General features: G+C 37.3%; 54 protein-coding genes, 1 pseudogene and 1 riboswitch (1 of these 56 running past the window's edge). Of the genes and pseudogenes, 27 read left to right on the top strand and 28 right to left on the bottom strand.

The window, feature by feature from the left end; genetic code table 11:
- Positions 1-166: 166 nt before the first annotated feature.
- The 13 genes from glnB to murJ all read right to left on the bottom strand — a co-directional run bounded on the left by glnB (position 167) and on the right by murJ (position 15,778).
- The gene (glnB, locus tag V5290_RS13055; protein WP_025564863.1) at positions 167-505 is read right to left on the bottom strand and encodes a nitrogen regulatory protein P-II; all 339 of its coding nucleotides are present in this window, start codon (positions 503-505) and stop codon (positions 167-169) included.
- A gap of 340 nt (positions 506-845) precedes the next feature.
- Positions 846-5,327: a pilus assembly protein gene (locus V5290_RS13060; RefSeq protein WP_333386517.1), complete on the bottom strand. Its 4,482-nt coding sequence runs from the start codon at positions 5,325-5,327 to the stop codon at positions 846-848.
- Between the two features lie 17 nt (positions 5,328-5,344).
- Complete coding sequence (locus V5290_RS13065; RefSeq protein WP_333386521.1) at positions 5,345-5,758, bottom strand: type IV pilin protein; 414 nt, start codon at positions 5,756-5,758, stop codon at positions 5,345-5,347.
- 7 nt (positions 5,759-5,765) lie between these two features.
- Positions 5,766-6,248: a hypothetical protein gene (locus V5290_RS13070; RefSeq protein ID WP_333386524.1), complete on the bottom strand. Its 483-nt coding sequence runs from the start codon at positions 6,246-6,248 to the stop codon at positions 5,766-5,768.
- A gap of 2 nt (positions 6,249-6,250) precedes the next feature.
- Positions 6,251-7,012 carry a PilW family protein gene (locus V5290_RS13075; protein WP_333386527.1) on the bottom strand — a complete coding sequence of 254 codons (762 nt, stop codon included), beginning with the start codon at positions 7,010-7,012 and terminating at the stop codon, positions 6,251-6,253.
- Positions 7,000-7,491 (bottom strand): type IV pilus modification protein PilV, encoded by a 492-nt coding sequence (pilV, locus tag V5290_RS13080; RefSeq protein WP_333386529.1) that lies wholly within the window; start codon positions 7,489-7,491, stop codon positions 7,000-7,002. Before pilV ends, V5290_RS13075 begins: the two co-directional genes overlap by 13 nt.
- A 2-nt stretch (positions 7,492-7,493) precedes the next feature.
- Entirely contained in the window at positions 7,494-8,012 is a 519-nt protein-coding gene (locus tag V5290_RS13085) for a GspH/FimT family pseudopilin (protein ID WP_333386532.1), read from the bottom strand.
- 237 nt (positions 8,013-8,249) lie between these two features.
- A complete protein-coding gene (gene ispH / locus V5290_RS13090; protein WP_333386535.1) occupies positions 8,250-9,194 on the bottom strand; it encodes a 4-hydroxy-3-methylbut-2-enyl diphosphate reductase in 945 nt (314 codons plus the stop codon).
- Positions 9,195-9,263: 69 nt separating this feature from the next.
- Positions 9,264-9,707 carry an FKBP-type peptidyl-prolyl cis-trans isomerase gene (gene fkpB / locus V5290_RS13095; protein WP_333386538.1) on the bottom strand — a complete coding sequence of 148 codons (444 nt, stop codon included), beginning with the start codon at positions 9,705-9,707 and terminating at the stop codon, positions 9,264-9,266.
- Positions 9,697-10,236 (bottom strand): signal peptidase II, encoded by a 540-nt coding sequence (lspA, locus tag V5290_RS13100; protein ID WP_333386540.1) that lies wholly within the window; start codon positions 10,234-10,236, stop codon positions 9,697-9,699. The genes fkpB and lspA overlap by 11 nt, the downstream gene beginning before the upstream one ends.
- Positions 10,237-10,317: 81 nt before the next feature.
- A complete protein-coding gene (gene ileS / locus V5290_RS13105) occupies positions 10,318-13,152 on the bottom strand; it encodes an isoleucine--tRNA ligase (RefSeq protein WP_333386543.1) in 2,835 nt (944 codons plus the stop codon).
- A 26-nt stretch (positions 13,153-13,178) separates the two neighbouring features.
- A complete protein-coding gene (ribF, locus tag V5290_RS13110) occupies positions 13,179-14,108 on the bottom strand; it encodes a bifunctional riboflavin kinase/FAD synthetase (RefSeq protein ID WP_333386546.1) in 930 nt (309 codons plus the stop codon).
- Positions 14,109-14,221: 113 nt separating this feature from the next.
- Positions 14,222-15,778 (bottom strand): murein biosynthesis integral membrane protein MurJ, encoded by a 1,557-nt coding sequence (gene murJ / locus V5290_RS13115; protein WP_333386549.1) that lies wholly within the window; start codon positions 15,776-15,778, stop codon positions 14,222-14,224.
- Positions 15,779-16,084: 306 nt separating this feature from the next.
- On the opposite strand from murJ, the gene rpsT reads away from it, so the two are divergent.
- Positions 16,085-16,345 carry a 30S ribosomal protein S20 gene (rpsT, locus tag V5290_RS13120; RefSeq protein ID WP_333386551.1) on the top strand — a complete coding sequence of 87 codons (261 nt, stop codon included), beginning with the start codon at positions 16,085-16,087 and terminating at the stop codon, positions 16,343-16,345.
- Positions 16,346-16,446: 101 nt separating this feature from the next.
- Here rpsT and V5290_RS13125 read toward each other — a convergent pair whose 3' ends face one another.
- From V5290_RS13125 to efp, 4 genes are all read right to left on the bottom strand, one after another.
- Positions 16,447-16,707: a DUF4404 family protein gene (locus V5290_RS13125; protein WP_333386554.1), complete on the bottom strand. Its 261-nt coding sequence runs from the start codon at positions 16,705-16,707 to the stop codon at positions 16,447-16,449.
- 153 nt (positions 16,708-16,860) lie between these two features.
- Positions 16,861-17,088 carry a hypothetical protein gene (locus V5290_RS13130; protein WP_333386557.1) on the bottom strand — a complete coding sequence of 76 codons (228 nt, stop codon included), beginning with the start codon at positions 17,086-17,088 and terminating at the stop codon, positions 16,861-16,863.
- Positions 17,089-17,135: 47 nt separating this feature from the next.
- Positions 17,136-18,116 (bottom strand): elongation factor P--(R)-beta-lysine ligase, encoded by a 981-nt coding sequence (gene epmA, locus V5290_RS13135; RefSeq protein ID WP_333386560.1) that lies wholly within the window; start codon positions 18,114-18,116, stop codon positions 17,136-17,138.
- A gap of 330 nt (positions 18,117-18,446) precedes the next feature.
- On the bottom strand, positions 18,447-19,016 hold the full coding sequence (gene efp / locus V5290_RS13140) for an elongation factor P (RefSeq protein WP_113818581.1): 570 nt from the start codon (positions 19,014-19,016) through the stop codon (positions 18,447-18,449).
- 29 nt (positions 19,017-19,045) lie between these two features.
- On the opposite strand from efp, the gene epmB reads away from it, so the two are divergent.
- A complete protein-coding gene (gene epmB / locus V5290_RS13145) occupies positions 19,046-20,062 on the top strand; it encodes an EF-P beta-lysylation protein EpmB (RefSeq protein WP_333386565.1) in 1,017 nt (338 codons plus the stop codon).
- 39 nt (positions 20,063-20,101) lie between these two features.
- The gene (locus V5290_RS13150; RefSeq protein WP_333386568.1) at positions 20,102-20,422 is read left to right on the top strand and encodes a hypothetical protein; all 321 of its coding nucleotides are present in this window, start codon (positions 20,102-20,104) and stop codon (positions 20,420-20,422) included.
- 55 nt (positions 20,423-20,477) lie between these two features.
- On the opposite strand, the gene V5290_RS13155 is transcribed toward V5290_RS13150, so the two are convergent.
- The gene (locus V5290_RS13155; RefSeq protein WP_333386571.1) at positions 20,478-22,073 is read right to left on the bottom strand and encodes a GGDEF domain-containing protein; all 1,596 of its coding nucleotides are present in this window, start codon (positions 22,071-22,073) and stop codon (positions 20,478-20,480) included.
- A 381-nt stretch (positions 22,074-22,454) separates the two neighbouring features.
- Between V5290_RS13155 and V5290_RS13160 the strand changes: the two genes are divergently transcribed.
- From V5290_RS13160 to V5290_RS13170, 3 genes are all read left to right on the top strand, one after another.
- On the top strand, positions 22,455-23,867 hold the full coding sequence (locus tag V5290_RS13160) for an alanine/glycine:cation symporter family protein (RefSeq protein WP_333386574.1): 1,413 nt from the start codon (positions 22,455-22,457) through the stop codon (positions 23,865-23,867).
- Between the two features lie 204 nt (positions 23,868-24,071).
- Entirely contained in the window at positions 24,072-24,461 is a 390-nt protein-coding gene (locus V5290_RS13165; RefSeq protein WP_333386577.1) for a DUF3461 family protein, read from the top strand.
- A gap of 425 nt (positions 24,462-24,886) precedes the next feature.
- Positions 24,887-26,965: a DUF4962 domain-containing protein gene (locus V5290_RS13170; protein WP_333386579.1), complete on the top strand. Its 2,079-nt coding sequence runs from the start codon at positions 24,887-24,889 to the stop codon at positions 26,963-26,965.
- An 84-nt stretch (positions 26,966-27,049) separates the two neighbouring features.
- Here V5290_RS13170 and V5290_RS13175 read toward each other — a convergent pair whose 3' ends face one another.
- Complete coding sequence (locus tag V5290_RS13175) at positions 27,050-28,567, bottom strand: aldehyde dehydrogenase family protein (protein ID WP_333386582.1); 1,518 nt, start codon at positions 28,565-28,567, stop codon at positions 27,050-27,052.
- 125 nt (positions 28,568-28,692) lie between these two features.
- On the opposite strand from V5290_RS13175, the gene V5290_RS13180 reads away from it, so the two are divergent.
- The 7 genes from V5290_RS13180 (at position 28,693) to V5290_RS13210 (ending at position 36,349) form a co-directional block, all read left to right on the top strand.
- Entirely contained in the window at positions 28,693-29,622 is a 930-nt protein-coding gene (locus V5290_RS13180; protein ID WP_333386585.1) for a helix-turn-helix transcriptional regulator, read from the top strand.
- Positions 29,623-29,797: 175 nt separating this feature from the next.
- Positions 29,798-30,454 carry a DUF2959 domain-containing protein gene (locus V5290_RS13185; protein WP_333386588.1) on the top strand — a complete coding sequence of 219 codons (657 nt, stop codon included), beginning with the start codon at positions 29,798-29,800 and terminating at the stop codon, positions 30,452-30,454.
- A 242-nt stretch (positions 30,455-30,696) separates the two neighbouring features.
- Positions 30,697-30,861: riboswitch (FMN riboswitch) on the top strand.
- Positions 30,862-30,955: 94 nt separating this feature from the next.
- Positions 30,956-31,603, top strand: a complete 648-nt coding sequence (gene ribB / locus V5290_RS13190) for a 3,4-dihydroxy-2-butanone-4-phosphate synthase (RefSeq protein WP_333386591.1) — start codon at positions 30,956-30,958, stop codon at positions 31,601-31,603.
- Positions 31,604-32,522: 919 nt separating this feature from the next.
- Positions 32,523-34,211, top strand: coding sequence for a DUF262 domain-containing HNH endonuclease family protein (locus V5290_RS13195; protein WP_333386594.1), 1,689 nt, complete (start codon positions 32,523-32,525; stop codon positions 34,209-34,211).
- A gap of 721 nt (positions 34,212-34,932) precedes the next feature.
- Positions 34,933-35,247, top strand: coding sequence for a hypothetical protein (locus V5290_RS13200; protein ID WP_333386598.1), 315 nt, complete (start codon positions 34,933-34,935; stop codon positions 35,245-35,247).
- Positions 35,244-35,732: a hypothetical protein gene (locus tag V5290_RS13205; RefSeq protein ID WP_333386600.1), complete on the top strand. Its 489-nt coding sequence runs from the start codon at positions 35,244-35,246 to the stop codon at positions 35,730-35,732. Before V5290_RS13200 ends, V5290_RS13205 begins: the two co-directional genes overlap by 4 nt.
- A 485-nt stretch (positions 35,733-36,217) precedes the next feature.
- Positions 36,218-36,349, top strand: a complete 132-nt coding sequence (locus tag V5290_RS13210; protein WP_333386603.1) for a hypothetical protein — start codon at positions 36,218-36,220, stop codon at positions 36,347-36,349.
- Between the two features lie 210 nt (positions 36,350-36,559).
- Here the strand turns inward: V5290_RS13210 and V5290_RS13215 are convergent, their stop codons facing one another.
- The gene (locus V5290_RS13215; protein ID WP_333386605.1) at positions 36,560-36,739 is read right to left on the bottom strand and encodes a hypothetical protein; all 180 of its coding nucleotides are present in this window, start codon (positions 36,737-36,739) and stop codon (positions 36,560-36,562) included.
- Positions 36,740-37,207: 468 nt separating this feature from the next.
- On the opposite strand from V5290_RS13215, the gene V5290_RS13220 reads away from it, so the two are divergent.
- The 7 genes from V5290_RS13220 (at position 37,208) to V5290_RS13250 (ending at position 41,883) form a co-directional block, all read left to right on the top strand.
- A complete protein-coding gene (locus V5290_RS13220) occupies positions 37,208-37,609 on the top strand; it encodes an ACT domain-containing protein (protein WP_333386607.1) in 402 nt (133 codons plus the stop codon).
- 205 nt (positions 37,610-37,814) lie between these two features.
- On the top strand, positions 37,815-38,495 hold the full coding sequence (locus V5290_RS13225) for a DUF5677 domain-containing protein (protein WP_333386610.1): 681 nt from the start codon (positions 37,815-37,817) through the stop codon (positions 38,493-38,495).
- A gap of 111 nt (positions 38,496-38,606) precedes the next feature.
- On the top strand, positions 38,607-38,870 hold the full coding sequence (locus tag V5290_RS13230) for a hypothetical protein (protein ID WP_333386612.1): 264 nt from the start codon (positions 38,607-38,609) through the stop codon (positions 38,868-38,870).
- 135 nt (positions 38,871-39,005) lie between these two features.
- Positions 39,006-39,659: a cold shock and DUF1294 domain-containing protein gene (locus V5290_RS13235; RefSeq protein ID WP_333386615.1), complete on the top strand. Its 654-nt coding sequence runs from the start codon at positions 39,006-39,008 to the stop codon at positions 39,657-39,659.
- 398 nt (positions 39,660-40,057) lie between these two features.
- Positions 40,058-40,546 carry a hypothetical protein gene (locus V5290_RS13240; protein WP_333386618.1) on the top strand — a complete coding sequence of 163 codons (489 nt, stop codon included), beginning with the start codon at positions 40,058-40,060 and terminating at the stop codon, positions 40,544-40,546.
- Positions 40,547-40,769: 223 nt separating this feature from the next.
- Positions 40,770-41,099 (top strand): hypothetical protein, encoded by a 330-nt coding sequence (locus V5290_RS13245; protein WP_333386621.1) that lies wholly within the window; start codon positions 40,770-40,772, stop codon positions 41,097-41,099.
- Positions 41,100-41,352: 253 nt separating this feature from the next.
- Positions 41,353-41,883, top strand: coding sequence for a GNAT family protein (locus V5290_RS13250; RefSeq protein WP_333386625.1), 531 nt, complete (start codon positions 41,353-41,355; stop codon positions 41,881-41,883).
- Positions 41,884-42,099: 216 nt separating this feature from the next.
- On the opposite strand, the gene V5290_RS13255 is transcribed toward V5290_RS13250, so the two are convergent.
- Complete coding sequence (locus tag V5290_RS13255) at positions 42,100-42,927, bottom strand: CmcJ/NvfI family oxidoreductase (RefSeq protein WP_333386627.1); 828 nt, start codon at positions 42,925-42,927, stop codon at positions 42,100-42,102.
- A gap of 439 nt (positions 42,928-43,366) precedes the next feature.
- Entirely contained in the window at positions 43,367-43,885 is a 519-nt protein-coding gene (locus V5290_RS13260; protein WP_333386630.1) for a TetR/AcrR family transcriptional regulator, read from the bottom strand.
- Between the two features lie 178 nt (positions 43,886-44,063).
- Between V5290_RS13260 and V5290_RS13265 the strand changes: the two genes are divergently transcribed.
- Entirely contained in the window at positions 44,064-44,756 is a 693-nt protein-coding gene (locus V5290_RS13265; protein WP_333386632.1) for a cupin domain-containing protein, read from the top strand.
- 315 nt (positions 44,757-45,071) lie between these two features.
- On the opposite strand, the gene V5290_RS13270 is transcribed toward V5290_RS13265, so the two are convergent.
- Both V5290_RS13270 and V5290_RS13275 read right to left on the bottom strand, forming a co-directional pair.
- Positions 45,072-45,440: a VOC family protein gene (locus V5290_RS13270; protein ID WP_333386635.1), complete on the bottom strand. Its 369-nt coding sequence runs from the start codon at positions 45,438-45,440 to the stop codon at positions 45,072-45,074.
- 371 nt (positions 45,441-45,811) lie between these two features.
- Positions 45,812-46,153, bottom strand: coding sequence for a hypothetical protein (locus V5290_RS13275; protein WP_333386638.1), 342 nt, complete (start codon positions 46,151-46,153; stop codon positions 45,812-45,814).
- A gap of 349 nt (positions 46,154-46,502) precedes the next feature.
- Here V5290_RS13275 and V5290_RS13280 point away from each other — a divergent pair, with 349 nt between their 5' ends.
- Positions 46,503-47,432 (top strand): patatin family protein, encoded by a 930-nt coding sequence (locus tag V5290_RS13280; RefSeq protein ID WP_333386641.1) that lies wholly within the window; start codon positions 46,503-46,505, stop codon positions 47,430-47,432.
- Positions 47,433-47,463: 31 nt separating this feature from the next.
- On the opposite strand, the gene V5290_RS13285 is transcribed toward V5290_RS13280, so the two are convergent.
- Positions 47,464-47,715: a TIGR03643 family protein gene (locus V5290_RS13285; protein WP_333386644.1), complete on the bottom strand. Its 252-nt coding sequence runs from the start codon at positions 47,713-47,715 to the stop codon at positions 47,464-47,466.
- A gap of 178 nt (positions 47,716-47,893) precedes the next feature.
- Here V5290_RS13285 and V5290_RS13290 point away from each other — a divergent pair, with 178 nt between their 5' ends.
- Entirely contained in the window at positions 47,894-49,756 is a 1,863-nt protein-coding gene (locus V5290_RS13290) for a PhoX family phosphatase (RefSeq protein ID WP_333386647.1), read from the top strand.
- Positions 49,757-49,864: 108 nt separating this feature from the next.
- On the opposite strand, the gene V5290_RS13295 is transcribed toward V5290_RS13290, so the two are convergent.
- The 3 genes from V5290_RS13295 to V5290_RS13305 all read right to left on the bottom strand — a co-directional run bounded on the left by V5290_RS13295 (position 49,865) and on the right by V5290_RS13305 (position 53,597).
- Entirely contained in the window at positions 49,865-50,299 is a 435-nt protein-coding gene (locus tag V5290_RS13295; RefSeq protein ID WP_333386650.1) for a universal stress protein, read from the bottom strand.
- A gap of 284 nt (positions 50,300-50,583) precedes the next feature.
- Positions 50,584-51,480 carry a Fe(3+) dicitrate ABC transporter substrate-binding protein gene (locus V5290_RS13300; protein ID WP_333386654.1) on the bottom strand — a complete coding sequence of 299 codons (897 nt, stop codon included), beginning with the start codon at positions 51,478-51,480 and terminating at the stop codon, positions 50,584-50,586.
- A 2-nt stretch (positions 51,481-51,482) separates the two neighbouring features.
- The gene (locus V5290_RS13305; RefSeq protein ID WP_333386657.1) at positions 51,483-53,597 is read right to left on the bottom strand and encodes a TonB-dependent receptor; all 2,115 of its coding nucleotides are present in this window, start codon (positions 53,595-53,597) and stop codon (positions 51,483-51,485) included.
- A 305-nt stretch (positions 53,598-53,902) separates the two neighbouring features.
- On the opposite strand from V5290_RS13305, the gene V5290_RS13310 reads away from it, so the two are divergent.
- The 4 genes and pseudogenes from V5290_RS13310 to V5290_RS13325 all read left to right on the top strand — a co-directional run.
- Entirely contained in the window at positions 53,903-54,904 is a 1,002-nt protein-coding gene (locus V5290_RS13310) for a FecCD family ABC transporter permease (protein WP_333386660.1), read from the top strand.
- Positions 54,901-55,869: a FecCD family ABC transporter permease gene (locus V5290_RS13315; RefSeq protein ID WP_333386663.1), complete on the top strand. Its 969-nt coding sequence runs from the start codon at positions 54,901-54,903 to the stop codon at positions 55,867-55,869. Before V5290_RS13310 ends, V5290_RS13315 begins: the two co-directional genes overlap by 4 nt.
- Positions 55,869-56,633 (top strand): annotated as a pseudogene (fecE, locus tag V5290_RS13320) (Fe(3+) dicitrate ABC transporter ATP-binding protein FecE). Before V5290_RS13315 ends, fecE begins: the two are co-directional and overlap by 1 nt.
- Before the next feature lie 142 nt (positions 56,634-56,775).
- Positions 56,776-57,671: the 5' end (the start) of a bifunctional 2',3'-cyclic-nucleotide 2'-phosphodiesterase/3'-nucleotidase gene (locus tag V5290_RS13325; RefSeq protein WP_333386813.1), read on the top strand. Its footprint extends 1,120 nt past the window's final position; the window shows 896 of its 2,016 coding nt (coding positions 1-896); its start codon is at positions 56,776-56,778; the stop codon falls past the right edge of the window.

A 57,671-nucleotide genomic window follows, 5' to 3' on the forward strand; every position in this document is an offset into this window, starting at 1 on the left:
AGTACGTCTAGTTGTTGATTTCATAACACTCTCCGATTAATTGGTAGAAAAGTGTCAACCTTATTTAGGACGGGTCATAATCCATAAACAAAAAAGGAGAACATTGTTCTCCTTTTTTGATCTACTCAACAACGACTTAAAACAATCGTACTCTTAACGATTAGAATTAAACAGCTTCGCCATCTTCTTCACCTGTACGAATACGAATAACGCGTTCAACAGAGGTAACAAAGATTTTACCATCACCAATCTTACCTGTTTGTGCCGTTTTCATGATTGCTTCAATACAACGATCAACATACTCTTTTTTTACTACTAATTCGATTTTTACTTTCGGTAGAAAATCGACCATATACTCAGCACCACGATAAAGCTCAGTATGACCTTTTTGACGGCCAAAACCTTTTACTTCTGATACTGTCATACCTGTAATATCGATATCTGCTAATGCTTCACGTACATCATCCATTTTAAATGGCTTAATAATCGCTTCAATTTTTTTCATAATAGACTCTTAATGTTAATGGCAGAGCTACCTTCATAGATAACCTGCTATTTTAAATACAAGATGTAAGTTAATTAGCATGCATATTACACTATTCAGAATTCAATAAAAAACAAACTTTCTAATACTAAAGCTGAAATATACGCAAAATGTGATCTCTTATGAAGAGAGTAAAATGAGCTGTTTTTATGAAGTGTTTCCAATAAGTTAAGGGTTATATAGCACCTATTAGCTAAAAATTACTAATATTTAATAGCTGTAATATCTGCGCTAAGAATAAAAAGGGTCACAAGATTTTACTTTGTGACCCTTTTCAAGACTTCATCAAGTTAAGTAATGATTAATAAAGCTGACGCCAGCTTATTGGGCCAGTAATATTTAAATCATCATCAAAACAAGTCTGTTCGTTAGTAGTTAGGGTAATACAAGTCAACCCTTCCGCACTTTCGAATACAGTAATTTCTTCAGTACTTCCATCTTCATTGGTAATAGTTTCAGTTGATGTCGTTACAGAAGCGACTGATGTTAAACCTGTCGCAACACCATCAATATAAGTGTTCGAGCTATCTTCAGGTATCTCTTCAGATTCATCTACTGATGTCGTTGGATCATCTTCTACTTCAGTACCTGTGTCCCATGTTTGACCGGTATAAAGATTTAATTCCATATACCAACCACTACCACCTGCAACACAAGGGTCAGTCCCAGGTATTAGCGTTACAAAACTGACTTTGCTCCCTAAAATAGTACTAGCAACCACTTGGCGCTCTCCATAGTTGTTGGTATTACCATCTTCGGTGTTTACCAAATCAATATAGAAACCATTGATATTATCCCAATCTAACTCATTACTAGATAAAAGGCGGTTAGTACTACTTTCTTTAGTGATAGATTGTTTTTGTAGATTACTAAATCCGAAAGTAGAGCGTGAAGCAGTTACGACAGTACTACCTAATTTGTCCTCAATGACATAAAAGCTTTGTGTTGCCTGATCGTCGCTCGAGGTATCATCCGATTCAACATACTTACCTGTACCAAAAGCAATTAATACACCTTCGCCATCAGGATGGCGAACAACAGATGGGCGACTAGTAATAGGTTGAGACATATATTCAATGCCATCTAATGTTGGGCTGACAGCAGTAAACAGCGGAGCTCCATCAGTTTTGTTGATTCCCCAGTCATCAGGATCTTCACTAGAAATATCAAAGACCCACATATTGCCGAATAGGTCACCTGAATAAATATAATCGGCAATACCGTCACTATCGTTATCAACCAATAAAGGTTGAGCTAATGCATTAGGTCTATCTTCGCCAGTTGGATCGGTTTGCTCTCCCACGGTTAATCTTTTGATTAAGCTACCATCAGACAAATCAGCAATATAAATAGCACCCTCATCGTCTGTAGAGTTATATCCATTAGCAAAAACAACACTTGATATACCATTTGCAAGTTCAACAATTGTTGGCTCTGAAATACTTAACCCTAATCCCTCAAAACCATCGCTGTCAGTAGTAATTTCCCACTTCATCATATCTGTTGAAGGAGTACCGATGTCAGAAACATCGATAGCGTAAAGGCCTTTATAACCTAACCCTAAACGACCTACCAAAGTAGTTCTTGCAACAGACGTTGATACTCCGTCGATATCAATATCAACCATATCATTATCGTCAGAGTAAGCATTAATGCCACCATCTACTGAATATTCATGAATGTAAGCAGAATCAACAATATTACCGAGAGCGTCGTACACTCCACTTGGAATATAAGCAACTAACTCTTCTCCATCATCAGCATCAACAATATGCACCATGCCGTCATTAGCAGCAAAGGCAACAACTTCAGTTCCAACAGTATGGCCTTTCGAAGTTGAAACATAATAAGGACTAGAATTAATAACATCCCCCATAATGCTACTACGCTCTCTAAAACCACCGATCGTTGTTGTCACTTCGTTATCTCGATCACCACGGATATAATCGACTACGTTGGTCAGGTAAGAAAGTTTTTCTGTACTAGTACCTGTTGTATCTCCTAATAAACTCAATAGCTGATTATCAGTGAAAACACTAGTTAATGAACTTGCATCGGCAGAAGTCACACTGGTCAGTAAGCTATTTAAGATTGTTGAGCTAATTGCATCAGTATTAAACTCAAATACACTACCTTGCCCACTTAGATACAAAGCTTCATTACTACGAGTATAAATTAGACGGTCATCAGGAGACATCGCATCTAATTGCGTTGCGGCACTCCACGTTGCGCTACTTGTGTAGTCTCCAACAGAATTTACTTTATAAGCATTAACATCACCGTTCCATGTTTCTTCTTCAAAAGACGATTGGTAAGCCAACGAGCCACTAGTTAATAAATTAGAAGAGAAAGTAACAGATGAACCAGTCAACACACCGTCATAAGCTAAATCAAATGCAGCAGCTAATTGATCTTTTAATTCACCGGCATTGGTTACAGGGAAATAGTTGTCAGGATCTCCATCAGATCCACCATCATCTGCGCCACTTGTATCCCATTCACTGTCAAGATTTGGAGTACCATCGCCATCTGCATCATTAAAGCCACCCCATTTAGCTGCGTACCAAAGTGGTGAAGGTAAAAATTCTGCGGCATTGTCGTCACTAGGAAAGAAATTACGAGTTGCCTGCAAACCTAACTCAGTCCCGCTACCACTCTCTTTACGACTCTCAAATACTGTACTATCAGGCGTATCTAGATAATATTCAATATCTGCACCACTTACATCTTTAACTTCTAAGTACATACCATCATTAGTGGTACCAGAAATAATATAACCAGCATGTTGATCGATACCACCAGCGGCATAAGTTGAGTCTAAAGATATTTGTACGCCTTTACCTGTTTCTACACATTGATCGCCACTGTACTCTTTACAAAGTCCATCTAACACTTCATATGAATATTTTACAATCATATCCATATCATGATCGGCGCCTTGTTCCACATCTTCATAGTTGATACGGAAAACACCTGTTGTATCTGTAATCGATTCAATATACCAATCGACGATAGCATTTGTAGGTTGAAAATCGCCTTCATCAGCAGATATATTATTCCCCCAACCAACTGATTTTGCGAAAGGTACTATTTTAATAATCTCGCCATCAACATCCACTTCAATCTCAGGTAGAGTAGAGGCTAATGCAACAACCATAGTGGTTACTTTTTGGTCTTCGTCTTTGGTTAAATGTATATCGTTATTGAGCCCATAGTAAGCAACAGCAGCAGAACTATAACTACCTTTTTTAGTGGGCTCAGCAGGTGCGAGACCACGAACAGAGCCTAAACCAGAGATTTCCTTTGCGGTAGGTGCACCATCATTGTCTGAACCCGACTGCCCAATAAAGAATTGCCCGGACGTTTTTCCTTCTGAATTTGAAATTATAGATAATAATGAAGTAACACTGAAACCTGGTAGTGTAGTGCCATCGTATGTTTCATCATTATTACTTGAACTCGTAAATTGACTATATGCACCAGGAAGCTGATCAGAATCATAAGATGGGCTAATATCACTAATTAATAACACATTTGGGTTTGCGCACGTGCCTCGACCGTCGTAAGGGTCATCCCAATCAGGACTGGTTAAACCAACCTCTTCATCATAACCACCTGATGTTGAGTAGCTTGGGCTTGCCGATTCTGCCCCCGAGAAATAACGCATTGCTTCATAGAGCATCTCACCAGCAGGGTTTCCCCACGAAGCACATTGGCCATCCGAAATAGCCCCATTTACTACCCATCCACAATTTGTGTCATAAGTTTTATTACTATATTTAAAGCCATGCACTCTTAGTTTATCAATGGTTGCTACAATACCATCTTCAGTAGAAGTAAACTGACCAGTTTGCTCATCAACTTCTTCAGAAAACTCACTAATAGCTTGACGTAATACACCACCAGAAAGGTTCTTATTATAACTACCAGTTAACAGACCAAATAGCATTTGGTCACTTTCTCCATAATCGTGTAATAAACCAGTTGGTTTATAGTTTCCACTCGGATATAAATCACAATTAGTACCTTCGGTAAATCCATCAATACAGGCTTCTACTCTAACAACATAGTCATCACCGCTTGCATCAAGTACTGGGCGCTCAGTAGATGCCCAGCTCCAAACTCCCCAATCATCAGTAGAATAACTAACATTTTCACGCACACGTAAAATAGGATCTTCGCCTAATCCAGTATAAGTAACTGTACCGAAGAAATGCTGCTTACCTGAATCAGGAATAGAATAAGGTGTATAATCTGAAATATCATACCCATCCACTGCAACTGAGGTATAAGACTTTGCCCAACTATGCGCATCTTGAGGAATAAATACACGTTCTAGTACCGTTGTACCTTCGTCATCCGTACTACGCGTTCCGCCGTAAAGTACTTTACGTAACACATCCATACGCGTCATAGTTAAATAATTAAGAAAGTTACCACTCCAATGATTATTATTTGAGCAAACTGTTTCAATTGCTTTAGGTTTAAATCTGGATTTTCCGCTTCTATATTTATAACAAGCCGTAGAATCAAAATAACCTTCATAGGTATAATCTGGCTTAAAGGTAGTATCAAGCTCTCCATCACCATCAAGGTCAGAAGCGTCATTATAAGCTTCGTAAAATAACGTATGATCACGCCCCATAGTAAGCATCATCATAGGAGCTTCTGAAGTCCCCGTATAAAGCGGCTTAGTCGCAAGATCAAGATCTGCAGCATTAACTGATATTGACAGTAAATAACCTGTCGTTAACAATATCGTCCTTAATAATATTTTTTCCACAATAATATCCCTATTCCTTACCAACAATCTGATGCATCAGCTCCTGTGCTACCAGTATGTGTTATTGTTAATGTTCCACATTCATCTTCACTTTGAGCACCTGTTGATAAAGGTGCTGCCGATAAAGTAAATGTTGCTGCTGTTGCAGCACCGGTTAATCCATAATATTCACTAAACTCATCACTGACAGTAAAGTTAGTAACCTTAGCAGAAGAAATTGCGCCACTATAATCTAGATTCATGGAGTAATAACTTTCCATTAATTGTGATGCTTCTAACAATGTACGTATTGCTTCTTGTCTTCGAGTCTTCTCTAACACCCCTTTATAACTAGGGTAGGCAATTGAAGCTAAAATACCGATAATAGCAACAGCAATAAGTAATTCAATTAGCGTAAAACCTTTTGTTTTATTTTTATTCAATTTTAGCATATTTTTTCTACTCTAAAGTGATGTAGTAGCTTTGTAAATAAGCAACTGAATTCCCCTTGCCCTGTGCTTTAACGGTCACTCGATAAAAGCGTTTAGTCAAATCACCAGTGCCGACAGCAAGACCGCCGGTACCATCATCTTCAATTAAATAAGAAGGCGTTTCTGATCCAGCAGAGATTAAACCGCTTATGGCAGTTGCATCGCTCCAGTTATTAGAGTTTTTCCACCAATTAGCGCCGGTGTTAATATCAACCGCCAATGCTTGCAATGTAGGGGGATCAAGAAAATTCTCTGACATAACACTATACGCTGCAGATAAAGTTGACTCTGCAGAATTTAAACTTAAATTCTGGTCATAATTAGCTGTAGTTGTTTTGCGTAAAGAGATAACCTGCTGGCTTACTGCAACACCCAAAATAGCAATCACCACGACCATCAATAGTGAGGTAATTAGTGCTGTGCCACGCTGTTTATTATATATTTTTTGCACCTCTACCCTCCTTGATTTCCAATAATTACAGTTTCCATTACAACACTTCTATAATTGGTATCATTAGCAGCACTAATCGTTTGATTGAAAATAGTATAAGAATTACTATTCGTTAACCCGTGTGCAGATACGTCTTCTGATATCAATAAGCCCACTTTAACTCTGTTAATATCAGTCCAATCCGACACATCTGAAGCCGTAAAATAACGATAATCGTCTTCTGTACCATACAACAACTCCATGAACTCCACATTTTCATCTAATAAAACGGGGTCATCGTTGTTATCTTGGCACATTAACTGATTGCTTGTATTCACATATAAAAGTACTTCATTGCTAGTTGTATCATCTAAATCATCACCGACACAGGAAACAATTCCAGCTTCAGCTGCCCCTAAAAAGCGTACTACTAAAATATCAGAATCTACTTTTTCATCATCTATTTCACTTGAACTAGTCATCCCCTGGATAACCTGCCCATATGACCAAGCTTCCCCAGCATTAGATGTGCCAGCGCTAAACGTCGTCTCATTCTTTAAAGCAGCAGAATCTCTAAAGCCAGCTTGTTGTATGTACAATCTGATTGTCTGTATAGCCATACGGCTTTTTGTTACTAAACCCTGGGTGCTTCTGGCTGATTCATACGATCGCATATCACCCATCACTGAATAAAATAGTCCAGCTAAAATAAAAAGTGACACTAATAAAGCGATCATCAACTCAATTAAACTAAAGCCAGTATTGAATTTTCTCATTGAACCCATACTGACATGCTCCCGCATTGGTATGAATTTATTGTTGTTGTATCACAAACACCACTGCCTACACCGGTTTTAGCCGCGTCCCAAATTAATATCAAGTTATAGAGATTTGCATCAGAAGAATCTACTGCGACAGAAAAGCGTGGAGATGGTAAATTATTTTGTAAATGATCAAACCACTCAGCGAGTTCTTCCGTAGCAAATTCATCTTCATCACAGGTATTTGCAGAGCAATCTTTGGCCGCAACGATATCAGAACCATCACTCAAGTTACTAAAAACAAAACTACCAGCAAGATCCGAATTAGCACGCATTCTTTGAGCTAAATCTAATAGAGCAGTATTCGCAGTTTGAGCAAAAAAACCTTGTTGAGCAATATTCATTGACTTAGCTTGCATTTTTGCATGCCCTAACACGCCAATTGCCACAATAATTAAGGCGATTAAGACCTCAATTAATGTAAATCCTTTTTGAGCTTCCATCCTTAGCAGTCTCCTGATGCTTCTTCATATGTAATGCGTCCCATCCTACTTAATACCATCTGATACACCACTTTATTATCAGTGTTGCTGCAGATTTTAAATGTATTTGCTAATGAATGCCCTGTAGGAGTGAATTTAACTTCTTCAATCGAGCTAGTTATTAAATTGGTTTTGGAGCTAATGTTAGCAACAATTGTATCGCCACTATCTAAATCACCACTGCTATTATCGTCCTGATAAATTAACCATTCTCCACTCCAATCAGTGGTATCTTCACAACTAACTCCATCTGTTGTCGTACATAAGTAAACATTCAATCGTTCGCTTTGAGCTTGTTGTTTAGCTGTATAAATTGCACTAGCTAACGAGTCTCGAGTCGTACGTTCTTTACTAGATTCAATAATACTGTTGAAAGAGGGGACCACAATACTAAGGAGGATCGCCGCAACAGCAATGGTGATAAGCATCTCGATCAACGTGAAGCCTTGTTGATGCTTTTTGGAATTAATAAACTGATTCATAACATCCTTTGTTATAATAATATATTTTTGAAGATGCTTTATTAGATTACTCTTTATACAATGAATTTTATATAAAAAGAATATGGTTTTTGCTCTAAAAGAGCAGTAACAATGATAATGAGAGCAGATTCAAATTTAGAGTATGATAAATAGATCATTTTCATCATAAAAAAGGCAAGTATAAAGGTGTATTTACAAATTCAATACACCTCTTAAGAGATATTCAGAAAGGAGTGACTAATCTACCTGCTTAATTCGCAGTTCCGCTGGGACTTCAAACACGATGTTCTCTTCAACACCTGGGTTTTCAATGGCAATATCTCCCCCCAATTTTTGTAGTCTTTTAATTACTGCTTGAACCAACACATCAGGCGCAGAAGCACCGGCAGTCACACCAACAGAGTTAACTCCTTCGAACCACTCTTCTTGAATGTCTGATTCGTTATCGATCAAATAAGCATTTGCACCTACGCTGCATGCTTTTTCACGTAAACGGTTTGAGTTTGACGAGTTAGGCGAACCAACCACTAACACTAATTCCGCTTTATCCGCTAAATCTTTCACCGCATCTTGACGATTTTGTGTTGCATAACAAATGTCATTTTTACGCGGTCCTTCAATCTGAGGGTACTTTAGTCTTAACGCATCAATAACATGTGCAGTATCATCAACAGATAACGTTGTTTGCGAGCTATAGCATAAGCTCTCAGGATTTTTTACAGTTAATTTCTCTACATCCTCGGTAGACTCAACTAAGTAAATACCACCCTCTTCGCTATTGTATTGGCCCATTGTGCCGATCACCTCAGGGTGTCCTTGATGCCCGATCAAAATACACTCTTGATTACGACGGCTAGCACGTGTGACTTCCATATGTACTTTAGTTACCAAAGGACAAGTCGCATCAAACACCTTTAATTCACGGCGTTTTGCTTCCTCACGTACACTTTGCGCGACACCATGCGCACTAAAAATAACGATATTATCGTCAGGCACTTCGTCAAGCTCTTCAACAAAGACTGCACCACGAGATTTTAAATCATCCACTACATATTGATTGTGTACCACTTCATGACGAACATAAACCGGTGCAGGGAAAATCTCTAGGGCACGATCAACGATATTGATAGCGCGGTGCACACCGGCACAAAAACCACGAGGATTAGCTAAAATAATTTTCATAACAATCTCAATATAAAATAATGGGCAAATGGGTTAATAATAAATAATCAACCTAGACTTATATTTGCTTTATAAAACTTCTAATACATCTACGTCAAAGGTAACTGTTTGACCTGCTAACGGATGGTTAAAATCAACAGTAACACTATCAGCTACGATTTCACGGATGATACCTGGTAGCTCCGTTCCATCGGGTTGAGTGAAGCTAATAATAGTGCCAATTTCAGCAGGAACATCCGCTGAGAATTTGCTTAACTCAATATAATGGAAATTATCTGGATTTGGTAAACCAAATGCAGACTCTGGCTCCAAAGTAAAACTCTCCGAGCTACCTTCAGTTAAACCTAGTAAGCAAGCTTCAAACCCTTCTGTCAGGCTACCATCACCCATAACAAACTTAGCAGGCTTATTATCCACTTTAGTGCTGTCCACTGCTGAACCATCACTTAATTTAATAGAGAAATGCATCAATACTTCGCTATCTGCGGCAATTACTTTCTTTTCATTTGTCATTCTTTGCTTCTTCCTTTGCTTTTTCACGTTTCTCAGCCCAAAACAGAGAATCGATAATAATCATTGCAGCACCGATAAAAATAGCAATATCAGCAACATTAAATACAGGCCAACGATAAAAGCCTAAATCAAAATCTAAGAAATCAACTACATAACCAAAGATTAAACGATCAATAACATTACCAATAGCACCAGATAACACTAATGCATATGCGCTATTCATCCAACGATGGCTTGCTTTAGTGGTTTTCAATAAATAGATTAAATACCCAGAAACTGCAAAAGCAATTCCGCTAAATAAATATTTCTGCCAACCGCCAGCATCACCTAAAAAGCTAAAGGCTGCGCCATAGTTGCGGGCATAAGTAAAATTGAAAAAAGGCAGCACTTCGAAAGACTCATAAAGATCAAGCATTTCAATGGTTAGATATTTAGTAAATTGATCAACAATTAATACAATCAAAGATAACCATAAAAAGGTTAAACCTGTTGAAGAGTTAACGGGTGAATCAGAAACATTGTTTGTCATAAGATTTCCTAAAAAAAACGCCTTAAATCATTTTCATAACTAAGGCGCTTACTATCAGATTAATTTACAGCTTAATTAAGCTTAAGCGAATTGACGAGACTCGCCTTCACCGTCAACATTTGTAATACAACGACCACATAGTTCAGGGTGCTCTTCACTTTGGCCAACATCTTCACGATGATGCCAACAACGATCACACTTCGCAGCTGCACTTTTTTGTACTGCAACTGATAAACCAGATAATTCTGTAGCAACGGCATCTGCAGGAGCATCAGCGAATGGTTTAACAACAGCTTGTGAAGTAATTAATACAAAGCGCAATTCATCATCTAGTGTAGATAATAAAGCATTAACCTCTTCAGAAGCATACAAAGTTACTTCAGCTTCTAATCCACCACCAATAACTGCTTCTTTACGCGCTAATTCTAATACTTTATTTACTTCTGCACGTACCGAGATAACTTGAGACCACTTATCGTTATCTAATACTTCATTCTCAGATAAACCAAATAAGCCTTCGTACCATGTTTCAGTGAACACAAATTGATTACGCTCACCCGGTAAACGTCCCCAAATCTCATCAGCTGTGAAGCTTAGGATTGGCGCCATTAAACGTACTAAAGACTCAACAATATGGTACAACGCGGTTTGACAACTTAAGTGAGCATTGCTCCCTGTTTTTGCTGTGTATTGACGATCTTTAATAATGTCTAAGTAAAAACTACCTAAATCAATTGAACAGAAGTGCATTAACTTTTGATAAACAACATGCATATTGTAGTTTTCGTAAGCTTCAATCACTTCGTTTTGCATCGTCAATGTTTTAGCAACGATCCAACGGTCTAATGCCACCATTTCTGCTGCTGGCACTAAATCAGTTTTAGGGTCAAAACCATTTAAGTTAGCAAGCAAGAAACGAGAAGTATTACGGATACGACGGTAACTATCAGCACTACGGTTTAAGATTTCATCAGAAACAGTAATTTCACCTGTATAATCCGTTGAAGCAACCCATAAACGTAAGATATCAGCACCTAGGTCATTCATTACTGTTTGAGGTGACATTACGTTACCTAATGACTTAGACATTTTCTTGCCGTCGCCATCAACTACAAAACCATGGGTTAACACTTCTTTATAAGGCGCAACACCATTGATTGCAGTACTAGTTAATAATGAAGATTGGAACCAGCCACGGTGTTGGTCAGAACCTTCCAAGTACATATCTGCTTGCGCTTGTGTACCATCTTCTAGCGTAAACTCGTCACGAACACCCACTACTGAGGCATGCGTTGTGCCAGAGTCAAACCAAACGTCTAGCGTATCAGTTACTTTACGGAATTTTTCAGCTTCAAAACCTAATAAATACTCAGGCTCTAAATCGAACCAAGCTTGAATACCTTCTTTCTCGATTTTTTGTGCAATCAATTCCATCATTTCAACAGAATTCTCATGCAGCTCATCAGTCTCTTTATTTACAAATAAAGTGATTGGCACACCCCAAGTACGTTGGCGTGAAACACACCAATCAGGACGACCTTCAATCATTTTCTCGATGCGGCTTTGGCCCCAGCTTGGGATCCATTTAACATCTTTAATCTCTTTTAACGCACTATCACGTAAACCTTCTTGATTCATTGAAATGAACCATTGTGGTGTTGCACGGAAAATAATAGGCGTTTTATGTCTCCAACAATGTGGGTAGCTGTGTTTAATATTTACATGATGGATTAACGCATCACGCTCAGTTAACACCTCTAAAACTGCATCATTTGCTTTAAACACATGTAAACCAGCAAAGAACTCAGTGTCTTCACGGAATACACCGTTATCATTTACAGGGTTAGCAACTTCTAGGTCATATTTTAAACCAGCAGAGTAATCGTCTTGACCGTGCCCTGGTGCAGTATGTACACAACCAGTACCCGCATCGATAGTGACATGGTCAGCAACAATCGCTGGCACTTGTAGATCTAAGAACGGGTGTTGGAATAATTGCTTTTCAAGCGCAGCACCTGTTGTAATGGCTAAGACAGTAAACTCTTCGATACCGTAACGGGCCATACAATCAGCCACTAAGTCTGTAGCAAGGATTAAACGACGTTGACCAGCTTGAACTAATGAATACTCTACTTTTGCAGCTAATGCGATAGCGCGGTTTGCAGGTAATGTCCAAGGCGTTGTTGTCCAGATAACTGGTGAGATAGTACCGTGACCAAAGTCATCACCTTGTTTATCAAAACAAGCTAATACCGCATCAATATCAATCGCATTAAATGCAACATCGATAGCTGCTGATACTTTATCTTCATACTCAACTTCCGCTTCTGCTAACGCAGAACCACAGTCTGTACACCAATGCACAGGTTTTGATCCCTTGTGTAGGTGTTTGTTTTTAATGATGCTTGCTAGAGCACGTACGATATTTGCTTCCGTTTCGAAGTTCATCGTTAAGTAAGGCTTATCCCACTCACCTAAAACACCTAAACGTTTAAAGTCTTTACGTTGGCCATCAACTTGACGAGCAGCATATTCACGACATTTAACGCGGAATTCAGCAGGTGTTAATTTTTTACCTGGCTTACCGTGTTTTTGCTCAACTTTTAGCTCAATTGGTAGACCGTGACAATCCCAACCTGGTACGTAAGGCGCATCAAAATCAGATAATGTTTTAGACTTAATAATAATATCTTTTAAGATTTTATTAACCGAGTGACCAATATGAATATCACCGTTCGCATAAGGAGGGCCATCATGCAGAATGAATGTTTTCTTACCTTTTTTAGCCGTACGAATCTTGCCGTAAAGGTCTTCTTTATACCAATTTTTAAGCATATTTGGCTCGCGATTAGCTAAATTAGCACGCATCGGGAAGCCTGTTTTTGGTAAATTTAATGTACTTTTATAATCACTCATCGGTTTTTATTCCATCTAACGATCTATTAATTAAGCAGGTGCCATTCTCTAGCTTGCTGAATGTCTTTATCAATTTGTACTTTTAACTCTGCGAATGACTCAAAACGAGTTTCATCACGCAACTTACTCTCAAGTAACACTTCTAGTTGGCGACCATATAAGTCACCTTCAAAATCAAAAATATGTACTTCTAACTGTTGTCTTTCACCGTTAACGGTTGGACGACAGCCAATGTTTGCTACGCCAGTGTAGGTTTTATTGTCGATGCCTAAAATAGACACAACAAACACCCCAGAAACAGGTGATACTCGACGTTTTAAAAACAAATTAGCGGTCGGCACACCAATCGTTCGCCCTAGTTTTTTACCATGGCCAACACGCCCTGCTATACTGTATTTTCTGCCCAGCATTTGCTCAGCTTGTTGCAATTCGCCTTTGGCTAATGCACTACGAATGCGCGTACTACTTACACGGCAAGTATCTTGCGATAGACTTTTAGTATCCACCACTTCAAAACCGTATTTTTTGCCTGCTTCTTTAAGCAACGCAAAATCCCCTAAACGTTGATAACCAAAATGGAAATCATCGCCTATCACCAAAAATTTTACATTCAGCTTTTTAATCAATAGTTCTTCAATAAATTGATCGGCGCTTAGATTAGCAAATTGATGAGTAAAGGACACGCACAGTAGACGATCTAAATTTAATTTTTCAAGTTGAACAAACTTATCGCGTAAACGACTCAAACGACCTGGCGCATTTTTCCCTGCAAATAACTCAGCAGGTTGAGGCTCAAAGGTCATCACCGTAGACGGGACTTGCAAACGCTCAGCTTCTTTTAGCAAACGCGATAAAACAGCACGGTGACCAAGATGGATACCATCAAAGTTACCAATACTTAGCACACAACCTTGAGGTTGATGCTGTAAATTATGAATACCGCGTATTAATTCCATAAATAATGTCTTAATTGATTGTAAAACTAAGCGTTGAAAATATAAAAGAGCCGATTATATATTAAGGCAACAAAGTATTCAGCTTTCATTTTAACGATTTACCATTAAATCAGTTAACTGGCTTTAAAATGATGTAAACGTAAACCTAAAATGACATTGCTGACTAAATAGACCAAAGCACCACCAATAATTAATGCTACCAACTGTAGTATTGCATCAAATAAACTTAACTCGACCCACATGCTCAACGCAGGTGTCACGTATAATAAAGCAGCTACCATCACCGCACCTGAACAAATAATACGAATTAACACACTAATACTTTGCGGTTGACCTTGATATACGCCACTTTTATATAAACCAAACCATAACAAGCCAGCATTCAATGTCGCAGATAACGAAGTCGCAATGGCCAAACCAACATAACCAAATGGAATAGCAAAAATAATATTCAACAACATATTACTAACCATAGCAATAACACCAAACTTAACCGGTGTCTTAGTATCTTGACGAGAGTAATAACCCGGGGCTAATACTTTCACCAACATAAAGCTCAGCAAACCAGTGGCATAAGCGAACAAACTCATTGCAGACATGTTTACATCTTGGATATCAAACTCACCACGCATAAACAACACGCGTAACATTGGTTCAGCCAGTATCATCAAACCCAACATAGCAGGAACCCCTAAAAAGCAAACACTACGTATTCCCCAATCAAGCGTTTTAGCAAACGCTTCTGGAGATTTACTAACGTGGGATGAAGATAGACTAGGTAAAATGACAGTCGCAATGGCAATACCAAATAGCCCTAATGGAAACTCTAATAAACGATCTGAATAATATAACCAGCTGATTGAGCCGGTTTGTAGGAAGCTGGCAATAAACGTATCCAGTAACAAATTAATTTGGCTTACTGACACCCCAAATAAAGCAGGAATCATTAAAGTACGAATTTTTACGACACCTGGGTGATGCCATTGCCAACTAGGTTTAACTAATAACCCCTCTTTTTTAAGAAAAGGAATTTGGAATAGAAACTGTACTAAGCCACCAATAAAAACGCCGATTGCTAAACCAATTTCTGGTTGTGCTAATTGCGGAGAAATATACACAGCAGATCCGATGATCGCGATATTTAAAAAAACCGGTGTAAATGCTGCAACAGCAAATTTGCCTAAGGTATTTAAAATAGCACCCGATAACGCCGTGAAAGTAATAAACCATAAATAAGGAAAAGTGATTTTCAACATATCTGAAGCTAATTCAAACTTATACGCTTCGGTTCCGTCATGCCACCACTCTAAAAACCAACCGAAACCAAATAATGCAGTGATCACCGAGGAACCAACAACCCCTAAAATAGTGATAATAGTAATGATCGTCCCTAACGTACCGGATACTGCTGAAATCAGCTCTTTTACTTTGTCGCGAGACTGAGTTTTCTCATATTCGGTTAATACTGGAACAAAAGCTTGGGCAAAAGCACCTTCTGCAAATAAACGACGTAAAAAGTTAGGAATTTTATTAGCAAAGAAAAATAAATCTGCAGCTGCTCCAGCCCCCATTAAATTAGCAATAACAATGTCACGTACTAATCCTAAAACACGTGACACTAAGGTCATAGAACTTACGATCATGCCTGATTTTATTAACTTTTTACTCACACTGAATGTCCTAAAAACTAAGTCTTAATGAGACTTAGGAAACTGAAAGATAATATTCGCAACCACAAAATACACGTTTTCATTAAATTTAATAGCCATAACAATGGATATATCGACGAAACAATCGACACTGGATTTGCATCTGTAATGGGTTGAGTATAAAATGCGCGCAGTTTAACCATCCACCTGGTTTCTTACCAGTTATTTTATTGGTTAATAAAAAACCATTTGACAATATACGTGTTACAAGGCATATTCCACGACCTTTGATTATCCCTTGTTATACAGAATTTAGGAGTTAAGGTCTTGGCTAATATCAAGTCTGCTAAAAAACGTGCTTTATTATCTGAAAAAAGCCGTAAACATAATGCAAGCCGTCGTACAATGATGCGTACTTTCATCAAGAAAGTTGTTGTTGCAATCGAAGCTGCAAACAAAGAACTAGCTACGGCTGAGTTCATTAAATTACAATCAGTTTTAGATGCTTACGCAACTAAAGGTCTGATCAGCAAAAACATGGCAGCTCGTAAGAAAAGCCGTCTTTCTGCTAAAATTAAAGCACTTTAATTCTTACTTAAGAATAAGTCTTTTATTTAGAATATTAAAAAACCGACCTAGTGTCGGTTTTTTTATATCCAAAATTTATCAAAGTTCGATATGAATTAGTTTTAAATACCCATACCTGATAATGCATTAATTAAATCTTTTACAAATTTTCCTGCTACTGGATTGGTTTCTTCAAATTCAACTAACTGCTCTGTTATTTTTTTATCTTGGATTAATTTTGCAGGGTCACGAGAAAGAATAGCTTGTTGTAATTGGTCATGGACTGTTTTTAATTCGCCTGCTGTGCACTCATCTGCAATCACACCGTTAGCTAAAATATCGGTTAATTTTTCAAATTCACTCTGCACTTTTTTAATTGGCATATACACCTCACTTTTCATCGAAAATCAGATAATACCAATTACATTAAATACGTGATCTAAATTTTGCGTAAGAAAAATAACTGAGCTCAAGGCATTATTTAACAAGTAAAAAAAGATCCGTTAATTAGCGTAATTGATATAACTACTTTAACATCAGTCTATTGCTCGCTTTGTGATAAAGCGGTCAATAAAACGCGTAAACAATAAGTAACCTATCACAAACACAATACTCAGTCCGATTAATCCAATCTTAAACCAGCTATATGATTGATAAGCTTCTAAGAATTGACTGGAAATATAGATAGCAAATAGCCAATAAACAATGCGTAATAAGTAACCCCAAATAGGGTAACCCTTATCTGTTAACCATAACTTTGCCATCTACCTTCCTTGTGAAATAAAACTAACTATATGATTGGAATAAAATATTACGAATTATCAATATTAAAGCTTAAGACATCATTAATATGATCTTGTTCAGTTGCTAACATTAATAGTCTATCTAAACCTAAAGCAACGCCAGCACAATCGGGCAAATGATCTAAGCAATCCACAAATTTCTTATCGATAGGCATTTCAGCCAATCCCATATTGGCTCTTAATCGATTATCGGCTTCAAATCGTTTTAATTGCTCAGCACTACTATTTAACTCATAAAACCCATTCGCTAGCTCAATACTTTTATAATAAACCTCAAAACGATCTGCAACGCGAGTATCTTGAGTGTTAATACGCGCTAAAGCTGCTTGAGAGGCAGGAAAATCATAAACAAAGCAAGGTGATGTTTGACCAATCTTCGGCTCAATAGCAACACAAAAGAGTAACTGCAAAATAGTATCTTTATCGTCTTCATTATCTAATACATCGCCTAATTCGAGATGCGCACCAGCCAACTTAAGTTCCTCGTTAGAAGCACTCAAAGGATCGACCTGTAAATGTGTAAAAAAAGCATCTTGATATGTGCATCGAGTAGGCTCAAGGCAATTTAAAATCGCCATCAATAATTGCGTCATTTCATCCATCAACTGATGATGATTAAACCCAACTCGGTACCACTCTAATAAAGAGAATTCAGGGTTATGGTAACGTCCAGACTCTTCGTTACGATACACTTTAGAGACTTGATAAATAGATCCACTACCTGCGGCTAAAAGCCTTTTCATATGGAATTCAGGAGAAGTCTGTAAATATAAAGGAACAGCGCCATCAACTAGTGGTTTATCACTAATATTACGCCCTACAAATTGCGTTTTGAAACAGTGCAAATGCACATCAGTAACAGCAGCTTGGCTAAGTGAAGGTGTTTCTACTTCTAACACTTGTAAGCGACTAAAAAAACCTCTAATAGTGTTTAGCATGGCAGCTCGAGCCTTTAGCTGAGCCAGTGAAGCGTTAGGTAACCAGTTCATTATATCTCCTTTAATAAAGGACATTTTATACCAATTATATTAAATAAGTGATCTAAATTTTACGCAGGAAAAATAACTAATTTCAAGGCGTAATTTAAGTTAAGCAGTTGTTCTACTTACGAAAATCACAACGGAGAAATAAGTTGTTTTAACAAGTAAAATCAACCTCAATACTGGATAAGAAAACAAGCCAACACCGCTATTTACCCCAAATTTAGAGTACGTATTACCGATAAAGGCGACAAAGTATCCAGCAAGATTAAAGGCAGAAAACAGATACAAAAAAAACCAGCACTAGGCTGGTTTTATAGCAATTACATTAAGTAAATGTTATTTTTTAACGCGACCAACATATTCACCAGTGCGCGTATCAACTTTAATGATTTCGCCGATTTGGATGAATAATGGAACACGTACAACAGCGCCTGTCGATAACGTAGCTGGTTTACCACCAGTACCTGCAGTATCGCCTTTTAGACCAGGGTCTGTTTCAGTCACTTCTAACTCAACAAAGTTAGGTGGCATAACCGCGATAGGTGCATCATTCCAAGTCGTGATAGTACAAATGTTTTGCTCTACTAACCACTTGTCCATATCACCGACTGCGTTTGCATCAGCAGCGATTTGCTCGAAAGTATTGTTATCCATAAAGTGGAAAAATTCACCATCGTTGTACAAGTAAGCTAAATCAAAATCCATTACATCAGCAGATTCTACTGTTTCATTTGATTTAAATGTTTTATCAACCACTTTACCTGAGATAAGCTTACGGTATTTAACACGACTAAATGCCTGACCTTTACCCGGTTTAACATATTCATTTTCCATGATCACACATGGTTCATTATCGAGCATGAATTTTAGCCCGCCTTTAAAATCACTGGTACTATATGTCGCCATTACAACCTCTATAACTGAACTGATAAAAAATGCTTAAAATAATTGACGTGAATAATACCGCTGACTTGCCAACATGGCAAAAGGAACTCGCTAATGCGGTCAAAAATCCACAACAACTGTTACAAATATTAGAAATTGAGCAAGAAACGACACAAATAAGTGAGCTTGCTAAGAAACAATTCCCTATGTTGGTGCCTATGCCTTTTGTAAAAAAAATGCAAAAAGGCAATATTAATGACCCTTTATTAAAGCAAGTATTGCCTATTCACGATGAAGATTTGCAATTACCGGGTTACAGCACAGATCCATTAGTTGAACAAAATAATCAGCACAAAGGATTACTGCATAAATACAAAAGTCGAGTTTTAATCATTTTAAAAAGTGGTTGTGCTGTCAATTGTCGCTATTGCTTTAGACGTCACTTCCCTTATGCAGATAACAGCGTGAATAAATCACAACTAAACAACATTGTTAGTTATATCCAAGAGCACCCTGACGTAAATGAAGTCATTTTAAGCGGTGGTGACCCATTAATGACCAAAGACAAGCAACTTGCAGAGTTACTTGACCAATTAGAGGCGCTGCCACAATTAACACGCTTACGTATTCATACACGTTTACCCGTTGTTATTCCTTCGCGTATTACTGAATCACTGGCCCAGCGATTAAAACAAAGCCGCCTGAAGATAGTAATGGTATTACATATCAACCATGCTCAAGAGATTGATAAACCTTTTGCAGAAGCCATGCAACGCTGCCATGACGCAGGTATTCAATTGCTCAATCAAAGTGTACTACTGAAAGACGTTAATGCTGGTGTGGATGCACTAGTCGCACTGAGTGAAGCGTTATTTTCAGTCAACATATTACCTTATTACTTATTTCTTTTAGACAAAGTAGAAGGCGCTGCTCATTTCGACTTAGAGCAGAAAGAAGCACAACAATTGCACAAACAGATGCAAGCAGAACTGCCAGGCTATCTAGTGCCTAGATTAAGTAGAGAAATAGCAGGTGAACAAAGTAAAACGTTAATACATTCGTTATAATACAATGACATCAATAATTTAATTGCACAGGAGAAAGCAATGAGCAAAGAAAGCGTGCAAGCACAGCTGCAAGAAAACATAAAAATCATTTACCACAGAGCTGTGGATGCAGACCAAGCGTTAACTGAATTACGTAAACAGAAGAATGCAACTTTCGCACATATTTTTACAGAAGATACACCGTTTAGTCAGCATGCGAATACTTTCCTTCCTTACGTAGAAGAGTTAGCAGCGGACTTACAAGCGATGGAAGTAGAAGATGATGAGCAATATAAAGTGCAACTACCTGCACTAGTGGTAAAAATTGAATTATTGTTTAAAACTTTAAACGCTTTCAAAGAAAAACTGAAATCTAAATAATTCAGATTTCAACAGATTGATGACTACAGCAAATCATTACTGTAGTCATCAGTGGTTAAGATAAGGTTTCGTTACGGTAACAACATACTTTATTCCGGCCAGTATTCTTAGCTTCTTCTAGCGCTTGTTGTACAAAAGTCATTTGCTTACAAGCATCTTCAAGCTCTTCAATTTCCTGAACTTGCATCAACCCGATACTCACAGTGAATCCAATTTTTCTATCATTCACAACTGTTGGCATAGCGTTAATCTCACTTCTGATGCGCTCCATCAAAATAAGTGCATTACTTTGATCGGTTCTTGGCATTAACAAAATAAAATTTTCACCGCTTAAACGTGCAAACACATCAGTTTGGCGCATCTGATTATCGACTCGAAGCGTGAAATCAAGTATCACTTTATCGCCAAGATTATGACCAAATCTCTCGTTAATAAGCTTGAATGAATCGATGTTTAACATAGCAAGACAATAAGGCTCTTTGTAACGTAGATAACGAATATGCTCCTGAGCCATATTAATTTCAAAGTAACGACGATTATAAATATTAGTCAAATCATCATGAGTAACTAAATGCTGAAGCTCTTTATTATTGTCTGATATAGCTTTATTCTTCTCTTGGATAGTTTGTATATAGCCTTTTACTTGTTTAGCCATCTCACTCATGTCATCTGAGCCTTTAACCGCAATACGATATTGTTCTTGGCTGTCACCAGCATCAATGACTTGTCGAATTAAGCCAATTTTACGTAATAGGTTGGTCTGTAGAGTAATTAAAATAATCGCAACCACTAAGCTAGTTAATAAGAGAAGATAAAGAAACGACTCTCTTATTGATATTTTCTCTTCTACTTTAGTTAAATTGGTCAGGAATACTTTTTGTGCCGATAATGCACTGTCTCCCATAACAGTAATAATCGACTGAGTTAACTCTTTATGCTCAGCTTTCAACGCATCAACAACCGCTAATTGTGCTGAATACGCTTGGTAATCCTCTGCAATCGATGAAGGCCCAATTAACAAAGTAGATAACTCTTCAAACGCTTGTGTCGATATAGTTAATTTTAGTGGTGATATTATCGCTTCAATAGCCGATGAGTCGGTCTCTAAAGAAGAAGTATCAAGCAACGGATTGAATAATAAAAGAACATTATCAAGCGCAAGTGTAGTCTGGATTTTGCCTTGTTCTAGCGTCTCTTTTCGATATTGCTCAATGCTTTTATAATCAGATAAAACTTGCTCAAATAACGTTATTTTTTTCATCATCGCAGCAGAAATGACATCACTTTGAGAAGATAAAGTCATCGTTAAAGACAATAACTCTTGGTAAGAATACAAATTATTAGGGTATTTCTCTGATGTTTCCGCGACCACATTAGCTTTATCAGTAATGTAAACATTCTCCCACTCAAGATCTTCATCATTAGTAGCAAGGAACATATTATTAGTCGCAGCAAGTATCTTATTAGTTTGCACTTTAAGTTGAGTTATCTCTAATAAACTATCAAAGTGATCATCTTTAACACGTTGATAGTCTTCTTTAAGTTCGTTTAAAGAAGCAATCGCAGACATTCCCACAACACCCGTCATGATGGTGAGAGTAATCGTCATGATAACAACTCGTAAATTCAATTTATGTTTTAAGCGAGGCATATTGTCCTTGAGAAATGCATGTATAAAATAGCTCCTTAAGAGCAAAACTAATCCTTAAGGGTAATATTATATAGTAAAATTAAATAAATTGATTAAATCTTAATTCACAATTTAAAGAATAAAATTTTAATAAAGAGAAGCAATCTTATCAATTCTTAAATATAGGTAGCATGATAGTCCTCTTAAAGTAGAAGTACATTTCTGAGCATAAAATAATCACTTGAAGAACAAACAATAGCCTTTGTGTGTATGAATTTAAAGCAGTTTTATAAACCTAAGCAATCACTACCAAGATTTGCTAGTATCGCGGCCTTGTTCATAATCAAATTGCGTTTTAAATGATTTTAAAGGGACTCGCGCAATCCACTAAAAGGTATCTTTATGTTAACAGTACTTAATGCTTTGAATGGCTTACTGTGGGGTCAAATCCTCGTTTATTTACTCATTGGTACAGGCGTTTACTTCACAATACGTTTAGGCTTCATTCAATTCCGTCATTTCTTCCATACTTTTTCTGTCATGAAAGGCAGTCGCCAATCAGATAAAGAAGGCATCTCTTCTTTCCAAGCTCTTTCCACCAGCTTAGCGGCACGCGTAGGAACAGGAAATTTAGCAGGTGTTGCTATTGCAATCACAGTCGGTGGACCTGGCGCTATCTTCTGGATGTGGCTAATTGCAATACTAGGAATGGCAACCAGCTTTGCAGAAAGTACACTTGCGCAAGCTTATAAAGTACATGATGAAGAAGGTAACTTCCGTGGTGGCCCAGCTTATTACATGGAGCGAGGCTTAAATGCACGCTGGATGGGTAGCCTGTTTGCAATCTTCCTGATCATCGCTTTTGGTTTAGTATTTAATGCTGTTCAAGCAAACTCAATTACAGCAGCGCTCAATGAATCATTTAATCTAGATAAAATGACGGTAGGTATTGTACTAGCGTTAATATCAGGTGCAGTTATCTTCACTGGTATTCGTGGGATTGCAAAAGTAGCAGAGAGAATAGTACCAGCTATGGCACTTATTTACTTATTGATTGCCGCTTTTGTTGTGGTTATTAATATTGCTGAATTACCAGCTGTTATCGGTATGATCTTTGACTCTGCATTTGGTTGGCAGGAAGCAACCGGTGGTGCATTTGGTGCAATGGTTATGACAGGGGTACAACGTGGTCTATTCTCTAACGAAGCAGGTATGGGTAGTGCAGCAAATGCAGCAGCAACAGCCTCACCTTATCCTCCACACCCAGCATCACAAGGTTATGTACAAATGTTAGGTGTATTCATTGATACCATCATTATCTGTACTGCAACTGCATCAATTATCCTGTTATCAGGTGGTATTGAGTCATTCTCAGAGATGGGCGGTGTAGAAATTACGCAACGTGCTTTAGATTTCCAAGTGGGTAACTGGGGTGGCTCTTTTGTTGCAATTGCATTGTTGTTCTTTGCATTTACTTCAATTATTGCCAACTATTCTTACGCAGAAACTAACCTAGTATTTTTACAGCATAAAAATACACGCGGTTTAATCGTTTTACGTATTGCAGTGTTAGCGATGATTCTTTTCGGAGCAACGCAAAGTAATAACGTAATCTGGTCTTTAGCTGATGTTTCTATGGGACTGATGGCTATTGTTAATCTTGTAGCGATACTATTACTTTCAAATGAAGTTATTAAATTAGCAAAAGATTACAATCAGCAACGCAGTGCCGGCAAAGTCCCTACTTTTGATCGCACTAAACTACCTGAGTTAGACCGAAAAATAGAACCAGGTATTTGGGAAGCTAAAAAGTAAAATAAATAACACCGCAGACCTGACAGCATCAAAATGGATGAATGTTGTTAAGGTCTGCTACTCTTCTCTTCTATAAACTTTCCAAAACCTTCTTTTTATTGAAAATTCAGCTTAAAAAAACACCAAATTAACCATAAAATGAATTGATCTTTTTTTGTGATAGTTCAAACTATAGACAATCAACAATATACTTAAGGAGAAGTAATGTATCCAAACCTTAGAGACATCGGGATCCGTAACCCAGAAAATATCAAACGCTATTCACTGCGCAAGGAAGGCGATAAGGATATTTTAAAAGTATATTTCCGAAAAACAGGCGGAATGTTGATTGGACGTAGCAGTAAATATAAATTCCAACGTCAAATCAAAACGGTGAGTGGCGGTCAGCACGTACACCATATTCAAGGCACGACCGAGTTATCTGAAATTAATCCAACGCTACATAAAATAATTAAAGAGTTGGATAGTTTAAGCTTACACGTTAGTACTGAAAAAGAACTAAAACAACAAGTACTCTCAGACTTAAAACACTTACAGTCAGTAGTTGATAACAAAATTCAAGAAATTGAAAGCAAACTAGACAAGCTGCAATAAGTAGCTTAAAGCTAAAAATAACTCACTTAGCTTAATACTGAAAGTTTCAATAAAGGGCTTTCACTCCCCCCAAAAACGAACAGATTGTTCGTTTTTTTGTATCAATATATACCAATACCAACAACCTACTTTTATAGCAAAATCAAATTTTATAAATAACCCACTTTGATCCTGTGACCTAGTACTCGAATTAACATAGTGCCCTTCTCACTTTATTGTAATTAAGTAATACAAATGATATAAATTGATCATTATTAAAGGTGAATTAATAGCATTAGATCCACTAAATCTACGCTGTTATAAAATATAAGGTGCTTAGCTGAAGGCGCTTTATAGCCTGATATTCCATTAACATTCCTTGCAATTGAATAACTTATTATTGCTGGGCTGGTATAAATTTATTAATTTCATAAGTAGAGGTTTAAATGTCTAACAAATCTTTTGATGCCATCAAAGCAATCAAATTAGAAAACGACAAATCTGCTGGTAATCTTCTTGACGTGATGCCAGTTCAAGTACAAAAGGCAGAGATTGATCTATCTTTCCTGGATAATTTAAGCGTTGAACATCCTCGCTTATTAGTACAAAGCAAAGACTTACCAGCTTTTAAAGCCAATCTAAAAAATGATGCAGGCTACTGTAAGTTTGATGCATTCATGAACAACTCAACGAATAAGTTTTTAGATGTAGCGCCTTACGCAGAGCCAAAAGCTTACCCAGAAGAAACCGTAGGCAAAGCCTCATTATGGCGTCCATACTGGCGTCAAATGTACGTCAGTTGTCAAGAAGCCTTCAATGCAACACGTAACCTATCGATTGCCGGTATAGTATTAGAAGATGAAGCGATCATCGCCAAAGCAAAAGCATGGACACTACAACTAGCTTCTTACGATCCAGAAGGCGTAACATCTCGTGGCTACAACGATGAAGCTGCTTTCCGTGTTATTGCAGCCATGGCTTGGGGTTATGATTGGCTACACAGCTACTTTTCTGATGCAGAACGTGAAACAGTAAAACAAGCGCTTATCGTTCGTTTAGAAGAGATCATGCATCATCTACAAGTAACGGTAGATCTACTGGCTAATCCACTAAACAGCCATGGGGTACGTTCAATCTCTTCAGCTGTTATTCCAACTTGTATCGCGCTTTACAATGAATACCCGAAAGCACGTGAATACATCGAATACGGTATTGAATACTATGCAGTACATTACCCACCATGGGGCGGTAAAGATGGTGCTTGGGCAGAAGGTCCAGACTACTGGAATACACAAATGGCATTCCTAGGTGAATCATTTGATTTACTAAAAAGTTACACATCTATCAACATGTTTAATAAAGAGTTCTACAAAAATACAGGTGATTTCATCATGTACTGTATGCCTGTTCACTCTAAGCGTGCTAGCTTCTGTGACCAATCAAGTATTGGTGACTTCCCAGGCCTTAAATTAGCTTACAACATCAAGCATTTTGCTGGTGTTAACAACAAACCAGAATACATTTGGTACTACAACCAACTGAAAGCACGTGACACAGAGGCTCATACAAAATTCTATAACTTCGGTTGGTGGGACTTTGGTTACGATGACTTACGTTTTGATTACCTATGGAACGATATGCCTGAAGTTAAACCTTCAGACGAACCACAACTGAAAGTATTCCCAATTACAGGTTGGGCTGGTTTCCATAGCAACATGACAAACCGTGATGAACATATTCACATGGTTTACAAATGCAGCCCATTTGGTTCTATTAGCCATTCACACGGTGACCAAAACGCCTACACTCTTCATGCGTTTGGCGATACTTTAGCAGCTATCACAGGTTACTACGGTGGTTTCGGCGTAGACATGCACATCAAATGGCGTCGTCGTACCTTCTCTAAAAACTTACCGTTATTTGGCGGTAAAGGTCAGTACGCTGAAAATACAACGACTAATTTTGAAGGCGAACATCAAGATCGCTACTGTGTGGAAGCAGGCGGTAAAATTACCGACTTTGATACAGAATCAGATCTACTATTTGTTGAAGGTGATGCATCAACATCTTACCAATTCCACAATCCAGATCTTGAATCTTACAAGCGTAAAATCTGGTTTGCTAAAGGTAAAGTCTTTGTAATGCGCGACTTAGCGACACTTAAGTCAGAGCAAGATCTAACATGGTTACTGCATACAACATTTAGTACTGAAACAGCGGCAGACTCTTTCAAAATTATTGGTGAAAATGCACAGCTAGACGTGTCATTTATCAATGACAGCAAAGATGATCTACTTTCAATTGAAAATGTAGAAGGCTTTGGTGAAGTTGACCCAAGTGAATACAAAGACCTTGAGATTCACCGTCACGTTGAAGCGAAGTTTAAAGCGAAGAAAGAACACAACATTCTAACGCTATTAGTACCAAGCAAATTGAACGGTCCTAAAACAGAGGTTTCGTACAACCTAACTGATACAACATTAACACTAAATATTGACGGTGAAGATGTAGTGATTGAGCTTTAGCTCAGGCCTTAGAAGGTTTACTTGTAAAATAAAGCCGCTTAAATAAGCGGCTTTATTGTTTTACTGATTAACGTTGAAAATCAATTAAAAGAATCCCATCGGATTAATATCATAACTCACCAACATATTTTTAGTTTGTTGATAGTGATCTAACATCATCTTATGATTCTCGCGCCCAATACCAGACTGTTTATAACCACCAAAGGCAGCATGAGCAGGGTAAAGGTGATAACAATTTGTCCAGACACGTCCAGCTTGAATACCACGCCCCATACGGTAAGCGACATTACTATCTCTTGTCCATAACCCAGCACCTAAACCAAATTCACTATCATTAGCAATTTTTAAAGCATCTTCTTCATCTTTAAAAGTGGTAATACTAATCACAGGGCCAAAAATCTCTTCTTGGAAAACACGCATATGATTACTGCCTTTTAACAAAGTAGGTTGAATGTAATATCCATTATGTGCCCCATCCACCTTCTCAATGGCCCCACCCGTTAACACTTCTGCACCTTCACCTTTACCGATTTCAATATAGGATAAAATCTTGTCATATTGCGCTTTAGAAACTTGTGCACCAATTTGACTGTCAGTATCAAATGGATTGCCTTGTATAATCTTTTGAGTACGCGCAATCAAACGCTCGATAAACTCATCGGCAATCGACTCTTGAACTAATAAACGTGACGGACAAGTACATACTTCACCTTGATTAAAGAATGCCAACGCAGCGCCTTCCAAACATTTATCGATGAAAGTATCTTCATGGTTCATCACATCAGCAAAGAAAATATTAGGCGATTTACCACCCAGCTCAACAGTAGAAGGGATTAAGTTATCTGCCGCACACTGCAAAATATGTTTACCGATAGGGCTAGAGCCAGTAAAAGCAATCTTAGCAATACGCTTAGAAGTCGCTAAAGCTTGTCCAGCCTCTTCCCCAAAGCCATTCACAATATTCAACACACCAGGTGGTAGTAAATCACCAATAATCTCCATTAAGAACAAAATAGATAATGGCGTTTGTTCAGCAGGTTTAAGCACAATACAATTACCTGTTGCCAATGCAGGTGGTATTTTCCAAGCAGCCATTAATAGTGGAAAGTTCCACGGAATAATTTGTCCAACCACACCTAACGGCTCATGGAAATGATAAGCAACAGTATGTTGGTCAATCTCACCTAACGAGCCTTCTTGCGCTCTAATACAACCAGCAAAATATCTAAAATGATCGACAGCTAAGGGAACATCAGCTCCCATTGTCTCTCGAATACATTTACCGTTATCCCATGTTTCAACCAACGCCAGCATTTCAGCATTAGCTTCAATTCTGTCAGCTATTTTAAGCAAAATATTAGAACGCTCAGTAACAGAAGTGTTACCCCACGCTTGTTTAGCCTTGTGTGCCGCATCTAATGCAAGGTCAATATCTTGCTGATCTGAGCGTGCAACTTCACATACATCATCGCCTGTTACTGGCGTTTTATTGGTGAAATATTGTCCATTAACTGGTGCAACCCATTGCCCATCAATGTAATTATCATAATGAGATTTAAACGTAATTTGTGACTCTGCAGAACCTGGATTTGGATAAATCATAAACACCTCTCAGTTATTTGTATGCCTCTGTGTGATATTCATCCTATCCGTAGATTTTTTATATGCATGACTGTTAATTCAAAAGTATTGACTGTCAGTTTTAAATGGTAGGGAGTGTGACAAAAATGATAACTCAACATGTTCAAGATCAAAGAAACAAGCCTCAAGTTTTGGTAGAGAACAAAACATCTTTTGCCGGAGAAGATGCAGAATTGAGCATATACGACACATTCGAATCTGCTACTAACGTAAAACTCGCCTCTGACCAATTGATGTTTTGCGGCATGCTTTCAGGCAAAAAAATCATGCACAGTTTGCATAGACGCTTTGAAACTGAATTCTTCCCACATGAATCATTTATTATGGCACCCAACCGCCCTATTCAAATTGACTTCCCAAATGCTAACCTCACTGCACCGACTACCTGTATCGCCATTGAAATTAGCCAAAACAGAGTAAAAAAAGTTTGCGATAAATTAAATGCAAACGTCCCGCTATCAGGCTATCAACAAGAATGGCAATACGACAATAAGTTAATGCACACTCACCACAACACAGAAACCCAAACCCTATTAAGTCGCATGATCAACATATTTTCAGAGAACCATCCAGATAGAAATTTTATGGTTGATCTCGCAGTCAGCGAACTAATTACGCGGTTATTAAGAGAACAAACGCGTGACTTTATTATTTGTCACAGCCTCAACGATCCTGAACACAATGGAATCAACTCAGTGGTTGCCTACTTATATAAGCACTTAGGGGAAGCCATCAATATAGAAGCCTTAATCAAACTATCATGCATGAGCCGTACTAAATTTTTCTCCGAATTTAAACGCACAATCGGATGCACGCCTCAGGACTTCTTATTTCAATTACGCCTAAAAAAGGCAGCAGATCTATTGAAGAAAAACCACTCAGTAACTCAAGTCTGCTTTGCAACCGGTTACTTAAGCACCAGTCATTTCAGTCGTAGTTTTAAGAAATTTTTTGGCATTAATCCAACCCAATACAAACTCAGACACAACCCAATTTCAGCAATAACCCCAAATTAAACATAATCGAGCAAACAGCCAACCTCCAACACAAAATACGTAACGCTCGATAGCATCGTAAACAGCTTAACTTGCTGTTTATAATCTGAGAGCTTATCATTCATACTATAAAATTGTGTTTATCGAAGTGCCTACTAACGACTGACACCACCTACGCTTACATATAGGAAGTAACATGAAAAAGCAGACACGTTTATACACATCATTACTCGCACTAACAGTTCTATTATCAGGCTGTGAATCAGTTTATTACTCAACAATGGAAAAAGTAGGCATTCACAAACGTGACATTCTTATTGACCGAGTAGAAGAAACAAAAGACTCGCAGGAAGAATCACAAGAAGAGTTCCAATCAGCACTAGATCGTGTAACTGCATTAATAGACTTCCAAGGTGGTGACTTACAAAACACCTATAACGCATTAAACGACGACTACCAATCTAGTTTAGATGCCGCCAATGAAGTCTCAGAAAACATAGATAAAGTAGAAGATGTCGCCAACGCCCTGTTTACAGAATGGAGTGAAGAGTTAGAACAATATAAAAGTGCCTCTTTAAAACGCCAAAGTAGCCAAAAACTAGCGAGCACCAAACAGCAATTTAATACCATGCTGCGCTCAATGCGTAATTCAGAAAGCAAAATGCAACCAGTGCTATCCTCTTTAAACGATAATGTTCTGTATTTAAAACATAATTTAAATGCACAAGCGATGTCTGAGATAAAAGGCGAATTCACCAACCTTAAGCGAGACATTCAACAACTCGTTAATGATATGAACCAATCTATCGCTGATTCAAACAAATTCATTGAACAAATGAACAGTGCCAGCTAACAGCGACAACTGATTAATAAGCCTGATGATAAAGGCTTATTAATCATGCTTTAGTTATGCCCCTCTTTCTCAGCATCACTAACCGCCAGCAATGTAATACTTTATCCACCTTACAAATCATTATTTAAGCCCCGATTAAACAGCAAGTACCCAAAAGCCCAAACAAATTTAACCTAATCCAAGCAATTTCAACTATCTTCCTAAATACCTAAAGGTTAGAATCCGTGCGCTAATTTTAATTTAGCAATTCTCAGGGCGGGGCGAAATTCCCCACCGGCGGTAAACCTGTTAGGTGAGCCCGCGAGCGCTTTATTGATTATTTAACCTAGTAATACTAACAATAAAGGTCAGCAGATCTGGTTTAATTCCAGAGCCGACGGTTAAAGTCCGGATGAAAGAGAACACAAAGCATTACATTCGTAGTGCTATTTAGCATCGCCTAATAATTGGGTGATGTTATTCTCATGCCCTGATTCTGGTAACTATTCAAAGGAAAATACCATGAGTCAGTCTCTATTAAGTTTATTCGGTGATGCACATTCGCGTGTATCAAATGCCATTCAATCAATCAAAAACGGTTCAGGTGTGTTGGTCGTTGATGATGAAGACAGAGAAAATGAAGGTGACTTTATTTTTGCTGCTGAAACATTAACAACGCCACAAATGGCGATGATGATCCGCGAAGGCAGTGGCATAGTATGTTTGTGCTTACCAACAAAAACCACGCAAAAGCTACAACTTCCACAAATGGTCAGCAACAACACCAGTCAAAATACCACTGCTTATACCGTGAGTATTGAAGCAAAACACGGTGTAACTACAGGTGTTTCTGCAGAAGATCGCGTCACCACCATTAAAACCGCCGTTGCACCAAACGCAACAGCCGATGACCTATCTCGTCCAGGTCATGTATTCCCTCTACAAGCCGTTGAAGGTGGTGTACTGGTGCGAAGAGGACATACCGAAGCAGCCGTTGATTTAGCCACACTAGCAGGATTTGCACCCGCAGGTGTTATTTGTGAATTAAGTAATGAAGATGGCTCAATGGCACGTTTACCAGAAGTCGTTAAATTTGCACAGCAACATGATATGCCAGTGGTCAGTATTGATGATTTAGTGAATTATATTAAAGCAGAGCAGGTAGCGTAATTCATATATAGCTAGGTGTAGTTTTGGATTGCCAAAACGTCTAAAACTGAAGTGAGTTATAGCTTTATGGGCTGTCTATAGAAATATAGATGGCCTTTTTTGTTGTCGCAACAATTGTGCTTTTTCAAATTGAAGTGCTATTTAATTAACATCACAATTCGTCTGCGCTTAACTTAATGAATAATCGTTGCTTGGTGTTCCGCCCTATCGGCGTGTTACTTTCTTTTGAGTGGCCAAAAGAAAGTAACCAAAGAAAAGGCCACACCGAATATTTTTTAATCTGAATAAATGACTACCTTCTTAACGCACCGCTCATACGCGGTGTCCATGCCGCGAAGTTCGCTAGCAAAGGCCACGCAGAGCTTAGCCCGCTCATATGACTATGCTGTCGCATAAATCGCTCCCTGCCTAACCTTGCTAAAGGCAATCATTGATTCAGAAAAATATAACGGGGAAATTGATGTAGCCGCGTTGAACGTTCTAATTTGTATAAGCTCACTAAAACAATATTCCTCTAAAATAATCGTTTTAAATGTACCGTTTCGGACGTGCATCCATGCACTAGCCTCAACTAATCCAAACATTCTGTTTGTACTTTACTAAAATAAGTTAGTTGCTTGGGAAAGCTCAACAGTGTCGAATTGTAGTCATATTGAGTTTTGTATTACTCTAGCAATAAAATAAAAGTTCCTGTTACATATAAATTCAAAAAACTAATTCTGCTCTTCTGTTGTTAATACGAAATGATTCTTCCTTTTAATATCATTAAATTTTGACTTCAACATCCATAAATTTGATTTACTTTTCATACTGCGTATTATCAATTGATTTTTAACAAATTAATATATTCTATATTTACACTAGAAATATGGAATTTTTCGGTTTAAGAAGCTGTTAGTTTTTACAAGGAGAGTTGGCATTGTCAGCAGAAAATTTTTTAAATGCAGAAACTGATACTTTTGGTGGAATAATCAAAGGTGATAATAAATTCAAAGTTCCTCTATATCAAAGAGACTATTCATGGAACAAAACTCATTGGAATGATCTGTGGTTAGACATAGAAACTAACAGAAAAAATGATTCTAAACATTATATGGGTTCTGTTGTTTTAGTATCTAAAAACAAAAAACAATACGATATTATCGATGGTCAGCAACGATTAACAACTCTTACCATATTAGTACTGGCTGTCGTTGATACATTAAATGATTTAGTTAAGCGTGAAATCGATATTGAAAACAATGAGAAGCGAATAGAACTATTAATTACTGACTTCATTGGTAAAAAGTCGTTATCTTCATTAAACTATGAAAACAAAATTGAATTGAATGAAAGCAATAATCCTTTCTTTTCGACCTATATCACTAATTTTAGAAAACCTGTAAATATCAAATCAACTATTAAAAGTAATAAATTACTTTTCGACTGTTTTAATTATTATAAAGAATTAATCAAAGAAGAAATTTTTATGGACGAAGATGTTTCTTCATTAATTTCTTTTGTTGAATATGTTTCTGATAGTTTGTTGTTTATCCAAATTACCGCAACAGATGATTTAAGTGCTTATCTAATTTTTGAAACATTAAATGACCGAGGCTTAGATTTATCCGTTACAGATTTATTGAAAAACTATCTATTTTCAATTGTTGATGATTCTGATAAAAGCCATGTTAAAAATATTTGGGATGTAACGATTAATCATGTTTCGTACTCTGGTTTCCCCAAGTTCCTTCGCCATTATTGGATGATGCAAAATGGTTTGATTCAAGAGAAAGAGCTGTTTAAAACGGTAAAAAGAAATATTAATACACCTAGAACAGCGTTTGACCTATTAAATAGTATGAGTGAAGTTTCAGAGGTTTATGCAGCTTTAAGTGATTCTTCTCATCAATTATGGGAAGGTAAAGAGAAAGTTAAAAAACATATTCGAGAATTGAATCTATTTAACGTCACTCAATGTTATCCGTTATTGATTAATGCATACTTATACTTAGATCACGATGATTGGATCTCTACTTTAAGAATATGCTCTGTAATATCCTTTAGATATATGGTTGTCTCAGGCTTAAACCCAAATGCTTTAGAGTCAAAATATAATGATGCGTGTAAAGCAATAAATATAGGAACAGCCAAAACAGCAAGGGACATCTTTGTCATTTTACAGCCGCTTTATATTAGTGATGAAGATTTTGAGCGTAACTTTGAATCCAAATCTATCAGAACTAAAAGGTCTGCTAAATTAGCAAGGTATATAGTTTATAGCATCGAAAATCATCTATCCGAGCACTCATTTGATTTTGAGTATGATAACGGATCACTTGAACATGTTTTACCTGAAAACCCATCGACTGAATGGAATGAAAATTTTCCTAAAGATATCGAAGAGAGTTTTATTTATAGGCTTGGAAATTTTACATTATTAGAGCCAGACAAAAATCGTGTTATCGGTAACAAAAACTTTGAACATAAATCCGGTGTTTATGAAACGAGTAGATATGAATTAACAAAAAAATTCGGTTATCAAAAGTGGAATCAAAACAACCTTAAAGCTAGACAAAAGTATTTATCAAAACAAGCGAAAGCAATCTGGCGCCTACCTTACGCATAAAGTAAAAACTAACAAAATAATTGGACTCCCCTACCAATCAGATAAGCTGAAACTGCATATAATCATAATTTAAGGGAGTTCAGTATTATGAAGAATAGAAAATGAAGTCTGGTCTTGCTTTTGCTTTTGCTTTTGCTTTTTTAAAACACTTCACTACAAAACCCCAAAAAACGATACTCAATGTGGCTACAACTACCCCACCGTTGAGCTTTCCCAAACGATAAATTACTTTCAGCAACAGCAAACAGGACGTTTGCTGTAAGCTCATTCAGCACATGGATGTGCTATATGAACTGGTGCGTTAAGAAAGGCATTTAGCGTTTGGAGTAAGAAAGCGATTCGGTGGCCAGTTTCTTTGCATCCTTTCTTTTCTGGTAAAAGAAAGGATGTCGCCGACAGGGCGAAATCTCAGCTAATAAAAACCTAACAGCCCAAATGAGCGTAGACGAACCAAAAAACAATAAAAGCAAAAAGTACGAAACACCCGGTAATCATCCCCAAACATTATTAACGCAAGGGAGCAGCCCTTAACTCAATAAATCCCTCATATTTAGCCCTCTAATCACATTTATGACTCAATTTAATCAATTAGTTAATAAAAACAAAATAATCTATTTAATCTCAAGTAAATGTAAGCTACTGTCGTTTTTTATTTAAATAAACAGGCTGAAAATGAGAAATTCTACAGCCTTGTTATAAGCCCAAGGAGGGTTTACTGTAAATGAAATTATATGTACGAAATCGCACAACGGGTCAAAAAACGTATTTAAAACAAAGTGCTATTTCCAGACGAGAATTAGCGAATCAATTAGGTACCAAGCGTTTTCAAGTTGATAAACAAATATTTTCGGTTAATGAAGTGAAAGCTGAAAATAATTCAAATACACCAAGTGCAATGGCTGCCGGTGGTTTTGTAGGCGTTGTTGGTGGTGTTCCTGGTGTGATTATTGGTAGTTTAATTGGTGCACTTCTTGGTAAAAGTACTGATAGTGAAGATAAAGTTAAATCTGAAAAATTTAATCGGAGCGAGTTATGAAGGCTCTAAACTTTAAACTTATCGGTGTTTTTATTTTTTTGATTGTTTTGTCATTTATTCTTATGTCGAATACGAAAGCAACAATGCTTCTTATTAAGTCGGTATTAAAATGGGAAAGTTTGAATGCATCATTATGGTTAGGTTTTATATGTTGTTTTGTTGTTCATTACCTGTCTATAAAAGATGATACTTCATATAATGGAGGACTTATTTTTAAGCATTTTGGCAAGTTTGCAGATTCCGCATTTGCGATTATAACTTATGGTTTAGCTTCAACGACTTCATCATCAATTTTAAAGGGTGTTTATATTCAGCAATATTTTGAAGAAAAAGTTTACTTTAATCACTTTGACCAAATAGATATTTATTCCATGCTTGTAGTTTGTTTATTTTTATTGGGTTACTCACTTTATGCGGCTATCTCTGCTCTTCGAAATGCAGTATTACTTTCGCAAGCAGAGCTAGCAATCCCAATCGCAGATTAAAGGGTTTATTTATTATAGTAAATAGCGGTTTTTATACTAAAGGAATTTCGATGAGTCAGTTTCCTGAGGGGGAGTTTAACTAAAATAAGATCGATGAGAAAATAGAGTCAAGTCTTGTTTTTTACTTTTTAAAATATACCTATAACAAAGCTGCAGATAATCGATGCTCAATGTGGCGACAACTCCCCCACCGTTGAGCTTTTCCAAACGATAAATGACTTTCAGCAACAGCAAACAGGACGTTTGCTGTAAGTTCATACAGCACATCCATGTGCTGAATGAACTGGTGCGTTAAGAAAGGCAATTAACGTTTGGATAAGAAAGCGATCCGGTGGCCAGTTTCTTTGCATCCTTTCTTTTCTGGTAAAAGAAAGGGTGTCGCCGACAGGGCGAAAACACTGCCAATAAAAATCAAACTGCCACGACGAGCGCAGACGAAACAAAACTAAAAACGGCTAAAAAAGAATAGGTTTAGGTATGTTTTTTTGCTTTTTAAAAATGCTTGCCCACAAAACCCTAAGAAAAACAAAGCTCAATATGGCTACAACTGCCCTACCGTTGAGCTTTCCCAAGCGATAAATGACTTTCAGCAACAGCAAACAGGACGTTTGCTGTAAGTTCATTCAGCACATGGATGTGCTGTATGAGCTGGTGCGTTAAGAAAGGCATTTAGCGTTTGGAGTAAGAAAGCGATTCGGTGGCCAGTTTCTTTGTACCCTTTCTAGTAAAAGAAAGGGTGTCGCCGACAGGGCGAAAACGCTCCTAATAACTAGCTAGCTGTCAGGGTGAGCGCAGACGAAGCAAAAATCGAGCTTTATCAATCACCCTTAAACATCAAAAAATGCGTAGGTTCTTGTTTCAATACTTTGTCTTGGTTTGTTGTTTTCGCCCTGATTAGCTAATGGGAAAGCTGTATGCATCGCAAAGCGAGCGCTTGTTGGTTCACTATCAAAACCTTTAATTAATACAAGGAAGATCGAGGTCCCCCATAAACTTAGTCGGATCATAATTACCCTTCTATCTTTTAGTTATGTAGTTTTACATGCTAAGAGGTAGTTGTTGTGACGCAGTCACGCCAATCTCAAGTATCGTTATCTAATCCCCCTTATTATCATTGTATTCCCCGTTGTGTTCAGTAAAGTCACAGTGAAAAAAGGATTAATAAATGCACGCCCCGCCAAGATAAAGTGAATAAGCAATGGCAAATGTACTGTCTCACTCATAATACAGAGAAGTTAAGGAATAATTTAAATTAACCAAGGGTTAAGCTCTTAAACCGCAATAATAAAACCTAATTAACCTCATAAACACTCTTACAACTCAATTCAATCAATCAATCAATCAATCATTTATTGAAAAGTGAATAATTTATTTGAATATCAAGTAAATGTGAATTAATGTTGTTTTTTATTTTAAATAATAAGGCTGAGAATGAGAAATTCTACAGCCTCGTTAACAATATTGAGATTATAATTATGTCCGGAATTACAGAATTAGATAAATTATTAAAGTCGATGAAACCAGAGTTATTAGGATCTGATTTTGTTTTTTGTACTGTTCCTGGATCTTTCACTGAATATACATCGCTTAATCCGGTGGCAACATTTTCTGAAGCAGAGGGGTTAACCTTAGTCTTAGAAAAAAATGTTGCGGAAGGTGCTGAACTTCAATTTGAAGGTTCATTTCGCCAAATTACATTAACAGTCCATTCTAGTCTTGAAGCGGTTGGTTTGACTGCAGCCGTATCAGAAAAACTAGCTAGTAAAGGTATAAGCGCTAACGTTATCGCTGCTTATTATCATGATCATGTTTTTGTACAATCGTCTAAAGCTGACTTAGCACTTTCGGCATTACAAGAATTCGATGAGCAATTGTAAATATATTGCTAATAAGTGCCTTAAACGGAACAAAGAATAATAGTGTTTTATGCTTAGCCTTTTTGTACTAGAAAAGTTAATAGAATCCCAAATGAAACTGTTAAATTTGGCTATCTTTCTTATAGATAAGTAAAATATAGAAATAGAAGGTGAGAGTCTTTCTATTGAGTATGATCATAACGATAGCTCAGTCCTCATTTCATTAATGTTGTCTGCGGGTGGTTCAATAGAAACAATAAAAGCAATTAGTTCTTTATCAAGCCTTCGTTTCAGTGATTCATTACCTATAGCTAGGTCTGTTGTTGAGGGGTGTATAAATGCGACATATGTTTTGGCCGAAGGTAAAGATGCAGTTGATAATGCTATTGCACATGCAGTAGCAAAAAGTCATAAAAACCTAGAAAAATCGACCGGAATTGGCAACCATAAAATTTCAATAAAGAGAAATAGAGAAATCACTTTTAGCGAATATGTTTGCAAGCAAATATATGATTTTACTACTAAAAAAGGTTTTACAAAAAACTGGACTGATTTAAGTGTACCCCAACGAATTGTTGAAATAGAAGAAGTATTTGGTAACGAAAGAGCCATGGAATTGAATGGTGCTTATTTTATGGTGTATGGCGATGCTTCAGAAGTTATACATGGTAGTTATTATGGTTCATTACTTTCAAGTGGTCGTACTTTTTTTAATGATTCTCCTAAGAATGTTGATGAGCAAACTAAGGCGCATGAAGCCCATATAGAGTGTGCTTATCTTTCTTCATTCATGGCATTATCAGGCTTACTATATGCTTTTTCACAGCGCTTTGGTTTTAAAACACTTCAGAAAAAATTGGACCAAAATATGTTAGGACTTGCGGAGTTTGTAAAACACGATAAATAATTATTGGCTTTATTCTCACTTAAATAGAGAAATTATATAGTCTTGTTATGTAGCAGTTTTAGCTAAGTTTTTTTTATTATCAAACAATCAGAGAATAAGCTTATAGAGTTTTTGCTTGGACAATTTGCATCTATGTTATTTGCTCTGCCAACAACAGTATTACTTTGGTTAGCAACCAATAAGTATTTAACTTTTTGGGGACCAGAAAATGCATTTATAGGCAGTATAGGTTTTTGGGAAATATTTGGTTTATTTGCCTTTACTTCTTTATTTTATCCTCGATTATTTCCATCTTTACTTGGTAAAGCTTGGAATGAGCTGATGAAAGCTGGAAATGGCTGTAGCCACATAACAAATCCATTTAAACGAAAGTAGTCTCTCTCTACGTTAGTAGATACCTTCTCATCATTCTGAGGAGGTTAAAATACTTAAATATATACAACTAAAAACATGCTTTAACTAATTGATTTTAAAACTAAAGCAATAAAAATAACCAAATTTAAGGAACACATGAAGCTTCAAGGTAAAGTAATAAACTGGAATGACGACAAAGGGTTTGGTTTTGTGGAGCCAAACGGTGGCGGTACTCGTGCTTTTGTCCATATTAAAGCTTTTAGTTCAAGATCACGTAGGCCGGTTAATGGTGAACTTATTATCTACGAATTAGTACATGAAAGTGGTAACCGATACAAAGCGACTAATATTAGATTTGCACGAGATAATAACCAAGAAAAAACTAAAAGCCGTGAACGTCATTCACCTAAAAATAGTAAACCTAAAAGCTATATCTTGAGTTCTATATTTACCGTACTTTTTTGTATTGGATTAATACTTGCTGTGTTCAGCCGTAAACTTCCATTTTTTATTGGTTTCGTCTACGCATTGATTAGCTTAATTACTATTCTTGTTTATGCACAAGACAAGTATTCGGCGCAAACAGGCCGTTGGAGAACTTCAGAAGCGACATTGCATTTCCTTTCTCTGATAGGTGGGTGGCCGGGAGCGCTAATTGCACAAAAAGTATTACGACACAAAACAAGTAAAAGCGAATTTATTAGTACTTACCGCGTTACTGTATTTTTTAATATCGCCACCTTACTTATTATCTATACAGAACAAGGTCAGTACCTTTTACACGATATGGTATTACCCTTTTTTAAATAGCTAATTAACGAAGAAAAATAGAGTTAACTCTTTTTATTTTTAAATGCACCTATCAAAGCGCTACAAGTAATCAAAGCTCAATGTGGTTCTAACTACCCCACTATTGAGCTTCTCAATCAAGCTTAAAGATCAAAAAATGCGTCGATTATTGTTTCAATACTTTGTCTTGGTTTGTTGTATTCACATCAGACGATTATCTTTCTAATAACATCTCTCTTATCAATAAGACATAAAAATCACTTTAAATTCATAAATACTACCATAAGAAATTGATTTAATTCACCCCAAGAGTATTATCATGCTTTTTTAGCAAATAAACACATTTCTAGCCGGAATGTGGGGGTTTTCAGCTTAAGAAGCTAAAAATTTTTTAAATTATAATAAATGGAAGTATAAAAATGTCGTTAGTTATTAAAAAATGGTACGCAAGTGAAAGTCAAAATGAAGATGGTAATTTTGTTCATATAGTGGGTAGACAAGGAGGCCTGCTTTCTTGGTTATTATCTTTATTTAAGATTGATCCTACAAATGAAATTGAAATTCAAGATAATTTGTTGAAATTCACTACATCTTCATTAGCAGGTCGAGAAAAAAGAATAATACCAATGAAATCTATAAGTTCGTCATATTATGGTTATGAAAAACCTTGGAAAATGGCATTGTTTTTAGGTGTTATATTCACACCTTTATTAGGTTTAGGTCTTGTGATTGGTCCTTTGTATTACATTTTAAATAAAAGTTTAACTGTTGGGGTTGTTGAAAGCTCTGGATGGGTTGGAGCTTTTTCATTTAAGCGCTCTATCATTGAAGGACAAAATATAAACGAAGAAGACGCATATAGAGTTATAGAGATTATAAGATCATTAATTGAGGAAAAAACAGTCTAACAAGCTGCTGAGGAAAGTTCGAAGATATCCGTAAACTTTCCTTAGAGTTGATTAGTGTTTATATAATCGGAATCGTTTTGTCGCTAGCATTAGAATATTTAATGCTAACAATAACTTAAAATCGTAACAGAAATGATGGGTTATTTTTTCGTTCCTCAACAAAATTTTAGCCCACAATTTTTGTCCACATAAGTGGGCATTAGTTTTCACAAATAGGTCATTTATGGAAATATTAATCGTACTTGTAATTATTTTTATTTTTACAGTTATACCTATAAAAATAGGTGCAAATCTTTTAAAGATTGAAGGAGCAACTTTAGGTGTGTGTTTTATTGCCGTTATTCTTTCAATAATTGCTAGTATATTGGCTACTGTTTTAATTGGTGAAGGATTCTTTCCTAGTTTTATTGCTTTCCTGATTACTGCTGTTTTTTTCTCATGGCTGTTTAAAACGAATACCGTTACAGGTTTCGTGCTTGCCGCGATTAGTATTGCTGTTCAATTCGGTATTGCATTAATTGCTGTTGGTTTGGGGGTTGCACTAGCAATATAAAACTAACAAAATAATTGGACTCTCTACACCACTCAGCTAATTTGTAGTTGTATGTGCTCATGGCTCAGGGAGCACAAAACATGGAATACGTTATTATCAATGTTGATTTAGCTGTAAAAGTTATTTATCAGTTTGCGTTTATGTAAATAAAAAAGTGTAATCGAATACGAGCATGATAATAAAGACACCCATCTTAAATTATTATTAGCTTGTATTAGTCAGCTCAAGGCGCGTTATTTTTAAGGAGTTGCAATTGTTCAGTTTAAAAGTAGACAATGAAATTAAGTTATCATTAATTCAAAAGTCTTTTGCTCCAATATACGCAAAATTGGTCCAAGAGAATTTACCTTATCTTGAGCAGTGGTTAGCATGGCCTACACATTGCAAAATTGAACAGGATTTTTCTTCATTTATAAATAAATCCCTTCATGATTACGCCGATGGAAAGTCAATGGTCTGTGCCATATTTTATAATGAAATATTAGTTGGCAATGTATCCTTCAATACGATTAATAATGAATTAAAGAAAGTCGAAATTGGTTATTGGCTTACAGCATCAGCTCAAGGTAATGGTATAATTACTCGTGTTTGTAAAAAACTTATAGAAATAGCATTTGATGAATTACTAATGCAAAAAGTTCAAATATCAACCGCTACTAAAAATTTGGCTAGTAGAGCTGTTTGTGAGCGTCTAGGCCTTAAACAAGAAGCTGTTATTGCTAATGCTGAAAATCTAAATGGACGAATTGTTGACCATGCAATTTACGTCCTTCATCGCACATAAACATAAATAATAACAAAGAAATACACTTTAAAAATTGTTGTGAAAGCGGCTTTATTAAGTTATTTTCTTGATCGCTTTTCAACTTTTGCTTCACTCGCTCCCTTTCTTTTCTGGTAAAAGGAAGAATGTCGCCGATAGGACGAAAACGCTCCTAATAAATAGCTAGCTGTCAGGGTGAGCTCAGACGAAGCAAAACTCGAGCTTTATCAATCCCCCTTAAGCATCAAAAAATGCGTAGGTTCTTGTTTCAATACTTTGTCTTGGTTTGTTGTGCTCGCCCTGATTAGCTAATGGGAAGGCTGTATGCATCGCAAAGCGAGCGCTTGTTGGTTCACTATCAAAACCTTTAATTAATACGGCTTCGGTGCCATCCATCTCTGGGTAGTAATACCATTTTTGGTGTTTATTCTTTTTCAGTGCGAAAATCTCACCTTGATGCTTTTGTGTTGAGTGCATATCGTTAAATGAAATATTAGCCTTTACTAAATCGTTATTATCTAGCGTAGAGAAATCTAAAAATGCTAAGGGATCTTTCTCTATCACGCCATCAATTGAACGCCATAGGTTTATTTGAACCATGCGCTTTCCTGCAAAGCGTTTTAGGATAGCTTCATCCAATACGGTTTGTGCTCTTATCGGTCCGGTTTGATGTGTGTAATCGTTATGCACATGGTAAGCAGGATGACGGTTGGAAGCTTTAATGCCACGACGTACTGTATGATCAAATGCAACTACATGCGCTGCGCCCGTCTGTGCTTTTATCAAAGCTTCCACTTGCGGATAATAGTCAGCTTTAACCGTTTCACTTTCTAAAAAATCAACTTCATTGGGTTTAAAATGGGTGAGCTGAAAACCAGCGTTGTCTAAGTTAAAAACAGTCTCTGTTGAAACCGCCCTTGCATTGATTACTTCCGTTTCTTCGAAGCCATAATGTGCGCTATATTCTTGCTGCTCATCAAAGCCAGAATAATTGATCACGGGTGTACCTGTAGCACTTGCCTTAATAAAATGAAGTGTTGTTTTTTCAACTGTATTAGTACTCATATCAACCTCTGCTATTTAACTCTAACTATCAACTGCTGTTCACTCTCGTTGTTAGTTATCCAAATTAAACCCAAGCTATCTATCGATAGGTAATTATAGTTATTAAAGATTAATTAGTTACTAATAGCAATCTATATTAGCCATTTTTTAGTGCGCTCTATAAAAATGAAGGTGTGAAATTAAAAAAGTAATTAAAAATCAATAAATTAAAAATTCAACTAAATGAGCTAGCTATAAGGTGAGTTTGATATGAGTACCGCCTTTTGCCTAAAACTCACAGCAAAGGTTTTGGATAAGAGACAATTAAATTAAAATACTTTGGTTTAGGCAATAAGTGGGTTATCAAAATAGTAAGCAATAAATCGTGAGGAAGTACTTAATAGGATATGGCACTGGATACACTTAACATTACCGAGAACTAAGTGTACCCGCGAAACTTTTACTGAGTCGCTAGTTTAAAATAGCTGTGGTCATTTAATGCCTTACTGATCATCATTGCACCTTCTAATGTGCTAACGGTAAGGATAGCTGCATGTAATGGTTCGTTTTCTCCATTAGCAATATGCGCTTTTTGTAACCACGCTAAGTTCAGGTCAAAAAAACGTTTTACTTCTGAACGAACCTTTTCAGGTAAGCTTTCATTTTGAGCGCCTAACAAACCACATAAACACATTTTGTCATCGTTGAGTAACGCACTTCTGAACAGTTGTGTATAAGCTTCAATAGGATCTTTATTCGCAGCTTTAAGTTCATCCACATCGCCTAATGCTCCTAAAAAAGCATTCGTATATTGATGAGCTAACTCAGCGCCTAAGTCCGCTTTGGTAGGGAAATGGTAGTGGACACTGGCACTTTTTATACCCACTTCATTAGCGATTTCTCGGAAACTGAAATTATTATAGCCACCTTGTCTTACTTTATCTTCTGCAGCTTTTAATAATGCTTCTTTTTTGCTCATTCTTGTATTCCCCATCATTGAATATAAATTATCAAGCAGAGCATCACTATTTACAAGTAATAATGTATTCTGAGTAAGGCAGTTAACCGCCAAGATCCCTTTTAAAGTTGACTTATAAACAATTAAACCATATAACTACCTATCGATAGATAACTACTGTAGCAAAATTGGAGGTAATATGAAAATCGCAGCTGATTTTAGTCAACGCGCTGTTGTACACAGCCAGCTTCAAGAGTGGATAGCATCACCTATGGCGGGCGTTTACCGCAAGCCCCTCGATAGAGTAGGCGCTGAAGTAGCAAGAGCAACCACCATCGTTCGTTATGAGCCAGGCAGTAAGTTCAGTGAACACACTCACACCGGTGGTGAAGAGTTTATTGTGCTGGAAGGTATTTTTGAAGATGAGCACGGACAATTCCCTACTGGTTCATATATACGAAACCCACCACAGTCTCGCCATCAACCAAGCTCCAAAGGCGGCTGTACTATGTTGGTAAAACTTTGGCAGTTCGATGCAAACGATCGTACACATGTTCGTTTACAGATGAATAAAATGGGTAAAACACAACTTCATGATAATAACCAAGTTGCTGTCACTCCACTTTATTTAGATAATATTGAAGAAGTTAGTGTATTGCACTTTCAAGCAAATGCGACCTACTCGCTTGAGGCAAAAGGCGGCGCAGAGTTATTGGTACTTGAAGGCTCAGCACAAGAGTCTACAGATACCTTAAATAAACACAGTTGGTTGCGTACTCCAATAGGCAGTAACTTGCAGCTCGAAGCGGGTGAACAAGGCGCAACGATATGGGTTAAGACTGGACATTTAACACAAGTTGAAGAACAAATAGCACGCGTAACAAATGCATAATTCTATAAATGGCCACTGTTTAAGTGGTCATTCCTTCCTTTAAAGCAGCTATTACAACTCCCCAAAACTAATAACCTAGCAACACATCACTTAATATAACTTATTGTTATTGTTATTAAAGACATTAAAAATTTAAACATATACGTTGTTTAAAGTCACGTTTTAGCTAGGATTTTTTAAAGGGGTTATGACGAGAAGATGGTTTAGATAGATTGGTTTTGCTGTTAGAAAAAGAAAAAAGCAAGAACACTGTTGATACCAATTATATTAGTGTAATTGATATAAGCTGCTCTTGCTGAAAATGAACTAATTCACTTAGGTCATGTGGAAGAAACAAAGTTTGTTGCCATCCAAGTCATAAACGTATGACCCATAGAAGAAGTCAAAACGTTGACCTGGTTCACCGGCGTCTGTTGCACCTAGTTCAATAGCTTTATTGTAAAGCGCTTGTGCACCTTCAATTGAACCACCAGGAATAGCCACTTGTTGACCGTTACCAGCACTTTGTGGGTTGTTATCATGAGGAGTACAAACAGCTAGCATTGCGCCACCAGCATCTGTTCCGTAGAACTTAATTCTATCCATTTCTAATAAAATTTTACCGCCAACTAACTCAAGTAGTTCATTGTAAAAAGAAACTGCTTTATCTAGGTCTTTTGAACCAATCGTAGTGTATCCAATCATAATTTAATCCCTGTTTTAAAAAGATGAAGTAACGTTATTTAAGTCTCAATCAATAGCCACTTGGTAACGTTGTGTCGTTGTTAACGACACGAATATTTGCATACCTACCGATAGATAGTCAATCTGTTTTTTAAAAATAAACGCTATCGAATAACAAGAAAAGTGATGAATATTCAAAAAGATGGTTTAAATAGCTTTAATAATCAATAAGTTATATTTCATTGGGAAAAGTTATTTTTTATAATAAAGTGTGATCATAACCAAGCGATTAAGATCATCACTTAGAATATGCACAATAGAAGGGGAAAAATAGAAGTATTAACTGCCCATTACAAATAGTAAAAAGCAGTTAAGAAAACAGACTAGAGGTATTAAACAATCGAGGATTGTTGTACTAAGTTATAACCGTAAGCAGCAATAATTAAGACCAATACGCCCAACCCTTTTAATAAACCTTTTTTATTAACTTGTGGCTCAATTTCACAACGCTTTCCAAATAAAAAATGCCCGATTATTCCCGCAAAAATACCATAAATAAGCGCGACCATATCAGTTTGCTTAGCAACAACAAATGGGTCATACAAATGATGAATTAACTCGCTGGTTAATAAAGGAATCTGCACTAAAAAGGTTTGAGTAAGTAGCATATAAGTAATAAAAAAAACAAATATAGCAAAGGGTAATCGGTAAGGAATAAGTTTAGATTCTGTCATTTTTTTCTTCTGTTTAATTAGGGTAAAAAATAATTGGTTATCGTATCGATAATCAAATTTATTTCATCTTAATAAGTATCATCATATTAGTCATTGATTATTGTTGATTATGCCACAGCTTACTCTTTCATATGTGAGCTAATCCCCTATTTACCCTCAGTTCTGGTTAATGAAAGTGAAATATTATATAAAATCAGATAGTTAAATTATTTAATAGGCAATACAGATATCAAGCGATGCCTAGACAAAACAATAAATAACAATTAACTATCAATTATTAAAATTAAAACGATTTTACCTATTGAATTAATGCTCGTATATTAGCTAAAAAGTTTAATAGGGACATCAAATGAGCCAAATACCAGTACCATCATTCGCCAATACACCTAACTGTGAAGCAACCCAACCCGTTAAAGAAACTGCACTTGTTGTTGAAGGTGGTGGTCAGCGTGGTATTTTTACAGCAGGCGTATTAGATAGCTGGTTAGCCAAGGACTTTAATCCTTTTTCTATTTTAATTGGTACTTCGGCTGGAGCTCAAAACCTATCAACTTACATGACTCGTCAATCAGGTTACGCTAAACGATCGATTATGCAGCTTTCAAGAGATCCTGAGTTTTTTAGTATAAAACGTTCTTTTACTAAGCGTAATGCAATGGATCTTGATTGGTATTTTGACCGTGTTAGTGAGCCAGAATATCAGCTCAATATGCAATGTGCAGAAAACCAATTAGTGAATCGTCAGTTACTTTTTTCAGCGACAAATATGAATGGCTTCTGCCCTACATTTCTTGAACCTACGGCAGACAACTGGTTAACCATGCTCAAAGCATCCAGCGCATTACCTTATTTGTATAAAAAAGGCGTGGCAATTGGCACTGACCACTATGTAGATGGCGGCGTAGCTTTACCTATTCCGATTCAAGAAGCGTATAATCGCGGCGCGAAGAAAATCATTGTTTTACGCACAGCGCCAACGGATCGTAATGTAGGTTACCCGTGGGCACGAAAGTTAAAGTCTTGGGTTTGTAAATCCAATAAATGTCCGAAGGTATTAGATATTATTACTGGCTATGAGAATGCTTATAACCAAGCCATTAGTTTTATTCAGCAGCCACCTGAGGATGCACAAGTGATTGAAATATCTCCGCCTACAAAGCTAGCCAGCCGTATTTTAGGCAGCAGCGATAAAGCGTTAATGGCAGATTATCAATTAGGTTTTGAAGTGGGTCAGGCCTTTTTACAAAGCCAGTCAGCACAACTATTTAAAGTGCATTAATTGATACAAAGGTAACATGGTAATCGCCGTTTTATCTTTGTTTGTATTGTGTGGAGCAGTAAGCTCGGCTAACTTCAGGCGACCTTAGTTTTAAGTGTTTGGTTTTTCTACCACTGACTCTCGCACGCCATAATCTGAAGCTACCTGGCTTTAATTGCCCACGCATAAAACTAATTAATGCTTTTTCACTTAAACCAAATTGATCTTCAATTGCTTCAAAAGGCGTTCTATCTTCCCACGCCATTTCAATTACTCTTGATACTTCACTTGCTGTCAGTGCCATTGTTCTTTCCATCAAATTTAAAAAATCTAATACGAAAGTACACGTGACAAGGTTTAATCTTTGCTTATTTTTCATTAAAAACTGATTTTAATAACGGTAATAAATTTGTCATCTTACTGCTTTAGTCTAGAGCTCGATTTTTATTCCCCCCTTTAAATAAATGAAAAAGGTAATAAACATGACGGACTTATTAGATAAAGAAACGGACTTTAGTAGCATGATTGACGCACGTTTATCACGTCGTCGTTTCTTAATGGGCACAGCAGCAATTGGCGCAGGTGCATTTTTAGCAGTTAGCCCAGTAGCAAAAGCGATTGCTGCAAGCATGGACAGTAAGCTTTTAAACTTTACGCAAATTCCGACTTCAACCAGTGATTCTGTGATTGTTCCTAAGGGTTATAGCACTAGCCAACTAATGTCATGGGGCGATCCGATTTTCCCTGATGCACCAGCATTCAATGCTGATGGCAAACAAGATTCTCAAGCACAAATGATGCAATTTGGTGATAACACTGACGGTATGAGTGTTTTCCCATTATCAAAAGATCGCGTAATTCTTGCAGTAAACAATGAATATACGAACTACCAATTTTTATTCTCACATCAAGGCAAAGCAATGACTGCTGATGATGTTAAAAAAGCTCAGGCGGCTGTTGGTGTGACGGTTGTTGAGTTAGTGAGAAAAGAAGGTAAATGGGTAATGGACCCAACAGGTAAAGCAAACCGCCGCATTACTGCAAACACTGAAATGCATGTAACCGGCCCAGCTGCTGGTCATGATTTATTAAAAACAAAAGCCGACCCAACAGGTAAGAAAGTATTGGGTACATTTAATAACTGTTCAAATGGTCACACACCATGGGGCACTTACATTACTTGTGAAGAGAACTTTGATGATTTCTTCGGTTCTGTAGATGAAGCATCACTGACTGATGACCACAAACGTTACGGTATCGTCGCAGAACAAAGTAAATACCAATGGCACAATTTTGATGAGCGTTTTGACCTTGCTAAAAACCCAAATGAGCCAAATCGTTTTGGTTGGATTGTAGAAATTGATCCAAATGATCCAACGTCTACTCCATTAAAACGTACTGCACTAGGTCGATTTAAACATGAAAACGCTGCAATCATGGTCAATGATGATGGCCATGTAGTGGTTTATTTAGGCGATGATGAACGCAGCGAGCATTTATATAAGTTTGTCACTAAACATAAATACCAAGAAGGTAATGACCAGGCAAATCGTCAACTACTTGAAGAAGGTACGTTATTTGTTGCTAAATTTGCTATGCATGCCGACAAGTTGGAAGGCGAAGGTGAATGGTTAGAATTAACTTACGGTAAGAATGGTTTAACTAAAGAAAATGGCTTTAATAGCCAAGCTGAAGTGATGATTTTTGCTCGCCGAGCTGCAACACAAGTAGGCGCAACAACAATGGATAGACCTGAATGGGTTGCTATTCACCCAGATAACAAACATGTTTTCTGTACTTTAACTAACAATAAAAACCGTGGTGTTAAAGAAGGTCAAGATGTAGGGGGCCCTAACCCACGTGCAGAAAACCATTACGGTCAAATTCTACGTTGGGCACCAACTAAATCTGACCATACCAGCAATACCTTCACATGGGATTTATACTTGGTAGCAGGTAATCCAACGGTTCATCAAGGTGATTTATACGCAGGTAGTGCAAACATTAATAAAGACAATATGTTTAACAGTCCTGACGGTCTTGGTTTTGATAAAGCAGGTCGTTTATGGATTCAAACTGACGGTGATTTCTCAAACAAAGGTGACTTTGCAGGACAAGGTAACAACCAAATGTTATGTGGTGATCCTGAAACTGGTGAAGTACGTCGTTTCTTAACTGGCCCTGTTGGTTGTGAAGTGACTGGTTTAACTTTCTCTGAAGACCAAAAAACCATGTTCGTTGGTATTCAACATCCGACAGGCCATTTCCCGGCTGGCGGCGATAGTAAGCCACGTTCAACAATTATGATGATCACTAAAGATGACGGTGGTGTTATCGGTAGCTAATACCGATATTCCGTTCGGTTATATCTAGCCGAGCCATACTTAACTATTAGCTCAATAAAGGGGAACCTATCTGCATAAGGTTCCCTTTTTTATTCCTTTTAAAACGCTTTATTTATCGATCAGTGCCACAATCAATAAATCCACAGAAGACGTATTAACAAGCCCTCCGACTGTTGGACTAACCCTGCTCCAAAAATCATGGTGGTGGCCGCAAATAATTAAATCAATACCCGCCTCTTTCACAGGAGTTTCTAAGCTATGACTAATATCGCCATTCACCACATAAGTGTGGGCAACATCATAATCAAGCTCAGAGGCTAATGTTGTTAATTGTTGGGTAAGCTCTTCCAAGTCTGGGTAGGCGGCTAATCCTGCAAGGCTTAAATCCATTAAGCCTGTAAAACCATACTCTGCGAGCAGTTGATTAACATGGACCAGTGACAACTTAGCACCGAGTGATTTAGCCAAGTTAACACCTTTATCGATCACTAATTGATTGTCTTCCTCAAAATCTACAGTAACTAAAATATGACGGTAACTCATGGGTAACCTCCTTCTTCAACATATCACTTTATAATATTAGTACTAAAGAGGAAGTGAGCTTGATGCCACCAGCACATTACTGCAAAATTTAAGGCTTTTTCGCTGTTCTAATGATTTAGATCAAAGCTAGAAAAACGATATAAATGGAAGAAGTTAGTTATGTAAGGTGAGTTATGTAAGATGAGTAATGAACAAACTAAATCGCTCACATGAAGAGGATAAAACTAAACTATTTTGTGCGACAAAATAGTTTAGTTTTTGGTTGATTTGGCTGAGTTAAACAGCTAGTCATTTAAGGCTTCATCCAACTCTTTGGCAATCCCTTCAGCGGCTAGCATGCCACGGTTTAGAGACCAAAGTGCTGAAGACACCTGCACCATTTGTCCTGTTTTACTGATTTTAAGTAATTTAAATAACGAATTATTTTCCCAGCTTTCCAACACAGTAACTGGCTTGCTTCTCACATAAAACAACCAATCTGGGTTTACTTTTAACAATACTTCTAAGTTAGCTTGTATTAAGTGATTATCCTGTAAATCAGGTAATGCTGATTTCAAACCAAGGTAACTAAATAGACTGCCAGTAAAAGACAGTGGTCCATGCATCCACATGCCACGTTCATTAACCGTAGTAAATTGAATCGTTTCTTCACTCTTGAAACGTTCACGATAGCTATCCATTAACTGTTTATGTTGGCTAATACGGGCTAACATTTCTGACTCTTTACCTACTGCTTTACCAATCACTTTAGCGGCTTCCAAAGCATCAAGGTAACTTTCTCCACGACTTTTTAGCAACATAGTAGGAGCTATTTGAGAAAGATCTTGATAACTAACACGGTGGCGATAAATATCACCAATAATCAAATCAGGTTTAAGACGTGCAATTACTTCTAGGCTAGGCTGCGAGCGCATGCCGACCGAAGTCCATGGGTCAAGTAACTCACGTACAGCAGGAATGATTCTTTGCGGATCTAAATCATCTGCAACACCAATCGGTGAAATACCAATTGAAGCAAGTGCATCAATAAATGAATACTCTAATACCACAATACGTTTAGGCGCTTGTGGCAAAGTTAACGTACCCAGTTCATGCTCTACTTCAATACTTGCCTGTACTGACAATGCAGTACAAAGCAGTATTAAAGCGCCCAAAAGGCGCTGATAAGTAAGCTTAAACACAGTTAGAATTTACCTGATAAACTGAAGGTAATATTACGTGGATCACCTGCGTAAATATTAGTATCACCAGAACCACCGTAGTAATAGATTTCATTAAATAAGTTTTCAATATTTAATGAAGCGCGGTAATGCTCAATTTCATAATGAAGACCAATATCAACAGTTGTATAACCTGGTAGTTTAACGCGGTCTGTTGAGTCTTCATCAGTATAACGAGAACCCTCGTAGTTTGCCCCTAATGTAGTCCCTACGATACCGTCAGCAATTTTGTATGGGAAGTTATACTTAGTCCACACATAAGCATCATGTAGAGCACTCGCAGCAGTACGGTTGCCTTCAATATTATCATCAGGGTTATCTGACACTCTAGCATCAACGTAAGCATAACCTAGTTTAACCTGCCAGTTCTCTATCGGCATCATTAACAGCTCTACTTCAACACCGGTGCTCTTAACACCACCTAACAGCTCATCTTCCCCAGTTGATAAGTTTTCTTCAACGACGTTAGTTTTCTTGATATCAAAGTAGGCAATAGATAGGTTAGCTTTGTTATTAAATAAATCGGTCTTCGTTCCCACCTCATATTGACGACCTTTTTCAGGGTCGAAATGGTCACCGTTAGCATCAGTGTCTTCGATACTATTTGGGTTAAAGCTTTCACCATAACTAGCATATAATGAAGTTGCTTCAGATAAGTGATAAACCACACCAGCTTGAGAAACAAAAGCATCGCTCGAGCTTGAATCAGTTATCCCTCTATCTACTCTTTCAAAATCAGCATCTTGACGGGCATATCGAATACCAGTCATTAATGTCCAAGTCTCATTTAAATAAATTGTATCTTGCAGATAAGCTGCGTAGTTCATGTACTCTGTAATACGATGGTTAACACTCGAATCACCTTCATGCCCAGTTAAATCTGTTGGATTAGAGAAATCTACAGTACGAGCATCATCATAAGTTAAACGATCAAAATCTTTTTGTTCATAGCCAAAACTTAAGCCAGCTAATAACTGGTGCTCAACTTCACCCCACCACAAACTGCCAGTGGTTCTAGTATCAATAAAGTGATATTGACGTTTATTATCATTCTCACGGTCAACTAAGCTAACAGTATCAGTAGTATTATCAACTGAAGTTGTTCTGTAGTATTCACGAGTATCTTCATGCCACACGCTTCGCCAATCAACTGTAATATCAAAGTCATCAGTGACCAAGGTATTAAAAGTAGCAAAAGCCACCAAACCTTTATCTTCACCATTATCATCAGCAGATTGATAATGTGTATCTATTTTAGCAATTTGATTGATATCGTTATCTAATACAACTAAACCATCATCAGGAACGCGTTGCTCAGTTTGTAATTCCAAACCAAAGGTTAATTCTGTTTCATCACTTGGACGATAAGTTAACGTTGGGAAAAAGTAATAATTTTGAGAGTCAACATCATCTCGATATGAATTATTATCTTCAGCACTTACTATAAAACGGTATAACCATTTTTTATCATCCGTTAGTGGACCTGTTGCATCTATCGATCCTGTAAAACTATTGTCATCACCAAATTCACTAACGCCAGTACTATAGCTATTACCTGAGATATCAAAACTAAATGATGCTTCTTCTTGTGGTTTTTTAGTGATGATATTCATCAAACCACCTGGCTGTACTTGCCCGTACATAATAGAAGCAGGGCCTTTTAAAATTTCTATACGTTCAACATTAGCTGTTGTTGGTGAACCAAAACGAGAAGCTAAACCCGGTAAACCATTCACTTGAATGTTATTAAGGTCAGTATCAATACCACGTAAGCTAAAACTATCAGCGTTTGTACCTGATTGACTTAACCCAGTTGTATAACCATAAGCATCTGATAAAGATTCCGCACGGATATCCTGTAAAAACTGTTGGTTAATCACATTGACCGTCAACGGTGTATCTTTAGGGTCAACGTTACTCTTAGTGGCAGTGCTTACTTCTGGGTTTAAATAAGAGTTTTGTTTACCTACAACCACCATTGTATCGAGTTCTGTAGCGGTTTCTTCAGCAGATACGTAAGAGGTTAATCCCAAAATTAGGGCGAGGCTGTGTGTCACAGGATTGATAGCAAATTTCATGGTAGATTGCTCATGTTGTAGTTTAGGTGATAGAAAATCCGTTTAAGGCCTTCTGCATACAATTTTTTGGTTCAACTCACTCATTCCAGTAGTGTCTGAACCTATATGCGAATAGTATTGATAATCCATATCATTAACAAGAGAAAAAGTCGTTTTGACTAAGTTAAATCCTTTTATTTGATATTGATTGTTATTACTCTTTAAAATAGAATCTTCGACATCTAACAGGTGATATGACTTTTGTTGTAAGGCCTAAGCGAATAAACAAGGTAGCTTCTTCCTTCACTTAGGTATTTCAAAATATTATGCCCCTCTCTATTCGATATATTTTGCTCTTTGTTTGCGTATTTACTTTGCTCTTATTTAGCTTTGCTTATTCTCTCATTGCTTGGTCTAGCTTCCCGCTTGACCTGTCACATATCTCAGCTTATTTATTTAATTTCGACAGTCAGAGCATTGAACAGCAAATATTAGCAACCACGCGTATCCCGAGATTATTAGTAGCAATATTAATTGGTACAAATTTAGCGGTAGCTGGAGTGTTGATGCAAGGCTTAACCCGCAACCCACTTGCTTCACCTTCTATATTAGGCATTAACTCAGGCGCAGCTTGCTTTATGGCGCTAGCAAGTATTGGTATTAATGTTTTAGGGGAAGTATCAAGTTTGGTATCGGCATCGGTTGGCGGTTTAATTAGTGGTGCATTAGTGATTTTTCTAGGCGGTTTTTTCTCAGCTCGGAGTAACCCATTAAAATTAATTTTGGCGGGGATCGCGATTAATGCTTTATTGATTGGAATTACTCGTGCAGCAATTATCTTAGCGGATGATAGAGCATATAGCGTGATCACTTGGTTATCAGGCTCTTTAGCAAGTATGGATTGGCAACAATGGCAGCAGTTATGGCCAACCAGTCTGGTTGGTTTAGCTATTGCAATCTATGTTGCTAAAAATCTTAATCTGCTCGCACTAGGCAATGAAGTCGCCACCAGCTTAGGTATTAATATCGCCTTTACTCGTTTTTTATCTTGTCTGGCGATTATTTTATTAACCGCTTCTAGCGTTGCGGTAGTTGGGCCAATCGGCTTTGTTGGTTTAATCGTCCCGCATATTGCAAGACGATTAGTGAGCAACAACTATCTCTTATTACTGCCTATTAGTGCATTATTAGGCAGTTGTTTAATTGTTTGGGCAGATGCCTTATCACGTGGTATTGCCTTTCCAGCTGAAACGCCTGTAGGTGTGGTCACCGCATTAATTGGCGCACCTTTTTTCGTATTCCTCAGTATTAGGAATAAAGCCCTATGAGCCGTTTAAAACTCACTTCGCTATTACTTCTTTTATTGTTAATTGGCGTTGGCAGTTTATTTGTTGGTGCCTCAACGCTTTCTGGAAAGCAGATCATCGATACCTTACTGCATAGTGGCGAATATGATTTCATTGTTAATCAATACCGTTTACCTAGATTGTTATTAGCGATTGGCGTTGGTGCAGGCTTAGGTTTATCTGGCTCTCTGATTCAAGGTGTTATTCGTAATCCTCTTGCTTCCCCTGATTTAATGGGAATTAGTGCAGGTGCAGGATTAGCAGCCACCAGCTTATTAGTTTTTTATGCAGCAGCACCGGTTTATCTATTACTTTTAACCGCCCTATCGGGTGGTTTAATTGCCGCCGCAGTTATTTTATTGATCGCCTATAAAACTAAACCAACACCGATCAGACTCGCGTTAATAGGCATTGCGATTAGTACTTTCCTATCTAGCGGTATCGATTTTTTAATTATCGTCAACCCAGTTGAAATGAATACTGCGATGGTTTGGTTAACGGGTAGTTTATGGGGAAGAAACTGGACACAAGTACCTATTATTTGGGCGACACTTTCCGTTGTTCTGCCTTTTGCATTTTGGTTAGCATGGCGATTAGATGTCATGGGACTCGGTGAAGACTGTGCAACGTCCCTAGGTATTCGCCCCTCTAGGTTACAATTAATTGCACTATTAACGGCTGTGATCTTAGCCAGTATTAGTGTTGCAGTAGCAGGAACGATTGCTTTTATTGGATTATTGGCTCCTCATCTTGCACGTATGTTATTCGGGCATAATCATAAATACCTGATTCCTGCCTCGGCTTTACTAGGGGCTTTGATGTTGATTATTGCAGATACATTAGCAAGAGGCTTACAGCCGCCACTGGAATTACCCGCAGGTGTATTAACCTCATTAATTGGCGCCCCCTACTTCATCTTTTTACTACAACGTTATAAGGCTTGGTAATGATCTCTACGGAAAACCTCACTGTCTCCTATGGAGATAAAACCATTATCCAAGATCTTAACTTAACCTTACCTAAGGGAAAAATCACCGCTTTAATTGGCCCTAATGGTTGTGGTAAATCGACTCTATTAAAAGCGTTAGCCCGTATTAATAAAGCCAGTGCAGGGCAAGTATTACTCAATAATCAACCTTTACAAGCCTTCGCCGATAAACAATTAGCGCAACAGCTATCTTTATTACCGCAAATACTCACCACACCTGAAGGCGTAACCGTGCAACGCTTAGTAGAATATGGACGCTCTCCTTATATTTCTCATTGGGGTAAGTTAAATAACCAAGATAAGCAGCTCGTTAATCAAGCGATGCTCGAAACAAAAGTCAGTGAATTTGCAACATAAACTGCAAGTTCCCTTTCAGGTGGTCAAAGACAGCGAGCTTGGATTGCTATGGTACTAGCCCAAGATACCGAAGTGGTGATGTTAGATGAACCGACTACTTATTTGGATTTATCACATCAAATTGAGTTGATGAAACTAATGCAGGCAATGAAAGCCAAAGGTAAAACTGTGATTGTTGTCCTGCACGACCTTAACCAAGCTTGCCGTTACTGCGATCATCTTGTAGTGATGAAACAAGGTGAGGTAGTTGCAGAGGGTGAACCAGAAGTTGTCTTCACTGAACAGTTATTACAAGATGTATTTTCTCTCGCGGCAAAAGTGGTTCCAGACCCTATTGCCAATACGCCGATGTGCGTCGCTTATTAGGCAATAAAATAAATATCTTTCAATTTCAATCTGATAGGCATTTAATAACACAGTAATATAAAGTATTTATCTTAATTATCTTTAAGAATAGGAATATTCTGTGAATAAAACACTCTTAGCAACGCTCGTTTCATAGACTCTTATTATCACAGGCTGTAGCGATAAAGATGACAGCTATTCAGCGACTCTACGTATATTAGAAACATCAGACATACATGCCAACGTGATGGATTACGATTATTATAAAACCAAACAAGATATTACTATTGGCCTCGCGAGAACGGCTAGTCTTATTAATATGGCACGTAATGAAGTTGAAAATACTTTGTTAGTTGATAACGGTGATTTACTGCAAGGCAGTCCTATGGGGGATTATATTGCAAGTGAATTTAAGCAAGGCCGCGAATTCACTCTTCACCCTAGTTACAAAGCAATGAACCTATTAGATTATGAAGTTGGTAATATAGGTAATCATGAATTTAACTATGGTTTACGCTTTCTTGAAAAAGCGATCAATGGTGCAAACTTTCCTTATATTAATGCCAATGTGTATTGTCAGTCAGATTGTTGGGAAGATAAAAGAGAAGGCGATAATCTATTTACGCCTTACCTAATCAAAACAACCGATATTATTGATAATGAAGGTGTAAAACGCACGATTAATATTGGTTATATCGGTTTTGTGCCTCCGCAGATCCTGCAATGGGACAAACAAAATCTCAATGGCAAAGTCACAGTAAAAGGTATTGTAGAAACCGCACAAAAATTCATTCCTGAAATGCAAGCAGCTGGCGCAGATCTGATTATTGCAATACCTCACTCAGGTATAGGATCAAGTGAAAACCCAAATAATGTTCATGCTGAAAACGCAACCTACGCCTTAACGACAGTGCCGGGAATTGATGCGATTATGTTTGGCCATAGCCATTCAGTTTTTCCTAGCCAACAATTTGCAGAAATACCTAATGTTAATATAGAAAAAGGGTTAATTAATGGTATTCCTGCTGTTATGCCAGGTCGATGGGGTGATAACTTAGG

Origin of the sequence: Psychromonas arctica, assembly GCF_036697365.1 — a bacterium.
GTDB lineage: Bacteria > Pseudomonadota > Gammaproteobacteria > Enterobacterales > Psychromonadaceae > Psychromonas > Psychromonas arctica_A.

Excerpts from the sequence above, each read along its gene's own strand:
- V5290_RS13205 (WP_333386600.1), top strand. The coding sequence starts at position 35,244 with ATGAAGGCTCTAAACTTTAAACTTATCGGTGTTTTTATTTTTTTGATT.
- V5290_RS13165 (WP_333386577.1), top strand. The coding sequence starts at position 24,072 with ATGTATCCAAACCTTAGAGACATCGGGATCCGTAACCCAGAAAATATC.
- glnB (WP_025564863.1), bottom strand. The coding sequence starts at position 505 with ATGAAAAAAATTGAAGCGATTATTAAGCCATTTAAAATGGATGATGTA.
- efp (WP_113818581.1), bottom strand. The coding sequence starts at position 19,016 with ATGGCGACATATAGTACCAGTGATTTTAAAGGCGGGCTAAAATTCATG.
- V5290_RS13170 (WP_333386579.1), top strand. The coding sequence starts at position 24,887 with ATGTCTAACAAATCTTTTGATGCCATCAAAGCAATCAAATTAGAAAAC.
- lspA (WP_333386540.1), bottom strand. The coding sequence starts at position 10,236 with ATGACAAACAATGTTTCTGATTCACCCGTTAACTCTTCAACAGGTTTA.
- V5290_RS13220 (WP_333386607.1), top strand. The coding sequence starts at position 37,208 with ATGTCCGGAATTACAGAATTAGATAAATTATTAAAGTCGATGAAACCA.
- V5290_RS13125 (WP_333386554.1), bottom strand. The coding sequence starts at position 16,707 with ATGCCAATTAAAAAAGTGCAGAGTGAATTTGAAAAATTAACCGATATT.
- epmB (WP_333386565.1), top strand. The coding sequence starts at position 19,046 with ATGCTTAAAATAATTGACGTGAATAATACCGCTGACTTGCCAACATGG.
- V5290_RS13155 (WP_333386571.1), bottom strand. The coding sequence starts at position 22,073 with ATGCCTCGCTTAAAACATAAATTGAATTTACGAGTTGTTATCATGACG.
- V5290_RS13130 (WP_333386557.1), bottom strand. The coding sequence starts at position 17,088 with ATGGCAAAGTTATGGTTAACAGATAAGGGTTACCCTATTTGGGGTTAC.
- V5290_RS13180 (WP_333386585.1), top strand. The coding sequence starts at position 28,693 with ATGATAACTCAACATGTTCAAGATCAAAGAAACAAGCCTCAAGTTTTG.
- V5290_RS13280 (WP_333386641.1), top strand. The coding sequence starts at position 46,503 with ATGAGCCAAATACCAGTACCATCATTCGCCAATACACCTAACTGTGAA.
- V5290_RS13315 (WP_333386663.1), top strand. The coding sequence starts at position 54,901 with ATGAGCCGTTTAAAACTCACTTCGCTATTACTTCTTTTATTGTTAATT.
- pilV (WP_333386529.1), bottom strand. The coding sequence starts at position 7,491 with ATGGAAGCTCAAAAAGGATTTACATTAATTGAGGTCTTAATCGCCTTA.
- V5290_RS13245 (WP_333386621.1), top strand. The coding sequence starts at position 40,770 with ATGGAAATATTAATCGTACTTGTAATTATTTTTATTTTTACAGTTATA.
- V5290_RS13175 (WP_333386582.1), bottom strand. The coding sequence starts at position 28,567 with ATGATTTATCCAAATCCAGGTTCTGCAGAGTCACAAATTACGTTTAAA.
- V5290_RS13185 (WP_333386588.1), top strand. The coding sequence starts at position 29,798 with ATGAAAAAGCAGACACGTTTATACACATCATTACTCGCACTAACAGTT.
- V5290_RS13275 (WP_333386638.1), bottom strand. The coding sequence starts at position 46,153 with ATGACAGAATCTAAACTTATTCCTTACCGATTACCCTTTGCTATATTT.
- fkpB (WP_333386538.1), bottom strand. The coding sequence starts at position 9,707 with ATGACAAATGAAAAGAAAGTAATTGCCGCAGATAGCGAAGTATTGATG.
- V5290_RS13160 (WP_333386574.1), top strand. The coding sequence starts at position 22,455 with ATGTTAACAGTACTTAATGCTTTGAATGGCTTACTGTGGGGTCAAATC.
- V5290_RS13255 (WP_333386627.1), bottom strand. The coding sequence starts at position 42,927 with ATGAGTACTAATACAGTTGAAAAAACAACACTTCATTTTATTAAGGCA.
- ribB (WP_333386591.1), top strand. The coding sequence starts at position 30,956 with ATGAGTCAGTCTCTATTAAGTTTATTCGGTGATGCACATTCGCGTGTA.
- V5290_RS13305 (WP_333386657.1), bottom strand. The coding sequence starts at position 53,597 with ATGAAATTTGCTATCAATCCTGTGACACACAGCCTCGCCCTAATTTTG.
- V5290_RS13215 (WP_333386605.1), bottom strand. The coding sequence starts at position 36,739 with ATGATCCGACTAAGTTTATGGGGGACCTCGATCTTCCTTGTATTAATT.
- V5290_RS13295 (WP_333386650.1), bottom strand. The coding sequence starts at position 50,299 with ATGAGTTACCGTCATATTTTAGTTACTGTAGATTTTGAGGAAGACAAT.
- ileS (WP_333386543.1), bottom strand. The coding sequence starts at position 13,152 with ATGAGTGATTATAAAAGTACATTAAATTTACCAAAAACAGGCTTCCCG.
- V5290_RS13290 (WP_333386647.1), top strand. The coding sequence starts at position 47,894 with ATGACGGACTTATTAGATAAAGAAACGGACTTTAGTAGCATGATTGAC.
- V5290_RS13235 (WP_333386615.1), top strand. The coding sequence starts at position 39,006 with ATGAAGCTTCAAGGTAAAGTAATAAACTGGAATGACGACAAAGGGTTT.
- V5290_RS13075 (WP_333386527.1), bottom strand. The coding sequence starts at position 7,012 with ATGGGTTCAATGAGAAAATTCAATACTGGCTTTAGTTTAATTGAGTTG.
- V5290_RS13285 (WP_333386644.1), bottom strand. The coding sequence starts at position 47,715 with ATGGCACTGACAGCAAGTGAAGTATCAAGAGTAATTGAAATGGCGTGG.
- V5290_RS13260 (WP_333386630.1), bottom strand. The coding sequence starts at position 43,885 with ATGAGCAAAAAAGAAGCATTATTAAAAGCTGCAGAAGATAAAGTAAGA.
- epmA (WP_333386560.1), bottom strand. The coding sequence starts at position 18,116 with ATGAACTGGTTACCTAACGCTTCACTGGCTCAGCTAAAGGCTCGAGCT.
- V5290_RS13225 (WP_333386610.1), top strand. The coding sequence starts at position 37,815 with ATGTTGTCTGCGGGTGGTTCAATAGAAACAATAAAAGCAATTAGTTCT.
- V5290_RS13270 (WP_333386635.1), bottom strand. The coding sequence starts at position 45,440 with ATGATTGGATACACTACGATTGGTTCAAAAGACCTAGATAAAGCAGTT.
- V5290_RS13310 (WP_333386660.1), top strand. The coding sequence starts at position 53,903 with ATGCCCCTCTCTATTCGATATATTTTGCTCTTTGTTTGCGTATTTACT.
- V5290_RS13085 (WP_333386532.1), bottom strand. The coding sequence starts at position 8,012 with ATGAATCAGTTTATTAATTCCAAAAAGCATCAACAAGGCTTCACGTTG.
- ribF (WP_333386546.1), bottom strand. The coding sequence starts at position 14,108 with ATGGAATTAATACGCGGTATTCATAATTTACAGCATCAACCTCAAGGT.
- V5290_RS13065 (WP_333386521.1), bottom strand. The coding sequence starts at position 5,758 with ATGCTAAAATTGAATAAAAATAAAACAAAAGGTTTTACGCTAATTGAA.
- V5290_RS13200 (WP_333386598.1), top strand. The coding sequence starts at position 34,933 with ATGAAATTATATGTACGAAATCGCACAACGGGTCAAAAAACGTATTTA.
- ispH (WP_333386535.1), bottom strand. The coding sequence starts at position 9,194 with ATGAAAATTATTTTAGCTAATCCTCGTGGTTTTTGTGCCGGTGTGCAC.
- V5290_RS13150 (WP_333386568.1), top strand. The coding sequence starts at position 20,102 with ATGAGCAAAGAAAGCGTGCAAGCACAGCTGCAAGAAAACATAAAAATC.
- V5290_RS13240 (WP_333386618.1), top strand. The coding sequence starts at position 40,058 with ATGTCGTTAGTTATTAAAAAATGGTACGCAAGTGAAAGTCAAAATGAA.
- V5290_RS13265 (WP_333386632.1), top strand. The coding sequence starts at position 44,064 with ATGAAAATCGCAGCTGATTTTAGTCAACGCGCTGTTGTACACAGCCAG.